General features: G+C 35.9%; 50 protein-coding genes and 2 pseudogenes (1 of these 52 running past the window's edge). 29 read left to right on the top strand and 23 right to left on the bottom strand.

The window, feature by feature from the left end; translation table 11 throughout:
• The 3 genes and pseudogenes from ACK2M2_RS10925 to ACK2M2_RS10915 form a co-directional block, all read left to right on the top strand.
• Positions 1 to 804, top strand: partial view of an MFS transporter gene (locus ACK2M2_RS10925; RefSeq protein ID WP_419348338.1) — the 3' portion only. Its footprint begins 552 nt before the window's first position; only the last 804 of its 1356 coding nucleotides appear in the window; its start codon lies off the left edge, out of view; the stop codon is at positions 802 to 804.
• 14 nt (positions 805 to 818) lie between these two features.
• A complete protein-coding gene (gene pcaC, locus ACK2M2_RS10920; RefSeq protein WP_419348335.1) occupies positions 819 to 1253 on the top strand; it encodes a 4-carboxymuconolactone decarboxylase in 435 nt (144 codons plus the stop codon).
• A 26-nt stretch (positions 1254 to 1279) separates the two neighbouring features.
• Positions 1280 to 1723: pseudogene (locus ACK2M2_RS10915) on the top strand (protocatechuate 3,4-dioxygenase subunit beta); the annotation flags it as partial.
• Here ACK2M2_RS10915 and ACK2M2_RS10910 read toward each other — a convergent pair.
• Positions 1707 to 2357: an integrase gene (locus ACK2M2_RS10910; RefSeq protein ID WP_419348333.1), complete on the bottom strand. Its 651-nt coding sequence runs from the start codon at positions 2355 to 2357 to the stop codon at positions 1707 to 1709. The pseudogene ACK2M2_RS10915 and the gene ACK2M2_RS10910 overlap by 17 nt on opposite strands.
• A gap of 407 nt (positions 2358 to 2764) precedes the next feature.
• Between ACK2M2_RS10910 and ACK2M2_RS10905 the strand changes: the two genes are divergently transcribed.
• The 9 genes from ACK2M2_RS10905 to gcvH all read left to right on the top strand — a co-directional run bounded on the left by ACK2M2_RS10905 (position 2765) and on the right by gcvH (position 11708).
• The gene (locus ACK2M2_RS10905) at positions 2765 to 3073 is read left to right on the top strand and encodes a metalloregulator ArsR/SmtB family transcription factor (RefSeq protein WP_409510064.1); all 309 of its coding nucleotides are present in this window, start codon (positions 2765 to 2767) and stop codon (positions 3071 to 3073) included.
• Positions 3074 to 3174: 101 nt separating this feature from the next.
• On the top strand, positions 3175 to 4917 hold the full coding sequence (locus tag ACK2M2_RS10900) for a SulP family inorganic anion transporter (RefSeq protein ID WP_419348330.1): 1743 nt from the start codon (positions 3175 to 3177) through the stop codon (positions 4915 to 4917).
• Positions 4918 to 5095: 178 nt separating this feature from the next.
• Positions 5096 to 6292, top strand: a complete 1197-nt coding sequence (gene sstT / locus ACK2M2_RS10895; protein ID WP_409510066.1) for a serine/threonine transporter SstT — start codon at positions 5096 to 5098, stop codon at positions 6290 to 6292.
• Positions 6293 to 6334: 42 nt separating this feature from the next.
• The gene (locus ACK2M2_RS10890) at positions 6335 to 7009 is read left to right on the top strand and encodes a YoaK family protein (RefSeq protein WP_419348328.1); all 675 of its coding nucleotides are present in this window, start codon (positions 6335 to 6337) and stop codon (positions 7007 to 7009) included.
• Positions 7010 to 7021: 12 nt separating this feature from the next.
• A complete protein-coding gene (locus ACK2M2_RS10885; protein ID WP_409510068.1) occupies positions 7022 to 7561 on the top strand; it encodes a DUF2058 domain-containing protein in 540 nt (179 codons plus the stop codon).
• A gap of 241 nt (positions 7562 to 7802) precedes the next feature.
• Positions 7803 to 9656, top strand: coding sequence for an ABC transporter ATP-binding protein (locus ACK2M2_RS10880; protein WP_419348325.1), 1854 nt, complete (start codon positions 7803 to 7805; stop codon positions 9654 to 9656).
• Positions 9657 to 10100, top strand: a complete 444-nt coding sequence (locus ACK2M2_RS10875) for a MaoC family dehydratase (RefSeq protein WP_419348322.1) — start codon at positions 9657 to 9659, stop codon at positions 10098 to 10100.
• Positions 10101 to 10202: 102 nt separating this feature from the next.
• The gene (locus tag ACK2M2_RS10870) at positions 10203 to 11234 is read left to right on the top strand and encodes a helix-turn-helix domain-containing protein (protein ID WP_419348320.1); all 1032 of its coding nucleotides are present in this window, start codon (positions 10203 to 10205) and stop codon (positions 11232 to 11234) included.
• A 99-nt stretch (positions 11235 to 11333) separates the two neighbouring features.
• On the top strand, positions 11334 to 11708 hold the full coding sequence (gene gcvH, locus ACK2M2_RS10865; protein WP_419348317.1) for a glycine cleavage system protein GcvH: 375 nt from the start codon (positions 11334 to 11336) through the stop codon (positions 11706 to 11708).
• A 74-nt stretch (positions 11709 to 11782) separates the two neighbouring features.
• Here the strand turns inward: gcvH and ACK2M2_RS10860 are convergent, their stop codons facing one another.
• The 5 genes from ACK2M2_RS10860 to ACK2M2_RS10840 form a co-directional block, all read right to left on the bottom strand.
• Positions 11783 to 12976: a PilT/PilU family type 4a pilus ATPase gene (locus tag ACK2M2_RS10860; protein ID WP_419348314.1), complete on the bottom strand. Its 1194-nt coding sequence runs from the start codon at positions 12974 to 12976 to the stop codon at positions 11783 to 11785.
• Between the two features lie 231 nt (positions 12977 to 13207).
• On the bottom strand, positions 13208 to 14269 hold the full coding sequence (locus ACK2M2_RS10855; RefSeq protein ID WP_419348312.1) for a 3-deoxy-7-phosphoheptulonate synthase: 1062 nt from the start codon (positions 14267 to 14269) through the stop codon (positions 13208 to 13210).
• 451 nt (positions 14270 to 14720) lie between these two features.
• Entirely contained in the window at positions 14721 to 16847 is a 2127-nt protein-coding gene (locus ACK2M2_RS10850; RefSeq protein ID WP_409510075.1) for an EAL domain-containing protein, read from the bottom strand.
• Positions 16848 to 17297: 450 nt separating this feature from the next.
• On the bottom strand, positions 17298 to 18071 hold the full coding sequence (locus ACK2M2_RS10845; protein WP_419348309.1) for an alpha/beta fold hydrolase: 774 nt from the start codon (positions 18069 to 18071) through the stop codon (positions 17298 to 17300).
• 217 nt (positions 18072 to 18288) lie between these two features.
• Positions 18289 to 19299: a DUF6607 family protein gene (locus tag ACK2M2_RS10840; protein WP_419348306.1), complete on the bottom strand. Its 1011-nt coding sequence runs from the start codon at positions 19297 to 19299 to the stop codon at positions 18289 to 18291.
• A gap of 262 nt (positions 19300 to 19561) precedes the next feature.
• Here ACK2M2_RS10840 and ACK2M2_RS10835 point away from each other — a divergent pair, with 262 nt between their 5' ends.
• From ACK2M2_RS10835 to ACK2M2_RS10820, 4 genes are all read left to right on the top strand, one after another.
• The gene (locus ACK2M2_RS10835; RefSeq protein ID WP_419348346.1) at positions 19562 to 21496 is read left to right on the top strand and encodes a TonB-dependent receptor plug domain-containing protein; all 1935 of its coding nucleotides are present in this window, start codon (positions 19562 to 19564) and stop codon (positions 21494 to 21496) included.
• A 94-nt stretch (positions 21497 to 21590) separates the two neighbouring features.
• Positions 21591 to 22886, top strand: a complete 1296-nt coding sequence (locus tag ACK2M2_RS10830) for a hypothetical protein (RefSeq protein WP_419348304.1) — start codon at positions 21591 to 21593, stop codon at positions 22884 to 22886.
• Between the two features lie 298 nt (positions 22887 to 23184).
• Positions 23185 to 24390, top strand: a complete 1206-nt coding sequence (locus ACK2M2_RS10825) for an aromatic amino acid transaminase (RefSeq protein WP_419348301.1) — start codon at positions 23185 to 23187, stop codon at positions 24388 to 24390.
• A 305-nt stretch (positions 24391 to 24695) separates the two neighbouring features.
• Complete coding sequence (locus ACK2M2_RS10820; RefSeq protein ID WP_419348298.1) at positions 24696 to 26294, top strand: ATP-binding cassette domain-containing protein; 1599 nt, start codon at positions 24696 to 24698, stop codon at positions 26292 to 26294.
• Between the two features lie 58 nt (positions 26295 to 26352).
• On the opposite strand, the gene ACK2M2_RS10815 is transcribed toward ACK2M2_RS10820, so the two are convergent.
• Positions 26353 to 26631 (bottom strand): I78 family peptidase inhibitor, encoded by a 279-nt coding sequence (locus ACK2M2_RS10815; protein WP_409510081.1) that lies wholly within the window; start codon positions 26629 to 26631, stop codon positions 26353 to 26355.
• Between the two features lie 156 nt (positions 26632 to 26787).
• The gene (locus ACK2M2_RS10810; RefSeq protein ID WP_409510082.1) at positions 26788 to 27897 is read right to left on the bottom strand and encodes an S-(hydroxymethyl)glutathione dehydrogenase/class III alcohol dehydrogenase; all 1110 of its coding nucleotides are present in this window, start codon (positions 27895 to 27897) and stop codon (positions 26788 to 26790) included.
• Positions 27898 to 28077: 180 nt separating this feature from the next.
• On the opposite strand from ACK2M2_RS10810, the gene ACK2M2_RS10805 reads away from it, so the two are divergent.
• The gene (locus ACK2M2_RS10805) at positions 28078 to 29595 is read left to right on the top strand and encodes a phospholipase D family protein (RefSeq protein ID WP_419348294.1); all 1518 of its coding nucleotides are present in this window, start codon (positions 28078 to 28080) and stop codon (positions 29593 to 29595) included.
• Positions 29596 to 29643: 48 nt separating this feature from the next.
• Here the strand turns inward: ACK2M2_RS10805 and ACK2M2_RS10800 are convergent, their stop codons facing one another.
• Positions 29644 to 30291, bottom strand: coding sequence for a class I SAM-dependent methyltransferase (locus tag ACK2M2_RS10800; RefSeq protein ID WP_419348291.1), 648 nt, complete (start codon positions 30289 to 30291; stop codon positions 29644 to 29646).
• A gap of 155 nt (positions 30292 to 30446) precedes the next feature.
• Between ACK2M2_RS10800 and ACK2M2_RS10795 the strand changes: the two genes are divergently transcribed.
• Positions 30447 to 30884 (top strand): hypothetical protein, encoded by a 438-nt coding sequence (locus ACK2M2_RS10795; protein ID WP_419348288.1) that lies wholly within the window; start codon positions 30447 to 30449, stop codon positions 30882 to 30884.
• Between the two features lie 39 nt (positions 30885 to 30923).
• Here the strand turns inward: ACK2M2_RS10795 and ACK2M2_RS10790 are convergent, their stop codons facing one another.
• Positions 30924 to 32330, bottom strand: coding sequence for a PLP-dependent aminotransferase family protein (locus tag ACK2M2_RS10790; RefSeq protein ID WP_419348285.1), 1407 nt, complete (start codon positions 32328 to 32330; stop codon positions 30924 to 30926).
• A gap of 160 nt (positions 32331 to 32490) precedes the next feature.
• On the opposite strand from ACK2M2_RS10790, the gene ACK2M2_RS10785 reads away from it, so the two are divergent.
• Complete coding sequence (locus tag ACK2M2_RS10785) at positions 32491 to 33354, top strand: DMT family transporter (protein WP_419348283.1); 864 nt, start codon at positions 32491 to 32493, stop codon at positions 33352 to 33354.
• A gap of 51 nt (positions 33355 to 33405) precedes the next feature.
• On the opposite strand, the gene ACK2M2_RS10780 is transcribed toward ACK2M2_RS10785, so the two are convergent.
• The gene (locus ACK2M2_RS10780; RefSeq protein ID WP_419348280.1) at positions 33406 to 33999 is read right to left on the bottom strand and encodes a uracil-DNA glycosylase family protein; all 594 of its coding nucleotides are present in this window, start codon (positions 33997 to 33999) and stop codon (positions 33406 to 33408) included.
• A 25-nt stretch (positions 34000 to 34024) separates the two neighbouring features.
• On the bottom strand, positions 34025 to 34753 hold the full coding sequence (locus tag ACK2M2_RS10775; RefSeq protein ID WP_419348343.1) for an SGNH/GDSL hydrolase family protein: 729 nt from the start codon (positions 34751 to 34753) through the stop codon (positions 34025 to 34027).
• A 47-nt stretch (positions 34754 to 34800) separates the two neighbouring features.
• Between ACK2M2_RS10775 and ACK2M2_RS10770 the strand changes: the two genes are divergently transcribed.
• Entirely contained in the window at positions 34801 to 35334 is a 534-nt protein-coding gene (locus ACK2M2_RS10770) for a hypothetical protein (protein WP_419348278.1), read from the top strand.
• A gap of 91 nt (positions 35335 to 35425) precedes the next feature.
• Here ACK2M2_RS10770 and ACK2M2_RS10765 read toward each other — a convergent pair whose 3' ends face one another.
• The 4 genes from ACK2M2_RS10765 to ACK2M2_RS10750 all read right to left on the bottom strand — a co-directional run bounded on the left by ACK2M2_RS10765 (position 35426) and on the right by ACK2M2_RS10750 (position 39402).
• On the bottom strand, positions 35426 to 36169 hold the full coding sequence (locus ACK2M2_RS10765; RefSeq protein WP_409510091.1) for an SDR family oxidoreductase: 744 nt from the start codon (positions 36167 to 36169) through the stop codon (positions 35426 to 35428).
• Positions 36170 to 36209: 40 nt separating this feature from the next.
• Complete coding sequence (locus ACK2M2_RS10760) at positions 36210 to 36908, bottom strand: histidine phosphatase family protein (protein ID WP_419348274.1); 699 nt, start codon at positions 36906 to 36908, stop codon at positions 36210 to 36212.
• A complete protein-coding gene (locus ACK2M2_RS10755) occupies positions 36905 to 38026 on the bottom strand; it encodes a phosphotransferase family protein (protein WP_419348272.1) in 1122 nt (373 codons plus the stop codon). The genes ACK2M2_RS10760 and ACK2M2_RS10755 overlap by 4 nt, the downstream gene beginning before the upstream one ends.
• 131 nt (positions 38027 to 38157) lie before the next feature.
• Positions 38158 to 39402, bottom strand: a complete 1245-nt coding sequence (locus ACK2M2_RS10750; protein WP_419348269.1) for an acyl-CoA dehydrogenase family protein — start codon at positions 39400 to 39402, stop codon at positions 38158 to 38160.
• Positions 39403 to 39495: 93 nt separating this feature from the next.
• Between ACK2M2_RS10750 and ACK2M2_RS10745 the strand changes: the two genes are divergently transcribed.
• Both ACK2M2_RS10745 and ACK2M2_RS10740 read left to right on the top strand, forming a co-directional pair.
• The gene (locus tag ACK2M2_RS10745) at positions 39496 to 40413 is read left to right on the top strand and encodes a LysR family transcriptional regulator (RefSeq protein ID WP_419348266.1); all 918 of its coding nucleotides are present in this window, start codon (positions 39496 to 39498) and stop codon (positions 40411 to 40413) included.
• A 192-nt stretch (positions 40414 to 40605) separates the two neighbouring features.
• Positions 40606 to 41505, top strand: a complete 900-nt coding sequence (locus tag ACK2M2_RS10740) for a DUF805 domain-containing protein (protein WP_419348263.1) — start codon at positions 40606 to 40608, stop codon at positions 41503 to 41505.
• A 96-nt stretch (positions 41506 to 41601) separates the two neighbouring features.
• Here ACK2M2_RS10740 and ACK2M2_RS10735 read toward each other — a convergent pair whose 3' ends face one another.
• The 3 genes from ACK2M2_RS10735 to ACK2M2_RS10725 form a co-directional block, all read right to left on the bottom strand.
• Complete coding sequence (locus ACK2M2_RS10735) at positions 41602 to 41865, bottom strand: hypothetical protein (RefSeq protein ID WP_419348260.1); 264 nt, start codon at positions 41863 to 41865, stop codon at positions 41602 to 41604.
• Between the two features lie 438 nt (positions 41866 to 42303).
• Positions 42304 to 42489 (bottom strand): hypothetical protein, encoded by a 186-nt coding sequence (locus ACK2M2_RS10730; protein ID WP_419348257.1) that lies wholly within the window; start codon positions 42487 to 42489, stop codon positions 42304 to 42306.
• Positions 42490 to 42739: 250 nt separating this feature from the next.
• Positions 42740 to 42970, bottom strand: a complete 231-nt coding sequence (locus tag ACK2M2_RS10725; RefSeq protein WP_409510099.1) for a hypothetical protein — start codon at positions 42968 to 42970, stop codon at positions 42740 to 42742.
• A gap of 1439 nt (positions 42971 to 44409) precedes the next feature.
• On the opposite strand from ACK2M2_RS10725, the gene aroQ reads away from it, so the two are divergent.
• From aroQ to accC, 3 genes are read left to right on the top strand one after another with little or no spacing between them, the layout of a single operon-like run.
• Positions 44410 to 44865, top strand: a complete 456-nt coding sequence (aroQ, locus tag ACK2M2_RS10720) for a type II 3-dehydroquinate dehydratase (protein WP_419348253.1) — start codon at positions 44410 to 44412, stop codon at positions 44863 to 44865.
• Between the two features lie 17 nt (positions 44866 to 44882).
• Positions 44883 to 45299, top strand: coding sequence for an acetyl-CoA carboxylase biotin carboxyl carrier protein (gene accB / locus ACK2M2_RS10715; RefSeq protein WP_419348250.1), 417 nt, complete (start codon positions 44883 to 44885; stop codon positions 45297 to 45299).
• Between the two features lie 16 nt (positions 45300 to 45315).
• Positions 45316 to 46680: an acetyl-CoA carboxylase biotin carboxylase subunit gene (accC, locus tag ACK2M2_RS10710; RefSeq protein WP_409510102.1), complete on the top strand. Its 1365-nt coding sequence runs from the start codon at positions 45316 to 45318 to the stop codon at positions 46678 to 46680.
• 120 nt (positions 46681 to 46800) lie between these two features.
• Here the strand turns inward: accC and ACK2M2_RS10705 are convergent, their stop codons facing one another.
• Positions 46801 to 47265, bottom strand: coding sequence for a hypothetical protein (locus ACK2M2_RS10705; RefSeq protein WP_419348247.1), 465 nt, complete (start codon positions 47263 to 47265; stop codon positions 46801 to 46803).
• 251 nt (positions 47266 to 47516) lie between these two features.
• Here ACK2M2_RS10705 and ACK2M2_RS10700 point away from each other — a divergent pair, with 251 nt between their 5' ends.
• Positions 47517 to 49001 carry a diguanylate cyclase gene (locus ACK2M2_RS10700; protein WP_419348244.1) on the top strand — a complete coding sequence of 495 codons (1485 nt, stop codon included), beginning with the start codon at positions 47517 to 47519 and terminating at the stop codon, positions 48999 to 49001.
• Between the two features lie 51 nt (positions 49002 to 49052).
• On the top strand, positions 49053 to 50549 hold the full coding sequence (locus ACK2M2_RS10695; RefSeq protein ID WP_419348241.1) for an amidase: 1497 nt from the start codon (positions 49053 to 49055) through the stop codon (positions 50547 to 50549).
• 85 nt (positions 50550 to 50634) lie between these two features.
• Here the strand turns inward: ACK2M2_RS10695 and ACK2M2_RS10690 are convergent, their stop codons facing one another.
• Positions 50635 to 51789: an MFS transporter gene (locus ACK2M2_RS10690; protein ID WP_419348238.1), complete on the bottom strand. Its 1155-nt coding sequence runs from the start codon at positions 51787 to 51789 to the stop codon at positions 50635 to 50637.
• A 669-nt stretch (positions 51790 to 52458) separates the two neighbouring features.
• Here ACK2M2_RS10690 and ACK2M2_RS10685 point away from each other — a divergent pair.
• Positions 52459 to 52875 carry a hypothetical protein gene (locus ACK2M2_RS10685; RefSeq protein ID WP_419348236.1) on the top strand — a complete coding sequence of 139 codons (417 nt, stop codon included), beginning with the start codon at positions 52459 to 52461 and terminating at the stop codon, positions 52873 to 52875.
• Positions 52876 to 54022: 1147 nt separating this feature from the next.
• Positions 54023 to 56494 carry an acyl-CoA dehydrogenase gene (locus ACK2M2_RS10680; protein WP_419348233.1) on the top strand — a complete coding sequence of 824 codons (2472 nt, stop codon included), beginning with the start codon at positions 54023 to 54025 and terminating at the stop codon, positions 56492 to 56494.
• 141 nt (positions 56495 to 56635) lie between these two features.
• Here ACK2M2_RS10680 and ACK2M2_RS10675 read toward each other — a convergent pair.
• Together ACK2M2_RS10675 and ACK2M2_RS10670 are read right to left on the bottom strand one after the other, a co-directional pair.
• Positions 56636 to 56755 (bottom strand): annotated as a pseudogene (locus ACK2M2_RS10675) (glycoside hydrolase family protein); the annotation flags it as partial.
• A gap of 75 nt (positions 56756 to 56830) precedes the next feature.
• Complete coding sequence (locus ACK2M2_RS10670) at positions 56831 to 57079, bottom strand: hypothetical protein (RefSeq protein WP_419348230.1); 249 nt, start codon at positions 57077 to 57079, stop codon at positions 56831 to 56833.
• Between the last annotated feature and the right edge of the window lie 592 nt (positions 57080 to 57671).

The following is a 57671-nucleotide window of genomic DNA, read 5'->3' as shown; positions in this document are numbered from 1 at the left end:
AGCTTATTCTTATTGGGCGGTTGGTCTCCACTGATCTTGATGTTTGTGGTGGTTTTCTTCCTACCAGAATCATATCGTTTCTTGATTGTTAAAGGACGTGATAAGGCAAAAGTTCATCAAATTTTGTCACGTATTGCACCAACTCAAGTAGAGGGTGCAACTGAATTTCATGTGCCTGAAGAAAAAACTGACGATGCGAAGAAGAAAGGCGTGTTTAGCATGTTGTTCTCTCAAAAATATGTCAAAGGTACGGTTTTATTGTGGCTGACCTATTTTATGGGTTTGGTGATGATTTATCTGCTCACTAGTTGGTTGCCAACTTTGATGCGTGAAACTGGTGCAACCATGGAACGTGCTGCATTTATTGGTGGTTTATTCCAGTTTGGCGGTGTGCTCAGTGCATTATTTATTGGTTGGGCAATGGATCGTTTCAACCCGAATCGGATTATTGCATGTTTTTACTTTGTCGCAGGGATTTTTGCATTTGCCGTAGGACAGAACTTAGCTAATCCAACATTACTTGCCATTTTAGTGCTTTGTGCAGGAGTTGCGATTAATGGTGCGCAGTCGGCAATGCCTGCACTAAGTGCTCGTTTTTATCCAACTCAGTGCCGTGCAACAGGTATTGCTTGGATGTCGGGTATTGGTCGTTTTGGCGCGGTATTTGGTGCATGGATCGGCGCAGTTTTACTGGGTAATGATTGGTCATTTACCGCCATTTTAAGCTTGCTCTTAATTCCAGCAACAGCAGCAGCAATCGCTATTTTTGTTAAATCACTGGTCGCACATACCGATGCGACTTAATTGAGGTTTCTCCTATGAATGATGAACAACGTTATGAACAAGGAATTACCGTACGCACTGAAGTACTAGGTGAAAAGCATGTAGGTCGTTCACTTGAAAATTTGAATGATTTTAATACTGACTTTCAAAATTTTATTAGTCGTTTTGCGTGGGGCGAAGTCTGGTCTAGACCAGGGATGCCACGTCACACCCGTAGCTTAGTCACGATTGCTGTGTTATTGGCATTGGGTCGTGAAGATGAACTTCGTATGCATTTACGTGCTTGTTTTAACAATGGTGTGACCAAAGACGATTTAAAAGAGTTGATATTGCACTGCTCACTATATGCCGGTTTACCCGCAGCCAATGCAGCCATGCACATGGCAGAAGAAGTTTTTGCAGATTTGGGCATTGCTCCGCAAAAACTGAGCGAGCAGCAGCTCAGCCAAGAACAAACTAATCAAGAGTAATGGAACAAGATTTAGAGGGACGTCACATGTCGCAAATTACTTTAGGTGCTTATGCACAACGCAATACAGAAGATCATCCGCCAGCATATGCACCAGGCTATAAAACCAGTGTATTACGCTCGCCAAAAAATGCTTTGATTTCGATTGCAGAAACTTTAACAGAAGTGACTTCACCACAGTTTAGTGCCGAACAGTTTGGGCCTAAAGATAACGATTTGATTTTAAATTATGCCAAAGAAGCTTTACCGATTGGTGAGCGCATTATTGTGCATGGCTATGTTCGTGATCAATTTGGTCGCCCTGTAAAAAATGCTTTGCTCGAAGTGTGGCAAGCCAATGCTTCTGGTCGTTATCGCCATCCAAATGATCAGTTTATTGGTGCGATGGATCCAAATTTTGGCGGCTGTGGTCGCATGATGACCGATGCAAATGGGTATTTTGTATTTCGCACCATCAAGCCAGGTCCATATTAATACTAGCTGTCTGGTTTGGACGAATAATTTTATAAAGCCTAGCGACCATTCCATTGGTTAAGCTTTTAAAATTATAATTAATTTCACTTTTCACAGTTAAACTCCGTTTGGAGAATCTACCAAAAATCCTTTTTTTACTCAGTAAAAACAAATCAATTTTTTTTCTACGACTGGTTAACTCTTTGATCGTCATATCTTGATAACGTACATTCCAATATTCATCTAAAAGATATACGAAATACTTAAACAATGACCTCAAGCGCTGGGTAATAGTCATATAGTTAACATCTATATTTGATCTAAGTCGAATCAAATTTGTTCCTAACTTTTTATTATTTTCTAAGAAAACAATAAAGTTATCGATTTCACTCAAAAAAATCTCAGGTTCATATTTGGAGGACAAAAATGATTCGCAAAACAAGGTTGAATATTTCTGATACCAGAATTCATACCAAAACTTTAGTGCCAGCATATCTGATTGCTGTGTGGCAAAACTTTGAAATCTCAGTACAGTCAAAGAATAGAGCAAAGGATAGAGACCAGGTACTGTAGCTGAAGTATCAAACAATAGAACTATGTGATTTTGATTTGAATACTTTTTTGAAAGTTTAATTTTTTTTACGACAAACATTCTAAGCACCAAGAACTTTATGAAGTAAATAAAATATAAACATAAGTTAGACTAATGCGAAATATTTTTTTATATAAGTGATTGATTCTAGGTTCAGCAAAGAGGTCTATGAACTTAAAACATCATGTACTCAATTTAACATAATATACATTATGCGAAGTTGGTATAATTATGTATTTGGTTATTAAAGATTTTTCTTTGGAATTTGTTTGTGACTCTATAAATTGAATTTCTACTTCTTGGGCGTTGTCTGCACATTCTTCTAAAACTTTATTGATTTGCTCTACAGGCATAATTAATGCTGTGTTAAATCAATTAGTCATAATATCTAATTTATAACAGATTAATTTTATCTTTTATTTACAATCACGTTATACTTATCGTTGTTGATCACTTTGGAAATTTTAATGAGTCAGAATCTAAAAATTGAGGCAATGCGTAATGCAGCGGATTCAGTCGTTACTATTTTAAAATCATTAGGAAATACTGATCGATTACTCATTTTATGTCATTTGGCTTATGAAGAACTTAATGTTTCGCAAATTGAACAATTAACCCATATTACACAACCAACACTCTCGCAACAATTAATGATGCTACGTAAAAGTGATGTTGTGAATACGCGACGTGATGGCAAACAAATTTTTTACTCGATTAAAGATGAAAAACTTGTTTTAGTACTCAATCAGCTTTATGACTTATATTGCCCAAAATGAATAAAATCTAAAAAAATATCATAAGTAAACATTCGCAATTTTCCTGTCTTTTTATCACTTTTTATGCATAATATATATGTAAATGTGATAAAGAACCTTTTATGTCAAAATCCGCATCAAACATCGCTCGTCAGTTTCCTGCATGGCGGTGGTTACAGGACTACAGCTCATCAAAATTTAAATCAGATTTACTTTCAGCACTCATTGTAATTGCAATGCTTGTTCCGCAAGGTATGGCATATGCAATGGTCGCAGGTTTACCGCCAATAACCGGATTGTACGCCAGCATTATTCCTATGATCATTTACGCATTGATTGGTGGAAGTTCAACCCTATCTATTGGACCTGTTGCCCTGATTTCAATGATGACTTTTGCTACATTGAATCCGATGTTTGAGGCAGGTTCCCCTGTATATATTCAAGCAGCATGTTTATTGGCATTATTGGTCGGTATTATTTCCTTTATTTTGGGTGTATTTCGTTTCGGATTTTTGATTCGTTTAATTAGCCATCCCGTCATTAAAAGCTTTATCATTGCTTCTGCCGTACTCATTGCGTTGAGTCAGGTTAAATATCTGTTTGATGTACCATTACTGACCAATAATATTTCTGAATTTCTAGTCAGTGCTTGGCAATATTTCCCTTACATTCAAACTCCAACAATGATTTTAGGCTTAAGTGCGATTTTGTTTTTGGTCATGTTACCCAAAATTACTCAAATTACAGCTATTCAAAAAATCATTAGTAAACATACCCTGTCCTTTTGGATGAAAGCCCTCCCCTTACTTTTAGTTCTTGTTTCAATTTTGATGGTGCATTTTCTACATTTAGAAGACTATGGCATCAAAACTGTCGGGGAAATTCCATCAGGTTTTCCACCTTTAAGTATGCCATTTTGGAGTTGGGAACTTGTTATTAAGCTACTTCCTGGTGCTGCAATGATTGCGATGGTGAGTTTTGTCGAATCTATTTCTATTGCTCAGGCAACAGCATTTCAACAACGTAGCAAACTAAATAGTAATCAGGAACTTATTGCTCTTGGTCTTGCCAATATTGGTGCAGGTTTATCCTCATCATTTCCTGTTACAGGGAGTTTATCACGCACTGTGGTCAATGCCGATGCGGGTGCAAAAACACCTATGGCAGGCGTTTTATCATCGTTATTCATTGTTGTTGTGAGCATGTATTTCACTAATGCTTTCCGTGAATTACCGCTTGCAATTTTAAGTGCAACCATCATCGTTTCTATTTGGAAGCTTGTCGATTTCAGACCTTTTATTGAGACATGGAAATATTCGAAAGCCGATGGTATTGCCATGTGGGTCACTTTCTTTGGTGTTTTATTTTTAGATATTTCTACTGGTTTGATGATTGGGGTTTTCTCGACTTTTATTCTACTTTTATGGCGTATTAGTCGTCCGCATATAGCAGTGATTGGGCAAATTCAAGGTACAGAACATTTTCGCAATATCAGTCGTCATCAAGTGATTACTTTACCCAGTATTGTGTCGGTTCGTATTGATGAAAGCTTAAGTTTCTTAAATGCCAACTCTTTAAAAGAATTTATTATTGCTGAAATTAGTCAAAATACGCAGCTCAAGCATGTCGTTTTGAATTGTACAAGCATTAGTAGTATTGATTTGAGTGCACTTGAAACTTTAGAAGAAATTAATCAAGAATTAGATAAATTAGGGATTCAGTTACATTTGTCTGAAGTCAAAGGTCCTGTGATGGATCGTCTCAACCGCTCTAAACTTACCCACGATTTAAGTGGAAAAGTATTTCTTACTCATTACCAAGCAATGCAGACTTTACATCAGACAGAAGCCCAAATTTCTACTTAATTTTAAGATTGGTCTATAAATTCATGTATATTCATATATTTAAATTCAAAAAAAATTCGTTTTAATTGAATATGATATTTTATATGGTTAATAAATGTATCTGATAAATGTATTTTCAGTATAAAATACTCCGCTTGTTTTCTTGATTTGTGCAATGTGCACTTGGTAAGGCTCAGTTATGTTCTCAGCCCTGGCTCGGTTAAGTCTGGTTTCTCGCATCATTATTGCTATCGCTTTGGGTGGTTTGGTTGCGACTTTATTTCCACAAGCTGCTCCATATGTAAGCTTGTTGGGTGATTTGTTTATTAAGGCATTGAAGTCGGTTGCACCGATCTTGGTGTTTGTCTTGGTACTTGCATCTATTGCTAATTTTAAAGTGGGTGAAGGCGCAAGTAACTTAAAACCTATTTTAGGTTTGTATGGCATAGGGATGTTGTTGGCGGCATTTAGTGCTGTCGTTGCAAGTGTTTTATTCCCAAGTACTTTGTTCTTAACAATCAATCCTGAAACTCAGATGCAACCTCCGGGAAGTATTGCTGAAGTAATGAAAAACTTATTGCTGAGCTTTATTACTAATCCAATTACAGCATTGCATGAAGCAAACTTCATTGGTATTTTGGCATGGGCTGTGGGTCTAGGTGCTGCATTACGTCATGGTTCAGATGTGACACGAGCAGTTATTACTGACATCTCGCATGCCGTAAATTCAATTATTCGTATTGTCATTAATTTTGCTCCTTTGGGTATTTTTGGTCTTGTAGTTGCAACATTTGCACAAGCTGGTCTTGAAACACTTGAAAATTATGCACATTTACTTGCTGTTTTGGTTGGAACAATGCTCTTTGTAGCATTGGTGATTAACCCGATTATTGTTGGTGTAGTCATGCGTAAAAACCCGTATCCTTTGGTCATAAAATGCTTAAAGGAAAGTGGTATTACCGCATTTTTCACCCGAAGTTCAGCGGCTAATATTCCTGTGAATCTTGATTTAGCAAAACGTTTAGGTGTGACTGAATCGACTGCAAGTGTTGCGATTCCTTTAGGCGCGACCATTAATATGGCTGGTGCTGCAGTAACCATTACTGTTTTAACTTTGGCTGCTGTCAATACATTACATATTGAAGTGAGCCTTGTAACCATGATTATTTTATCTGTGGTGGCTGTTGTGACGGCGTGTGGTGCTTCTGGTGTTGCGGGTGGCTCATTATTATTGATTCCTGTTGCCTGTGGTCTGTTCGGTATCGACTCTACCGTTGCGATGCAAGTCGTTGCAATTGGTATGGTAATTTCGGTATTACAAGACTCAACTGAAACAGCACTTAACTCATCTACAGATGTTTTATTTACCGCAGCAGTTGATTTATCTAGAAAATAAGCGATATTGGAAGGCATTGAAGATTAAAGTAAAAATATCGCAATGCCATTTCAACGTTTACCCAACTGGATTCAATTTGGTGCTTTCATGCTCGCAATCAATGCGGGCATGATTAATGTTTTAGGATTGATTACTGTATTACATCAATCTGTATCCCATATGACAGGCAATGCTAGCCTGCTTTCTCAAGCGCTCGTTTCAGGGCAATCTTCGCAACTGGTCTATTTATCGTTAGTTATTCTTAGCTATATGATTGGTGCAAGCTATAGTGGTTTTATTCTCGGAAATAGCCATTTTCAGCTTGGTCGGCGTTATGGTATTCCACTGATTTTAGTAACTATTTTCATTCTGTTATGTTGGTTGTTTATCCCTTATTTTCCACGTTATGCTTTGCTTTGGGCATGTGTTGCAATGGGTGTACAAAATGCGATGGTGAGTCATTATCAAGGTGTAATTATTCGCACCACGCATTTATCGGGCGTTTTAACAGATCTTGGTTTAGCATTTGGTTATCGTTTAAAAGGTTTAAAAACCGATATTCGTAAAATTATTTTACATCTTTTAATCTTAATTGGATTTATCTTGGGCGGTGTGATTGCATGCATTGCCCATCCTTATTTACAATTACATGCGTTTTTGATTCCTGCAATGCTCAGCCTGACACTGTGCATTGTTTATGGCATTATTTCGTATAAATTTTTACATTGTCAAAAGTAATGGATCGTAGTCATGGTAAAGAACGCTTTGCAGGCTCAATTATTGAAAGCTGGGTTAGTCGATAATAAAAAAGCAAAAAAACTTAGCAAACAAGCACAGCATGAGCAACGTACAGGTCAAGGCACTGAAGCTGAATTACAAGCAAAAATTGCCAAAGATCAGCAAGAAAAAGTTGCACGTGATCAGGCGCTGAATGAAGAAAAACAGCGTGCTTTAGATGAAAAAGCATTGAAAGCGGCTGTGATTCAAATGATTGGTCAACATAAAATTAGAGATACTGATGGTGACAACGTTTATCAATTTATTGATGATGCTAAAGTTAAAAAGCTTTATATTAATCAACAAATTTATAATGCTTTGGTATCGGGTAGTTTGGTGATTGCAAAAGATCAAGAATCTTATGCATTTTTACCGAAAGCTTTGGCTGATCGTATTAATGAAAAAATGCTTGGCTTTATTATTGTGAGTAATGCAAGTACAACCAATAATGATGTCACGGATGAAGAAGATCCGTATGCAGCTTATGTCATTCCTGATGATTTGATGTGGTAAGTTACCTTTCATTTTAAGTCACTCATAAAAATCCCTACCCTTGTGTCAGGGATTTTTTATTTTCAAATTTTTTATTTTCAAAAAATGCCTTGCTGTAACACTATCGAGTTAAATTTAAGATTTAATTCGGGTGATTGGCGTACTTTTTTCCCGAAATAAGTTAAAATCATCTCTATTATCGTTTTTTATCGATATATCTGTTTGTTTTTCATAATCTCTATTCAAAATACCCGAGGGTGATATGCTGCAATGGTTTGAACGTCTGGTCGATCCTTATCCCGAAAAAGGCTTAAATGAACCATTGCCAAAAACATTTTTTGCTTTTGTTTGGCAAGCAGCCTATGGCGTTCGACGTTATTTACTACTGTTAATTTTACTTACAGCAGCAACAGCAAGTTTTGAAGCGATCTTTTTTGCACAGATTGGTCATTTGGTTGACTGGTTAACGAGTTCTACACCTGAAACCTTTATTACCAATCATAAAAGTAATTTGATGATTTTGAGCTTTTTCTTACTCGGAAATATTATATTTTCAAGTATACAATCTATTGTACGTCATCAGATTTTATACAGCAGTTTCCCAATGCGTTTGCGTTGGCGCTTTCATAATTTACTTTTGCAACAAAGTCTTGATTTTTTCCATAGCGATTTTGCTGGGCGTTTATCTGCCAAAGTCATGCAAACTTCTCTTGCTGTACGTGAGTTTTGGGTGATTTTGGGTGATATGCTGACCTATGTCATTATTTACTTTATTACCATTAGTGTTGTTCTTGGTAATATTTCTCCACTTTTATTACTACCTTTAATGCTTTGGTTGGCGCTTTTTATTGGCGCAGCATGTTTTTTTATTCCACGTCTAGGTAGAATTTCTAAACAACAAGCCGATGCACGAGCGGTGATGACTGGACGTGTAACCGATGCCTATACCAACATTCAAACTGTAAAACTCTTTGCACATGCCGGTCGTGAAAGCAAATATGCTAAAGAATCCATGCAGACCTTTATGATCACTGTGTTTAAACAAATGCGTTTAGGCTCAATGTATGAAATTTGCATTAATCTACTTACAGCCGTTCTTTTCTTTGGTGTATTGGGTACAGCCGTTTGGCTTTGGTTAAATGGTCAAGCCGCTATTGGTGTCATTGCTGCAACGACTGCTATGATTTTAAAACTCAATAGTATGGCTGCATTTATGATGTGGCAAACCTCTGCCCTATTTGAAAATGTTGGAACAATTCAAGATGGTATGATGACCATGGGTAAATCCATTAACATCCAAGATGCACCCGATGCCAAACCATTGCAAATCACGCAAGGTAAAATTGAATTTAAAGATGTCAGCTTTGCCTATAACGAAAAGAAAGTCATTGATCAATTTAATTTAGAAATTAAAGCAGGTGAAAAAATTGGTATTGTTGGACGTTCAGGCGCAGGAAAATCAACTCTGATTCAACTACTTCTAAACTTCTACACCATCAACCAAGGTCGTATTTGCATTGATGATCAAAATATTCAAAATGTTACACAGGACAGTTTAAGAAAAAATATTGCGATGGTAACTCAGGACACTTCCCTACTGCATCGCTCTGTTGCTGAAAATATTAAATATGGTCGTCCTGATGCAACAGATGAAGACATGTATGCTGCTGTGCGTAAAGCCAAAGCAGATGAATTTATTCCACAATTAAGCGATCTCCGAGGTCAACATGGCTATGACGCTTATGTCGGTGAACGTGGTGTAAAACTTTCTGGTGGACAACGCCAACGGATTGCCATTGCTCGTGTATTTTTAAAAGATGCACCTATTTTAATTTTAGATGAAGCAACGAGTGCGCTTGATTCTGAGGTTGAAGCAGCCATTCAATCAAGTCTAGATGATTTAATGCAAGATAAAACGGTCATTGCCATTGCACATCGACTATCAACTATTGCTCAAATGGATCGTTTAATTGTCTTGGATCAAGGACATATTGCGGAACAAGGCACGCATGAAGAACTAATTGCACAAAATGGAATTTATGCTCAACTGTGGCAACGCCAAACAGGTGAGTTTTTAGTGGAACAAGAAAAACCGAAAGCAGAGGAAGCGGAATAAATGTTGTATTTAGAAGATTTAAATGTAGGTGATCATTTTAAAAGTCGTTCTTATGAAATGACTTTAGAGGAAATTTTAGAATTTGCACAAAAATTTGATCCACAAGTCTTCCATACTGATGTTGAAAAAGCCAAAGACCATCCTATTTTTCAAGGCATTGCTGCTAGTGGATGGCACACTGCTGCGGTGACCATGCGTTTATGGACAGAATGCTTTCCTATCGCTAAGGGTTTAATTGGTTCTGAGTCGAGTTTACGTTGGCCTAAACCAACTCGACCAGGTGATCATATTCACGTTGAAGTTGAAATTGTATCGATTACTCCCTCTCGAACTAAACATGACCGTGCGATGGTGAGCTATGTAACGCAAGCGAAAAATCAGCATGATGATGTTTTACTCATTTCCACTACCAAAATTGTTGTATTTAGACGAGACATTGAATAAAGTCAAAGGGCTATGTCGGACAATTTATCTATATTGCTGACATTTTTTATGACAAGATAAAACTCAGCCAACACACATAAAATGTGAGAGCACGGATCGCAAATGAAAACAATGTCAAATCGTCAGAACCATGGAATTCCGGGTGTTTATGGACTTTTATTGCTCGATATTGTTTCTCGATGGGGCTATAGCGCGGAGAGTTTATTTGCACCTTTTCACTTTACCAGTGAACAACTTGCTGAACCTGACTACCGTATTCCAACACCTGTTGCCAATGAACTTATCAAACATGCCTTAAAAATGACTGGTGAAAGTACTTTAGGCTATCATTTAGGTACGCAAATGCGTATTTCTATTCATGGTTTTATCGGCTATGCCATTATGACTGCCAATGATATTACCGATGCTTTGGTTTTAGCGAACCGTTTTATCCAGCTCCGTATGCCATTTTTACAGCTATATTTTTCGACTTTTGGTGAAAAAGCGACATTACAATTGCAGTGTGATATTGAAATTGAACCTTTAAGAACCGAAATTGTCATGGGACTCACCTTTGGTATCATGACCATGGCAAAGGCACTGACGGGCATTAATCATTTGGAAGGTGATATTGATTTTGATTTTCCAATGCCTGAAGGTTTTGAAAAATACAATTCAAAATTTCAAGATCAGTACAACATGCGCTTTTCACAGCCGCATTTATTGGCAAGTTTTGATAAAAAATATTTAGGCTTAAAAATGGTCAATGCTGATCCCATTGCGAGCCAAATTGCAATTAATCAATGTGAAGCAGAGCTTTCTGCTTTGGGTGAACGCCGTCGCCTCGCTATGCGTGTCCGTGATATTCTAACCAATTCTGAACAGCATTATTTAAGTATTGAAAGCGTCGCAGAACTTCTACATATGTCTGATCGGACACTGAAACGTCAACTCGCTGCTGAAAATACATCATTTTCCACACTAGTTGATGAAGTACGTTATCGTCATGCAACGTCATTATTATCACGTACAGATTATTCACTTGAACAAATTGCCGATGAACTCGGTTATTCGGATGTCGCCAATTTTAGCCGAGCATTTAAAAGGTGGAGCGGTCGTAGCCCAAGCAATTGGCGGAAAGACCCTTACTTATAAGCAAGACCAATAAACTCAGTGTTTTGAAATACTTTTATTTTTAGTCAAAAAGCGGTATAACATTTTGCAAAAATAATAGATTACTTTTAGGGAGTTACCATGAACCATCCTTCAGACCTTAAATATGCAACTACCCATGAATGGGTGAAAATTGAAGGTGATCTTGTCATTACTGGTATTTCTGACCATGCACAAGATGCATTGGGCGATTTAGTTTACGTTGAAGCACCTGAAGTGGGGACTCAACTCACTGCAGGTCAACAAGCGGGTGTTGTTGAATCTGTAAAAACGGCTTCTGATATTCATGCGCCTGTTTCAGGCGTTGTGGTTGAAGTGAATACTGAACTTGAAGATGATCCTGATTTTGTCAATGATGCACCGTATGGCAAAGGTTGGATTTATAAAATCAAGCCTGACAATATGGCAGATGTCGAAAAATTACTGAGCAGTACTGAATATGAAGCAGGTTTATAATCTATTTTAGATCAATAAATCATATAAAAATCAGCCGAATGGCTGATTTTTTTATTTTCTATATATAGAAAGTATTAAGTTTCTGCAACTTCCGATGCTTCTTCAGGCGATGTGACCGCCTCCTGTACCATATTGAGCGATGTTGTATGTTGAGGTGCTGTACCTTCTTTGCGTCTTGATTCTAATTTTATTTTTAAACGTAATTCATTAACAGAATCCGAATTTCGCATTGCTTCATCGTATGAAATGGAGCCTTCATCATATAAATCAAATAAGGCTTGATCGAAAGTTTGCATGCCTAATTCACGAGATTTGGTCATAATTTCTTTTAAGGTATAAAATTGTCCTTTGAGAATATTTTCAGCCATCAAAGGCGTATTCAACATAATTTCAACAGCAGCTCGACGCCCTTGGCCATCTTGTGTACGAACTAAACGTTGAGAAATAATCGCTTTCATATTTGAAGATAAATCCATCAATAGTTGATTACGACGTTCTTCAGGAAAAAAGTTAATAATACGATCAAGTGTTTGATTCGCATTATTGGCATGCAATGTACCTAAACATAAATGTCCAGTTTCAGCAAAGGCTATGGCATGCTCCATAGTTTCTGTATCACGAATTTCACCAATCAAAATCACATCGGGTGCCTGACGTAAGGTATTTTTTAATGCACTGTGCCAAGAATGGCTATCTACACCTACTTCACGATGCGTTACCATCGATTTTTTATGTTTATGTACATATTCAACAGGGTCTTCAACCGTAATTATATGCCCTGCTGAATTTTCATTCCGATGATCAATCATTGCTGCAAGAGAAGTCGATTTACCTGAACCTGTCCCACCGACCACTAAAATTAAACCACGTTTTTCCATAATCACATTTTTCAGCGATGGTGGTAATTTCAGCTTGGTAAAGTTAGGAATTTCAGCGGTAATCGTACGAATGACCATACCCACTTGTAGTTGTTGTTGAAATACATTCACTCGATAGCGAGAAACATTAGGTACTGAAATTGCGAAGTTGCATTCTAATTCTTGTTCAAACTCTTTACGCTGGCGTTCATTCATTAAACTATAGGCAAATAAACGTGTTTTATCTGAGGTTAATGCCTGTTGTCCAATGGGTTTCATCAAGCCTTGATGCTTAATACTTGGTGGAAAATCAGCAGAGATAAATAAATCAGAACCACCGTATTCGACCACTTTTGTTAACATATGGAACATAAAGCGCCGTGCTTCATCCAATAATTCTTCAGTAAACATATTATCCACAGACCTTAAATTTTCACTATTTTTATAAAGTTTATGCACGTATCTTTGATACTGAGCATTTTTATAATTTTATATTGCATTGATTTAAAAGATATATATTTAAATACCTAAATAAAAAATAAAAAATAAAAAAATGAGTTTTAAATCTCAAAGAAATTAAAATATGTAAATAAAAACAAAAAAGATCATCCTGAGATGATCTTCCTATTTTTGAATCAACATTTACGCTGAAAGTTTTAATTGTATATTTTCTAACTGCTGTGCAACTTTTAGCAGCAAATGTTCAGTTTTATTCCAACCTAAACACCCATCTGTAACAGATTGACCATAAGTCATATGATCGCTAATTTTTTGCTGACCATCGACTAAATAGCTTTCTAACATTACCCCACGAACTTGAGTTAAATCTCGCTCACGAATAATTTGTTCAAGAATTTCAGGTTGTAGCATTGGGTTTTTATGGCTATTGCCATGACTACAATCAATCACCAATGCAGGTAAATCATGTTGCTTTGTACGTATTTTTTCAATTTCAGCCAATTGATAATTGGTGCCTGTATTTGAACCACGTAAAATTAAATGCGGTTTTGGATTGCCTTGCGAATGTAAAATCGCAGGCAAACCTTGTTGGCTCATCCCTAAAAACTGATGTGGATGTGCTGCTGACTGAATGGCATCCAATGCAATCTGAATTGAACCATCTGTACCATTTTTGAAGCCAATACTGAATGGCATTTGGCTTGAAATCTCACGATGAATTTGTGACTCACTGGTACGCGCGCCAATTGCGCCCCAACTGAGTAAATCATCAAAATAAGCCGTTGCCATTGGGCTTAAAATTTCAGTGGCAATGGGTAAGCCCATTTCTATAATTTGTAAAAAAAGTTCACGAGAACGCTCTAGCCCAAGTTGCATATTGCCTGAACCATCAAGTAAAGGATCGTATAAAAAGCCTTTCCAACCGACAGTTGTACGTGGTTTTTCAATATAAGTTCGCATCACAATAAAAATTTGATCTTGAACTTGTGTCTGGATTTTTTTTAGTTTTTCAGCGTATTCGAGTGCAGCAATAGGATCATGGATTGAGCATGGACCCGTAATCACCATGAGACGTGGATCTGTACCATTTAAAATATTTTCAATGGTTTGACGGTGTGTGTTTACTTGCTTTGTTAATATTTCTGATAATTGAAATTGTTGTTTTAATTGATGTGGTAAGCTCAGTAAAGTTTCATTATTACTGTGTACTGTATCTTGTATTGGGGTTTGATTAAGCATTTTCATTGGTCTATTCCTTTGGACTATCTCTATCAGTCCGATCTTTTATTTGAGCGTTTGATGTCTATGCGTTTGTAGATTTTCAGAAATAACCTGAAAAAAGTTTGACCAAGAAAAGTTGCTAAAATATGTATAAGTAAAAGTGTTCATTGGAATCTCCGAAATTTGCTGAATGTGAAGCATAAAAAAACCTGATCGTTGCCGATCAGGTGTAAACTTTGATGGGCAACTAAATTGTGCCCGAACGTGTCTAGGCAACTATTTAAAATATTGCCAAAAATAATATACGTTTAAAATCAAAGGTTGTTTCAACATTTTATGTCTTCACAATAAAATATATTCATTAAAGTTACAATACGCTGTGTTTGTGAATTTGACAAGTTATTTCTAAAAGAATTGAATAAAAATAAGTAACATGTCGAATATCTATAGCAATTTAAAATGTTTATCTCAGTATTTATATCGGTGCATGATTTTGCATCATGCAAATGGCTTCATCCGCACAGATTGCACGGCTAAATAAGAAACCCTGCCCCATATTACAGCCAACAGCCTGTAAACGTTGTAGTTGTAAATCGGTTTCAATACCTTCGGCAATAATATCTAATGACAGAATTGGTCCCAATTTAGCAATACCTTCAACAATGGCATTAATCGGCTTTTCTTCATTCATGCGGTTGACAAAACCACAATCAATTTTTAAACAATCTACAGGATAATCACTGAGATGGGTAAAAGATGAATGCCCTGTACCAAAATCATCTAGTGCAATACGCACCCCTGCATTTTTCATTTTTTTCAAAGCGCGAATGACATATTCATAGCCACGCTCTGCCAACATATGTTCGGTAATTTCAATTTCAACCAATTCATGTGGAATATTATAAGTACTTAATCGTTTTAATAACTTTTCAGCGTAATTATCTCGCATAAATTCTACAGGTGAAGCGTTAATTGAGATTGGAACAGTATCAATGCCTTGCTCTAACCACATTGCAATATCTTGGAAAATGCGTGTTTGCATGGTTTCAGTGATTTTACTTGCCAATTCGTAGTCATTGAATGCTTCAACAATTGTTGATGGTAATTGAACTACACCTTCGGCATCATGCCAACGTAATAAAGCCTCAAAACCAATGAGTTCTCGTGTATCTAAACGTACTTTGGGCTGATAATAAGGTTCAATCAAATTACTACGTAAAATCTCTCGTGCTGTATCAAGTTGTTGGATTCGTAATGCAGAAATTTCATACATTTCATAGCTAAATCTTCGAAAACCACCACGACCACGATCTTTAAGGTCATTAAGTGCGGTATCAGCACATTTCATCAATCCTAAAGCATCTTTAGCATCGGTTGGATAAATAGCGCCCCCCATACTCATTCCGCTATTGATGAGCTTACCTTGATAAGTAACGGGCGCATCGAGCTGTTCTAAAACTTTTGATGCAACTTGATGCATTTCTTCCGCATCAGTCATGTTGGAAATAATAATAGCGAATTCATCACCACCCAAACGAGCCACATAAGCATTGTCTTCAAGACAATTCATCAAACGTTTTGAGAGAACTTTAAGAAGGTGATCACCCGCAGAGTGACCAAGTGTGTCATTGATATGTTTAAAATGATCCAGATCCACAAGAATCATACCCACGATTTTCTTGAATTCACGAGATTGCATGATGGATGCTTTCAGAGCTTTCTTGAATGAGCGTCTATTCATTAATCCTGTAAGTTCGTCCATTTCGCTAGAAATTCGAAGCTTATTTTCAGCAATTTTTTGTAAGGTTACATCACGTGAAACACATAAAATACTTGTCGTTTCTCCATTCTCATTAACTACAGGCGTAAGAATATTATCCCAATATTGGCGACCTTCACCTATACCACTCATACCAGCAAAACGACTATTTTTACCTTTAATGGCATCGTTAATTGCTTTTTGCCCTTTACTGCGTACTTCGGGTGGCAACAGGTCTAACCATTTCATCCCAAATTTTTTCTCACGTTCTCGACCCAATAAAGCCAAGCAACCGGAGCGGTTCATATGTGAAACTGTGCCATTCGGACGAACGATCTTAATACAATCTACACTCACATCAAGCATGTCGGTATGTGCACGTAACATGTCAGAAGTTTCACGTAATAAAACTGCACGTTCATGAATATTTGTACAGCTAATCATCCAATTGAAGTCGGCTATATTGGATTGCATACTTTGTGCTGATAATAGAAACCACTCATACTCACCAGTATGATAGTTTTTAATTCGACATTCTTTTTCGAATTTTTTTCCTGTTTTTTGTGCATGTGTCCAAAGGTTATACATATGTTCAGCATCTTCTGGATGAATGAATTTCATCCATTCTGTTTCAGAGATATGATGATTTTCGACACCAATATATTGCTTCAGTGCACTATTTGCATAGCGAGTAGACACACCAGTTACCCAAACTAAATGAGGTAATAAGTCAAAAGCGAATTGTAAGGCATCACTCATTTGTCCTTTAGATGGAATAATGACTTTCGGAGATGTATCGGCCTGATTCAAAATAGAATCACTTTGCAAGTAGCTGCGTGGCATATAGTTTCCTTTGGATTATCCGCATACTATTTAATATAAACTGAATAAAACAACTGTGTAATTTTTAATCGTGTTAAATATTTAGTTTAATTAAATGGTTTGTTCATTATGTCTAATTATATATGAAAAAATTATAAGTGTGAAATAAATCACATTTTATATGTATTGATATTCCTCATCAACGGCTCTAATTTACTCACTTTCAGATCAATTAACAAGCAATTGCCTGATAATATTTTTATTACTTAATATTAATTTTTAAATACCTGTATTATTTAAATATCAAGGAAATTGATCAGTTCGTTTTATGAGGGTGATTTTACATAGTTATCATTTTTATAATCTATTTTTAAAAAATAATAATTAAAACAGTATCTTGATTTTCATCTTACTTTTAAAATAAAGCCTAAAAAATATATGGTTTATTTTAGGCTTTTAATATTTTTAATACTATTGATTTTTATTTAAGTAATTTTTAATAATGATATTTACTTGCTCAGGTTGTTCAGCATGTAACCAATGCCCTGCATTTTCAATTGTTTCTAATTCAACATGATCGAATTGTTGATCAATTGCTTTTATATGCTCATCTTTAGAGATATATGGAGATTGTCCACCTCGAATAAATAATGTACGTTTTGACCATAATTTAAGCGCCTGCCAACCAATAATATCTGCATAATGATCAAAAATAAATTGGACATTAAACAACCAGCGACCTTTATTAAATCCTTTAAGTAAGAATTGGATTACCATCTCTTCTTTTAAGAAATTTTGCATGATTTCATAAGCTTCTTTACGGCTTGCTACGTTAGCTTGTTCTACTGCAAATAATGCCTTAAAAATAGAATCGTGGTGATTTTCTTGATAAGCAAATGGGCACATATCTAAAACAATCAAATTTTGTAAGCGTTTTGGAGCGAGTTCAGTCAATTTCATGGCAATTTTTCCACCCATGGAATGTCCAATTACAGAGAATTGTTCAATGTTTAAATGGTCTAATGTTTCTATGACATCTTGTGCCATGACCGTATAGTTCATTTCTTTATCATGTGCAGATTTGCCATGATTACGTACATCCAATTGAAGAACGGAATATTCCAATTGTAAGACACGTGCAATCATACCTAAATTACTCAAACTGCCAAAAAGCCCATGGATCAGTACAATTGTCGGTTTAGACTGTGGCTCAGCGCTTTTTTGAAATTCAAAATTGAGTAGCATGACATGTTTCCCTGAAAAATATAGATCTACTTCGAAGCAGAGTATTATGCTAATTTTTTATTTATTCAATCATAATTTTCCCTAAATATTATAACGTTGATCTAGAACATTTAAACATAAAAATGGGATGCCTAAGCATCCCATAAGGATTTTGTGTCATCGGTTATTCAGGCATTTAAGTCTGAATAAAATAATTCATTTTCAATCTTAGTTTAATTTATTTTACTTGACCAATAACCAATTGTTGATTGAGTAAAGTTCTGACTTGTTTTTGAAGCTTTTGATTATCTACCTTTTTCTTTGCTGTCGCTTTAGCTTGATCACTAAAATAGCTGTAATGTGCTTTTTCATCTTTTCCTGCAAATTTCAAAGCAAGTACTTCATTTTGTTCAAAAGCTTGTTTCCAAGTTTGACGAACGGTTGCCCAATAGTCTTTGTTTTTATCCCAATATTCATAAGCTGGTTTAAAATCAAAATCTTTAACTAAAGTATAGTGGTTTACGCCAAGTTCACGTGCAAGTACGGTATTAGTTTTACTGTCAAATTTGACATTATCCTGTTCATGTACCCAACCCGTTGCAGTTAAAGCCTGACGATTAATACCAATAATCACATCGTAATCATCACGTGTTGTATGTTCACGTCGTGGTAATGGACGATAAGTTTCATTAGATGTCCAAGAGATTACGCCATTATTTTTCTCCCAAAGCCCCAAACCTGCATAGCGTGGAGAATCATCCACTTGCCAAACGGTTTGTAACCATTTGCCCTGTGCTTCTTCAGCTTTCAATGCAATTTTTTGCCAACGATAATTGCCTATATAGCTCCACATTTGCGTTGGTTGATATTCCCAATCTTGACGCCAATGCTTCACAACATGCCCTTCACCAATCAAAATATGTTGTAAAGAAACTTTATTGGCGGTGTTTTCAAGCACAATAACGGTTTCGTGTCCCTCAGATAAATCATTTTCTTTTAATTTATAACCTGCTTTAAGCGCATACAATTCTTCAAAACGAAAATCAACTTTATATTCACCTGCCATTTTTAAAATAGCCTGACGTGCCTGTTCTTGAGTCAGATTTTCATGCAGACTTTTTTGTAAAAATGCTTGTTTCAAATCCATTTGTGCATCCGTGGTTACTGTTGTTTTTTGTATTTCAGCATGAGTTACTGAGCACCCCAAAGCCAGTAACATCATAAAAAAATAATTCACACGTTGTTTCATAAATACATTCCAAACTTGTCTTAAGATACTGATTTATTTCATTTACATTGGCATTTTTAACGCTATTTTCTGTATTCTGAAATCTATCAGATTACTATTGTAAATTATTATGATAATCATTACCATTTGCAATTATAAATATTTTCAATAGCGAACCACCGTGAACAAGTGTTTTTTTGTGAATACGCAACCGATTCCATTTCGTCTTGCTGTCTTAAGTTTGGCACTGATTGGTTGTGGTCTAGGTACCCCAAATAGTGCTATGGCGGAATTGAATGCGGATCAAAAAATGCAGCCGATTGTGATTACCGCAACACGATCTGAAAAAAAATTGACGGATAGCCCGATCAAAACAGAAATTATTGATCAAAAAGAATTACAACGTACCAATGCCCTGACGCTCAAAGATGCGCTTGAGAATGTTCCCGGTATTTTATTAAGAGAAATTCATGGCAAATCGGGCTATGAAATTTCATTGCAAGGCTTAACCAGCGATCAAGTTCTTATTTTAATTGATGGTCTTCCCCTCGCAGCAAGTACCAGTTCCACAGTTGACTTGGATCAATATTTAATCAACGGTGTTGAGCGCGTTGAAGTGGTAAAAGGTGCAGCATCGGCACAATATGGCTCGTCTGCCATGGGCGGAGTCATTAATATTATTAGCCAAAAAGTCAAAGATGGCATATCTATTTCAGGTCAAGTCGATATAGGCAGTTATGGCAAACAAAATGCCAACGGTAAAAGTGCTTCGGTGAACAATCACCATGAAAAAATAAATATTGAAGCAGCACAAGGTCGTTTCAAAGGGCGTGTCAGTGCTGATCTGTTGTCAAATGATGGCTTTGCGGTAGATCCCGATTTATACCCTTTGCAAGGTGATCAACAAAAACGTCAACAATATGCTTTATACGGTGCATGGCAGCCGTCTGATCAATTTTTACTATGGGCAGATTTTAATGACTACCAAGAAACAGATCATCAACGAAGTTTAAATTTTGTTCCACCTTTTTATTTACAGCAATACAAAGTAGAAGATATTGAGCGTCAGCGTTTTAGCGCAGGCAGTCAATGGAATATTCTTGATGATTTAAAGCTTGATATCAAAGGTGTACATGAAACTTATGACACTACATCCACACAAACTTTAGATAGTTATTTATCGGCATTACGCCATTCAAATCAAGAAAATAATCATGTCAGCACACAACTGAGTTTGCCTAAGTGGCGCAATCAAAATTGGCAATTGGGTTACGATTGGCATGAAGAAAAACTCGAACAGAACAATAATGGAAAATTTGAAATGCAAGGTGGCGCTGTCAGTCGAGATCGTCATGAATTTTATCTACAAAATGATTTAAAACTTAGCGATAAGCTAGACGCTGTAATAGGTTGGCGTTTCCAAAATGATGATGATTTTGGCGATCATAATGCATTTAAATTAAGCACAAAATATCGTTTTTATGAACAGAATGACTTACTTGCCGATCTACGTTTCAGCTATGGGCAAGGTTATCGGGTTCCGAATTTAAAAGAACGATTCTATTCTTTTGATCATAGTCATTTGGGTTATATCGTCATTGGTAATCCAAACTTAAAACCTGAACAATCAGACAGTTATCAACTTGGTTTAAGTCTAGTCAAAAATGATCTATGGAATGCAGATATCAACCTCTTTTGGAATGATATTAAAGACTTGATTCAAACAGATTATGACAATGCCGCCGTGATCAATGGTATTACCCAATATTCTTATAGCAATGTTGCTCAAGCTGAAACGAAAGGAATTGAAACCACAGCGCAATGGCAACTTTCCCCACAAACACGCCTCAATGCAGCTTATACCTATACACAAGCCAAAGATAAATCGACAGATTTAGATCTCACTCGCCGACCTGAGCACATTGCCCGACTTGGTGTCGATTATGCCTTCACGGATGCATTGGATGTCAGCTTACGTGCACGTTATCAAAGTGATGAATTTGGTGATAGCGCCAACAAACATACCTCGCCTGATTGGTTCAGTTTAGATGGTCAAATTGAGTGGCAATTTTCGCCTTATCTGACGGCATTCGCAGGTATGGATAATATCTTTGATGAACAACGTGATTTTAGTGCGGCATTTGATTATCGCCCGATTGCGGGGCGTTATAGCTATATGGGTCTACGTTTCAATTGGCAAAAAAGTTTAAATCATTAATCACAGTTAGATCAGTCTGAAATCTAGAAAGATTTTTAAATTTTATAATTCAACCATTTTTCAACAAGATGCTTTAAAACTAAGGAAGTAGTACATGAACAATCGTTCTGATTTGAGTAAAACAATAATGTCGAGCTTTACGACATCTTTAACCATGACGCAGCTCTCTAAAGTCATGGCATTAACTACATTGGGGCTAATTTTAACTGCATGTGGTGGTGGCAGTTCATCAAATGACAATTCAAACTCAAATACAGGCGGTGGTAATGTTACACCACCCGCTTCTACCGATTTATTTACAGTCAAAGCAAAAGAATGGAAAATTCAACCTGCATCCAATATGTCTTATTGTTATGACATTGATACGCAAGCACAAATCAGTTGTGATGGCAGTGATTGGGATTTGAAATTTGCAATGGGTACACGAACGCCATTGTTATTTACCAATAGCGGGGTGAGTGGCTCAGGAACTGGTGGTGCTTTATATTCTCCATTTGATGCTAGTTGGGCAACGCTCAGTAAAGAAAAAGATGCAACTCAAGCAGGTGCATTGCCTGCTCAAGCATGGATTGTCGATGCATTTAGTAATGCATTTATGGACAGTAAAAATGGTATAAGTAGTTTCTTTGAATATGATGTATTTGGTGATCATCGTATGTCACCGAATTTTAAGACTTATTTAGTCACAACTGATAATAGTTCAACCAAAGTCATTGGTACGGTTGAGAAACCTGTATTTGCTGTACAAATTTACAATTATTATCAAGGTTCTACCTCAGGTTATGTCTCTTTACGCTATATCAATACAGCAAATCCTGAAGATGTTCGAACATTGACAGTTGATGCAAGTAAAGGTTGGGCATATGTTGACTTAAATACAGGCACAATTAGTGACAAAAGCACGGGGTCATGGCAATTAGCTTTCAACCGCTATAATGTCCAACAAAATGCTCAAGTCGGAAGTGTTGTTGCCTCTCAACCTACAGGCTTTTATGATGCAGATGGTAAAGTCATCACTGAGAAATTTAAGGATAGTAATGCTTTTACAGCGACCTTAACAGATTTAAAAGCTACAACAACAGCAACAGTTTCAAAATGGGGTTCAAATACGATTACTTCTGTGTTGAATCCTGCTTACCAAGGGGCTTATCCTGCCAAGTTAAATTATGGTTGGTATAATTATTATCCAACCATTGAGGCAGCTCAGGCAGATGGTTTACAAGCTCCTCATATGCTCAAAGCCAATATTGACAATGCAACGATGATTCGTGGTAATAAAGGTTCAAGTTATGCACGTGTACATTTAAAAGAAATTAGCTATGCCGATCCAGCAAAGGTTGCAAGTCAATCGACATGGACCTTCGAATTTGATGTTCAACCGAGCAAATAAATGAAATGAGTTCTAGATGATAAGTCTTCTCTACTCTTTTCTTTGGGATAGATTGGATAAGTACGATGAAATCGTCATAATTCAGTGTTACAACCCATAACTATACAACATGGAGCTTTGGCTCCATGTTTATCGTTAATAACGCTAAATATGCAAAAATGATGCCTGTTATAAACCAAAGTTGAATGAATTATAAGAAAATTTCGTATTTCTGCTGTTGAGTCAGACTTCGATATACATATATGATCGAGCACGACAAATATCGTTTAATCATTACCATTATTGTAGGACTTTGACCATGTTTCAACATGTAGATGCTTATGCAGGAGACCCGATTCTTTCTCTTATGGAAGAGTTCGGAAAGGATGAGCGTAGTAATAAAGTCAATTTGAGTATTGGTCTTTACTACAATGAGGACACGATTGTTCCTCAACTTGAAGCAGTTAAAACAGCATTGAAAAAAATTGAACCGCTTAATGAAAAGGTAAAACTTTATTTACCTATGGATGGTTCAAAGTCTTATAACGCTTCTACACAACAATTGGTATTGGGTGAAAACTCACAAGCTCGCCAAAATGGTCGTGCAGTGACGATTCAAACTTTGGGTGGTTCAGGTGCACTCAAAGTCGGTGCAGATTTCTTAAATAAATATTTTCCTGATTCTGATATTTGGGTCAGCCAACCGACTTGGGACAATCACATTGCGATTTTTAATGGCGCAGGCGTGAAATCACATTTTTATACTTATTTTGATGCATCTACCAATGGTGTTGATATTGAAGGAATGTTGGCAGATTTACAGACTATTCCTGCAAAAGGTATTGTCTTGCTCCACCCTTGTTGTCACAACCCAACAGGCGCGGATTTAACACCTGAGCAATGGGATCGCGTGATTACTGTATTACAAGAGCGTGATTTAATACCATTCCTCGATATTGCCTATCAGGGTTTTGGTCAAGGTCTTGAAGAAGATGCTTATGCAATTCGTGCGCTTGACAAATCGGGTATGAATTTTATTGTTAGTAATTCATTCTCAAAAATCTTCTCAATTTATGGCGAGCGTGTTGGTGGCTTAACGTTCGTGGCAGACGATCAAGAAACGGCATTAAAAGTTTTAGGTCAACTTAAAGCAACTGTACGTCGTATCTACTCTAGCCCACCAACAACAGGTGCGTTAGTGGTTGATACTGTCTTGAACAGCCCTGAATTGACTGCACAATGGCATGCCGAATTGAACGAAATGCGTGAACGTATTATTCAAATGCGTCTTTTACTGCAAGCAAAACTTGAAGCTGCATTACCAGAGCGTGATTTTAGCTATCTTGTGAAACAACAAGGTATGTTCAGTTATACAGGTTTAACTGCAAACCAAGTCGATACTTTAAAAGATCAATACGGTATTTACTTGCTTCGTAGCGGTCGTATTTGTGCTGCAGGCTTGAACTTGAAAAATATTGACTATGTGGCAACATCTTTTGTGGATGTGTTAAAAACAGTCGCTTAACACAACAAAATTTATAAATTAAATAGATCTTTAGTTAACTAGAGATCTATTTAGATTTGACAATTTGAGTTATTTTTGTACAATATCTATTCCTCGCCCCTTTCTTATAAAGAGTAACGCCAATGAAGTAAGTCATTTTCTCATCATTATTTTTTAATTTTTTTTTGATGTGTAAAATAGACCATACTCTAGGCAAGATTTCTCTATAACTATATTTTCGTTTATTTTTTTAACATATACGTTTTATTTATAGCACTCTATTCCTACAAAATCATTTTGCACGTCCTCAAACTATGGGGATTGTTATGACTCAGCAAGCTTGTGTAATTTCTAATTTAAGCTATGAATTTCCAACTCAATTAATGTTTGATCAGCTTAATTTTGTACTATTTTCGGGACAAATATCGGCATTGATTGGTCGCAATGGTTTAGGAAAATCACTTCTTTTTAAGCTTTTACATGCTCAAAATAATTCAGAATTTGCTTTTTCAGGGAATATTTCATGGAATATACCGCATGATTATTTACCTCAACTACAGCGTTTGAATGCAGATACAATTGCGCATACCTTAGGAGTTGAGCATTTACATCATGCTTTTTTACGTATTGAAAATAATACAGCAACTTTTGAAGATTATGATTTGGTTGAACATTGTTGGGATTTACCACAACAATGGCAAAACATTTTGCTCAATGCTAATTTACCGACAGATTTAGAGTTTCCTGTGCATCAACTCAGCGAAGGTCAAAAAACTAAATTAGCATTGTGCCGTTTATTCTTAAAACAGGATCATTATTTACTTTTAGATGAACCAAGTAATCATTTGGATGCCTCTGCTCGTCAATGGTTAATAGAATCAATTCATGCGCATAAAGGTGGTGTTTGTATAATTAGTCATGATCGCCAATTGTTGAAGCATGCTCAGCATATTTTTGCTTTAAGTGATCTTGGACTAAGACATGTTTCTGGAAATTATGACGATTACCTTGAGCAATATCAGCTACAATTGAATGCCTTAACACAATCAATTCAACAGGAAAAACGTACATTAAAACTACAATGTAAGCAACAACATGAAACTCTGATGAAAACACAGAAACGACAACGTAAAGGAATTCAATTAAGAGCAGCAAGTTCTCAAGCAAAAGTTTTGTTAGATTTTAAGAAAGAACGAGCTGGACACAGCTTTGGAAAACTTAGAGCACAACAAGTTCGTCAAAATGAAGAAAGCTATGAAAATTTAAATGAAAAACAGAAACAATTTGAAAAAATTAAGCCTCAAAAATTTGAATTTCATTTTCACTCTACTCAATCGGGTGAAATTTTAAGACTTAATGATATCAAAATACCTTACCGACCTGATCTAAACATAAAATTTGCTGTTCATGTGGGTGAAAAACTTCATCTGAAGGGCAAAAATGGTGTTGGTAAATCCACTTTACTAAAAATGATTCATCAGCATGAGCATGGAATAATTCAAAACCATTTACAAAATGCAGATGTTTTCAAAATTGGACAAAGTATTTATTTAGATCAAAACTTTAGCTTATTAGATGATGAACTCACTGTTATAGAAAACCTAACACGCTTTAATCCCAATATTCTTGAGGTTGAGTGGCGTGGTTTATTGGGGCAATTACGCATTCGCCGTGAAAAATCTCTACTTCAAATTGCGCAACTCAGTGGTGGTGAAAAACTAAAAGTGGCATTACTTGCTATCAGCCATGCACAGCAAAATGTTGATTTATTGCTTTTAGATGAACCTGAAAATCATTTAGATATTGAATCTAAAGCATTACTTGCACAAGCAATCTCACAATTTAAAGGTGCAAGCATCTTAGTTTCACATGATGATATTTTTGTAGATCAATGTGGAATTATTGATGAATATATATTGAATTAGCCTTTAAACAAACACCTGAATAAATTTAATTTATTCAGGTGTTAAAACCAATTATGAATTAACCACATGATGCTTGAATAATTTTTTTGGTTGTTGGATCAACAACAACAGTCACGCGATCTTCTCTATAATCCATTGTAACAGGTTGATTTGGTCCTACTTTACGTACATGACTTGCTTTGGTCAGTGACTTAATTTTTGCTTCTGATAAGTCATTTTGACCAATTAAAAGTGTTGCTTGATCTGCAATACATAATGTAGTTGGACTCTGCGATGGTGTAGAAGTACATGCAGAAACGGCTAAAGATAGAGCAGCTAAAAATAAAATTTTTTTCATAAGAATCATCATCCAAAAAATACAACATAACAAAAAAAAGTAAATATATCGGTATGAAATATCTAAATTTTATGTACTTATCATGTAAATGAGAAAGCTAACGAATATTGATCTGTAAGCTTTCTCTAAATTAATTTTTCTATAAATTAATTAATTTTAAAAATGAATGACCGTGCGAATCGATTTACCTTCATGCATTAAATCAAAGGCTTCATTGATTTTTTCTAAACCCATTGTATGTGTAACAAAAGGTTCAAGCTGAATATCACCTTTCATGGCTTCTTCAACCATTTTTGGTAATTGAGTACGACCTTTTACACCACCAAAAGCTGTTCCCATCCACTTACGACCAGTCACCAATTGGAACGGACGAGTTGAAATTTCTTGACCCGATCCTGCAACACCAATAATCACTGATTGTCCCCAACCACGATGGGCACATTCAAGTGCTGAGCGCATGACATTGACATTACCGATGCATTCAAATGAATGGTCTACGCCCCAACCAGTCATTTCGACAATCACTTGCTGAATTGGTAGATCATAATCTTTTGGATTTAAGAAGTCTGTTGCGCCAAATTCTTCAGCTAATTTGAATTTTTCAGCATTTGTATCTATGACAATAATACGACCTGCTTTAGCTTTACGTGCACCTTGTACAACTGCAAGTCCAATACCGCCCAGTCCAAAGACAGCAACACTATCACCTGCTTGAACTTTTGCTGTATTGGATACTGCGCCTAAACCTGTCGTTACACCACATCCAAGCAAGCACACTTGCTCAGGATTAGCTTCAGGACTAATTTTTGCCAATGAAACTTCAGCAACAACGGTATATTCACTAAATGTTGAACAGCCCATATAATGGTAAATAGGTTCGCCGTTATAAGAAAAACGAGTTGTACCATCAGGCATTACGCCTTTGCCTTGTGTTGAGCGTACTGCAACACATAAATTGGTTTTATCAGATTTGCAGAATAAACATTCGCCACATTCTGCCGTATATAATGGAATAACATGATCGCCAGGTTTTACTGAAGTCACACCTTCGCCAACTTCAACAACGACACCTGCGCCTTCATGTCCTAGAACGGCAGGAAAAACACCTTCAGGATCATCACCTGATAAGGTAAATGCATCGGTATGGCACACGCCTGTATGGCTGATTTTTATGAGTACTTCACCTTTTTGTGGTGGCGCAACATCAAGCTCTACAATTTGTAGCGGTTGTCCTGGTCCAAATGCCACTGCAGCACGTGATTTCATCGTGAGCACATCCTTTATTGAATTACATAAACAGAGCCAATACAGTAACCTTTTTTACTTTACAGATTCAAGGTATAAAGGAATGATATGCTGTATTAATCATGGATTAAAAAAAGACCAATGATTGTTAAAAATTCACAAAATGAATCTGTAAAGATTATTTCAATATTCGGTGTAACGATGATGATTATGCTATTAACGGGCTGTGCACTTCCACGCAATCAAGAATCTAAACTACATCAAGAAACACAAACTCATCCTGAACAATGGATTAAAACGTCGCAAGAACGTGCTCAAGTCGATGCTGGAAAAACCGGTTATATTGCTATGAGCGACGCCTTTCAAAGTATTGCTGCACGTATACATTTAATTCGTGAAGCACGTCATACCTTAGATTTACAATATTACATTTGGGCCGATGATTTTATTGGCAAATTAGTACTATATGAGTTGTTGAAAGCTGCTGATCGTGGTGTTCAAGTTCAGCTCTTAATCGATGATCAAAATGGTACAAAACTAGACCCACAGTTAAAAGCTTTAATGGCACATCCAAATATTCATATCAAATTTTATAATCCTTATAAATATCGAAATTTTAGAGTTATAGATTATTTATTACGTGCTGCAAAAATTAACCGCAGAATGCACAATAAATTAATTATAGCGGATGGCACGATTGCAGTTACAGGTGGGCGCAATATAAGTAGTGAATATTTTGATGCAAGTTCATCATTTCAATTTACCGACATGGATATATTATTTTTAGGTACTGCTGTACACCATGCAAATACTGTTTTTGCTGATTTTTGGTATCATCCACTGAGTTATCCTGCACAGCAATTGCTTGATACAGGTACAGAAAAAGATTTAACCAAACTTCGAGCGCAATACAAAGATTTAGAAAAACAAGATCACTCTACAGATGATAAAGTGGATGCAGAACAAAAACAGTTAGCACAACAATTAAAAGAAAATCGGATGCAATGGGCAGAGGCAAAATTCCTCGCCGATTCACCTGCTAAAACTTTAGATCAAGCGAAAGATCAGCAATTGATTATGTATCAAATTGAAAGAGAAATGGGACGACCAAAGAAAAATTTAGATTTGATTGCAGCTTATTTTGTACCTACTCAAGTTGGAACAAATTATCTAACCAATCTTTCCAAGAATAATATTGATGTTAGTGTCCTGACCAATTCATTTGTTGCCAATGATGTTGTATTAGTACATGCATTTTATCAAAAATATCGTAAAGATCTGCTCAAAAATGGCATAAAACTGTATGAATTTAAACCCTACATTGAACGTAAGCGCCGTACTTGGTACGAAATAGCAACAGGTAATGTGATCCCCGAAAAAGGTAAAAGTAAATCGAGTCTACACGCGAAATTTATAAGCCAAGATGATCAGGTTTTTATTGGCTCCTTTAATCTTGATCCACGTTCATTTCACCTTAACACTGAAGTTGGTTTAGTCGTCAAATCAGTAGATTTAGAAAAACAAATTAATCAGTTGTTCAATGAACATAAATATAAAGTTGCTTATGAGGTAAAACTCAATGATCGGGGTGAATTAATTTGGTATGACCATCAGTCAAATGGAAAAATTCAAACGTACAGCCATGATCCGCAAACAACAAAATTCCAACGTTTTATGATGTATTCTGTTTCTTATTTACCAATTGAATGGTTAATGTAATTACATATAAATTACACTGTTCGTACTTTTATGAATTTAGCCTACCATTTAGATCTTTGTTAAAAACAGACATAAACCTTGATGCTCTTTAACTAAATTAACGTGCTGATAGCTAGCTTGTTTTAAACGCTGAAAATGTTCATATTTCGACATATACAGTTCGTTATTTTGCATCGCATCAGAAGCAAAAATATGATCACACACTAAATAACTTGCATTAGGTTTAAGTAGACTTTTAACCTCAATATGAAATTGAGTAGCATGATGTTTATGTCTTAACTCATGTAATGCTTGATGAATAATCACGACGTCATAATGTGCTAAATCATCTCGCCATTGTGATGTTTTAAAATCTGCAATAACATAACTTGCTCGCTCTAACTCGCCAGAAAGTAACTTATTTTTAGAAAGCTCATGCATCGCTTGAGAAAAATCTACAGCGCTATAGTGGATATTTAGACAATGACTTAGTAGATGTTTTGCCAAAAAGCCTGGACCTGAACCTATTTCTAAAACGTGGATTGGGAGAGTATTTTTAATATGATCTCGTTGTTGTTCTAATTCTTGAATAAAACTGACATAATAATCAAAAAAGTCATAACGCCAAGGACGTTTATCATTGGCTTCATTTGCCCAATTTAATGCATCTTGAGGGTTTCTGAGGTCGATTGGACTTGGTACATCTTGAATATTCATAAACTTATCCTATTTGGCTTCTAGTTTTATCATCGCCAGCAAATAACTATTTATACTTATTTTCAATATATATAGGAATAATTTTACTCAGCTTTATTATTGTTTTACTATGCTCAACTTGCTTAATGCCCTATTTTTAGTTAGCTCTTCTCCCCATGCAGTTTTTTGATTTAAGTCAGCAATTCAATCTCAGTAATATTTTAGTTCCCCGTAAAACCTTAGATGATCTTAAAGAACAACATTGGTTTTTAAGTAAGGTTCGTGTCGAATATAACTGTATTCAAGAACATGATATTTTACAAGGTCAAGTCGTACTGAAGTCGAATCAAAATATTGAAATAGAACTTGAGTGGCAAATTGTTGATACAGGTCATGAATTACAAGTTTTATTTAAAGGTATAGAAACTATTACTGTGGATGAAACCCTAGTCGTTGTCAAAGGTGCACAAATCATTGATGAAAATAACTGCCCTATCAGTACCCAACTGCTCAGTCTATGGATTGATGGAACATTACTTCCTCTTCTGCCTCATATTCGTCAAGAAATAAAAGCTCGACTTAATTTATGGGATTATGTGGAATATGAAGACTAATGCATTAGATAAAATGCTAATGGGTCTAAAATTGTAGAATTAATCAGCTTCTTTTCCAATTTCGATGTTTTTTAATGCTGAAAGCGCCAAAGCTAATACATCAAATACTTTTTGATCAATGCATTGTGCAACATTAAATCGCATAAACTGCCCAGCATTTTCAGCTTGGCTAAATGAGTTCCCTGGCGCTAAGATCACATCATATTTTAAACATAATTTTGATAATTCAGTGGCATGAATACCATCAGGGAGTTTACACCACAAAAATATTCCTGCTGTCGGTATGATCCAAGGATGGATCTCTAATTCTGCAAGCTTCCGAATGGTATCATTCATGGTTTTTAATAAGTATTTTTTCAATCCATCTAAATACTTGGGATAACTGCTATCAATTAATGCTTGATAAATAATTTCAGCATTTAAATGGCTATGACTAAAATTTGTTGCAATCCTTAAATCGATCAATGCATCAATGCGTTGTACTTCGGAAATGATGTATCCACAGCGGACAGCGGCTGAAAGTGTTTTGGTAAAACTACCAATTTGAATGACTTGTTTAAAACCTGTTAGTGCAGCATAACGTGGTGCTGATGTTGTTTCAAAATCAGCAAAAATATCATCTTCAATGATCAAAAAATTAAATTTTTCTGCAAGTTTAGAAATTTGATATATCGTTTGTAACGAAACGATTGCCCCTGTGGGATTATGAATTGCTGAATTGGTTAGATAAATTTTAGGTTGAAGATTTAGTGCTTGCTCAAATATTGCTAAATCTGGACCATGCTCAGTAAACGGTATGGCAACGGCTTTAAGTCCATGCGCTTGAATCAATGCTCTAAAATTAAAATAACAAGGGTCATCTATTAAAATAACATCTCCCGCTTTCAGCACATTTCTAAAAATAAGATCTATTGATTGTGTAGCAGAATCGGTAATGAAAATCTGATTCAAATTTATTTTTAAATTATAAAGTTCTTTTTTCCGTGCAATATATTGTCTTAGTTCATTGTGTCCATTTGGCTTGGAATAATCGGTTAAAAAAATACGCTCAGATTTTGCAGCTTGCTTGAGTGCTTTACGAATCGTTTGTTCAGGCATCCAGTGACTTGGTAACCAACCACAACCCGGCTTTAATGTGTCTTTATTTGCTTCTAAAGATTGTCTAGAAATCCAAAGCGGATCAATTTCACGCTGATATTGAATTGGTGTTTCAGTATTTAGAGTCGGTTCAATTTTACCTAATACATAATAACCAGAACCTTTTCGAGACTCTAAAATGCCTTCTGCTACTAATCGTGCATAGGCTTCCACAACCGTCGAAATTGAATAATTGAGTTGTGTCGCCAACTGACGAACAGAAGGTAAACGAGCACCTACTATCAAAGACTTATTTGAAATTTGATCTTGAATAAATTGCACTGTATAGGTGATTTTAGTTTTGGCCATATAAAATACGTCAATAAAATTTAAAAATTGTATTGTTTAAATAAGCATAACAGTTTCGAAAAACTGTATTTGATTGTAGCTATTCCATTATTTAAAAATATCGTTAAATCATCATAATTTCAATGCGTAATTTAGTACTTAAGCCATGAGTGACTTTTTGATGAATAAAATAAATATAGGTTGGATCAATGGTTTTATTGGTGTAGCGATCTTTGCTGGATCATTACCTGCGACACGAATCGCCGTGATTGGATTTAGTCCTGAATTTTTAACTACTGTTCGGGCTTTAATCGCTGGATTCATCGGGCTCATGTGCTTATTATTGCTTAAACAAACAAAGCCTAATTTTCAACAATTCAAGTCATTAACCATTGTAGCTTTGGGTGTTGTTATTGGTTTTCCATTATTTACAGCACTTGCTTTGCAAAGTGTAACCTCTTCCCATGCGATTGTTTTTGTCGGCTTATTACCGCTAGCTACCGCTATTTTTGCTGTTTTACGTGGTGGAGAAAAGCCAAATTTGCAATTTTGGTTATTTGCAATTTTAGGTAGTACATGTGTCATGGGTTATATGTTTTACCAAAACCAAAACTTTAATTTAAACATTGGCGATTTCTATATGTTAATTGCCGTTATAAGTTGTGGTTTAGGTTATGCTGAAGGTGGAAAACTCTCAAAAGACTTGGGTGGTTGGCAAGTCATCTCATGGGCACTGGTTATTACATTACCGCTGATGTTCATTGGAACAATCTACTATTTCCCAAACAATTTTAATGCTGTACATACCGCCCAAATTTTAGGCTTAATTTATGTATCTGTATTTAGTATGTGGCTTGGTTTTCTATTCTGGTATAAAGGTTTAGCTCAAGGCGGAATCGCAAAAGTAGGACAAATTCAACTCTTGCAACCTTTTATTGGGTTTTACTTTTCCTATTTATTGCTTAATGAAAAAATTGATTTATCGATGATTGTTGTCTGTATCGCAACCATTATTTGTGTGGCGTTAGCAAAGAAATTTGCTTAAAAACATTTTATTTACTTCTTAAAGATACTTTAATAAAGAAATACTTATAAATTACTTTGAAGATATTAAACCAACATCTTCAAACAACTGTCTATAAGCTTCTGCTTTCTTTTCCAAAGCCAAAGGATATGCTCTAGAGGAAGAAGGCATACGATACAAAGTGATTTCGCGATCTGCAAACAGAGTTTTAACAGCTTGACCAATTTTGGGTTTTTCTGTTTCTTTTGGCATTGAAAGCATTAAGGTGTCCGTAGCTTTATCTCCTGTCGTCATAATGCTATGACATTCAGGAATTTTGGCTAAAAGCACTGTTAAATCCGTTGGTGTTTCAATCTGCAAAAATTTGTCTGAAGCATTTCCTGTTAAACGAATAACCTGATACGCCGTGTCAAAAATTGCAATGCCTTTTTCAGTTAAAAAATTTCGGATCTGTTGTTCTTTAAAATTCTTATTAGGTAAATCTAGGAAATGATCTTTATCGTTGAAAAAAATTAAACCAAAAATTCGCCACATATCATTTTGATAGTTTGGATAATAAAAATCCATTTTCCAACGTGTTTTTGGTGGTGGAAAACTGCCAAGCATCAACAATTTTGCATTTACTGGTAAGAATGGTTCAAGTGGATGGGTTTCGATAATAGACATATAGTTTCAGAATCCATACTTTTACTTATTTACGTTGAATTTTTTCAACAATTTGCTTTGCCCAAATTTGATAAATCTCTTTACTTGGATGAAACCCATCTTCTGCCATTTGTAAATTCAACGTTTTAAAATGCGCTAAATCAAATTGAATTAAATGATAGTCGCCTGCATTTTCAAATTTTCTCTTTTGCTCAATGAGTTTTTCTAATTTATTATTCATCGCACTTGAATATTGTCCAAACAACCAGCTTAAAGGGTTTGGTAGCGCAGGAAAGAGATTCATTGGAGGAACGCCAGTAACTAAAACCATTTTGGGAGAAAATTTCCTTTCAATTACAGTATAAAACTCATGTTGTTGCTGAATCCATTTTTGAGGTGAAATTAACTTAGTGACATCATTGACACCCACGGAGGTGATAACAATATCAAACGGTTTAATTTCCAACATTTGCATTCTTTCCAAAACTTGTAATGTCGTATCACCTGTTCTAGCTTCCAACTGATAACGCAGATCAAAGTCGTGTTGAAGCTCAGTTAAAATTGAGCCTAGTAAGGCATCTTGTTGATTTTCGACACCAACACCTGCTGCAGCTGAATCTCCAACAATAAGAATAGATAATGCTGTTTTTCCACTATTGAGCACTCCCTTACGTTGTCCTTTTGCTTCAGGTAATCGGAGTGTATTCTTTTTAACAAAATAGCCTTGAATCAATAAGGATGGCAATAGTGCAGCAGTGAGTATTTTCAGCATAATTTATAAGATGCATTAGAAGTGTGGTGCTTGCTATATCTTACACGTTTATGTCAATTTTTTCAGAACCTGATTTCGATCAAGCCTTTGAAATATTTCATGACAATATTGGGGATCAAATTACACTGACGGATAATTCAAGACAATGGATTGATCCCAATTGTAAATCAAGTCGTGACTTTAGCTCTAAAATTGCTGCTTATAAGCAATGGCTTGAAAAAATCATTATTCTTGTACTATGCTTTAACCCTGAAAAAGATACTTTAGATGAATCGACATTGAATGATTTCTTAGCATTGTTAAATGGTATTGTCAGTGCTTCAACGATTTCTCGGGTTAGATTACGTCATCAACCGAAAATTGATAGTATTTCATTTGTTGAAATTCCACGTAATACGACAATTAAAATATTTGGCACTCCTATTGATCAGCATTGGGTGAAAGTCCGTGTTTTATTGGATGATACGGAATCAGAAAGCTATTTACAGTTGGCATATATCGTTAAATCTTACCAATCCATACAAAAATTGCATCTAAAATATAGAGGAATATATTCCTCTATATCCAAAAAACTTGCGAAGTAAACAGATTGGGAATAATTTTTAAACCACCACTATCATCTTACGAAACTAGTTACTCATTCCAAAAGAACAAGGAATATTAAATAAAAACGGTTTAACCTAACTTATTTACAATGCTTAAAGGTAATACTTTCATCGCTAAACCGAGTGGCAACCATGGCCATTGTGGGACATAGGCTTTTACAGGCTCTTTTTCAATAGCTTTTACGAGTAAATGTGATCCTGTTTTCTCATCCACTTCAAATGGAAGTTTTTTCGCACCTTCATTAATTTCAGTACGAATATAACCCGGGAAAATTGTGGTCACTTTTATACGTGTATTGAGCAATTCTGCACGAATACCTTCTGCCAAATGAGCCACTGCTGCTTTACTTGCACCATAAGCAGTTAAATGTTTTGGCATACCACGAATTGCACTCATTGATGAAATCATCACCAAATGACCAAATTCTTGTTCACGAAAAATTTCTACAGCAGCTTCTGATTGTGCCAAAGCTGAAATGAAATTGGTTTCAATAGTAGCACGGTTAATTTCGAATTTACCACTGCCAATGCGACGACCATTGCCAATTCCAGCATTTACAATAACACGCTCTAGCGTACCAAACTCTTGTTTAAACTCACGAAAAACTTGGAAAACTTGATCATAGTTAGTGACATCCAATACTTTGGCAATCACTTTTACGCCATATTGATTTTCTAATTCTTTTTTTAAACTTTCTAGACGCTCTAAACGCCGTGCACAAATCGCTAAATTATAGCCCTTTTGTGCAAATTCACGTGCCATTCCTGCACCAATACCTGAACTTGCACCTGTAATTAAAATTGTTTTCGCCATGCGATTTTTCCTTTCCTTATCTTAATATTTTAGCGATAAATTAAATCCACGTAAGTAATTGAGCATCTTCGGCTTTTAGGTAATGATGTTCATTTAAGCTGAGAAGTTGAGGCTCATTTCCGACAAGGCGAAGAGTCGTCAAACTTGCATTGGCAATCGCCCAATTTAAAGCAAAGGTTTTTTCAGGGCTGAGTCCAAGTAATTTACCCACTGCAACAGAAATCACGCCACCTGACGTGAATACCACGGCATATCGAGGTTTTGTTTGCGCCAACTCATTACATAAATTTTGTAAAGTATCTTCGACACGGGCTTTAAAATATGGCCAAGATTCATCATATTCATGGTGATATTCGCCATCTGTCCAACGAGAAATTGCCCCTTCGAAAATTTTGGCTAAATATGCTCGAGGGCTAATTTCTTTAGCAACGTCTTGTTTCAGTAAATGCGGTTCATTAAAACGTGCATCATATTTGGCAAAAACTTGTTGATGATTAAACTCATTCCAGCCGACATTAATATGAGGCGTTGCATCAAGGAAACATTCTGCTAAAGAAAAATCTGCCGTTTGACGATGCCGTTGCATACCACCTGCAACAACATAAGGCTGTTCTTTCAAAATTTTCTGAAAATATTGTCCAAGCACAGTCGCTTGTTGCTCACCTGTCGTAGACAATTTATCGTAAGACTCAGCACCAAACGATGCTTGTCCATGACGAACCAAATAGATCGTGGTCATTTTGGTAATAATTCCTTCATTTTTTCGATATATTTTTGTGCAATTTCATTGGCTTCAATTTTTTGCTTACCAATCAATTTCAAGGCGCGAATATGTAGTGCATGAATGATGATCCAAAAATCTTTAAATGCAGGATTATCCGTTTGTTTATGATAGTAACGGTAGTAAATTTGCTGTGCGATAACAGCTAATCTAAAAATACCAAATACTTCATAAAATGCCCAATTTTCAGTTTTTAAACCTGTTTTTTCAAGATAATATTCCACCACTTCTTTACGAGTAAACATACCTTTCAAATGAGTCGGTTGACGCCGTGTTGATTTGAAAATTTGACCATCTGTGTCTTCAACCCAATAAGCCAAAGCGGAACCTAAATCCATCAAAGGGTCACCAATAGTTGCCATTTCCCAATCCAACACCCCAATCACTTGCGTTGGATTTTTAGGATCGAGAATGATATTGTCAAAACGCCAATCATTGTGAATGACACAACTTTTTGAATCTTCAGGAATATTATTTTTTAACCATTCACGGACAAACTTAAAACTCGGAACATTGATAGTATGGGCTTTATCATAACGTATATCCCAACCTTCAACTTGACGGCGACAATAGCCATCTCCTTTACCTAAACTTTCAAGTTTAGTTCCTTTGTAAGGCACATCATGCAGTTCAATGAGTTTATTTAGTCCATTAATGCACAATTCACGGACTTCTTTTTCACCAAAATTTAATTCAGGTGGAAGTTTTGCACGCGGAATAATCCCTTCGATGCGTTTCATTACATAGAAGTCACAACCAATAATGGATTCATCCTGACAAAGTGCAACCATTTCAGGGACTACAGGGTAAAAAGGTGCAAGCCAATTTTGCACGTTAAATTCACGAACCATGTCATGTGCTGATTTGGCTTTAGTGCCTTTTGGTGGACGACGTAAAATTAAATCAGCATTTTTATATTTTAGGCGATATGTCCAATTCGATGCACCACCTGAATATTGTGTAACTTCAACAGGACCTGATATTTCTGAACCATGTTCAATTAGCCAATTGCCAACGGCACGAACATCAAGTTCTTCACCTGTACGTACTGCACCACCAAGATCAATTGTTGACATTTTTATTCCCTAAACTGTTAACCTAATGTTTTATCGCGCTTTGTTTCAATATTCAATAATATTTTTACTTAGTAACATCATTGAATATTATAGATAAATTAAATCCTGATCTCAGCATAACATGCGTAATTTTAATGCTTACTTTTATGTGATCCATATCCACGTTTTTTTAGTTCTAATTTCGCAATCATCGCTTTATGAACTTCGTCAGGACCATCAGCGAGGCGCAGACTACGCGCTTGCGCAAAAAATCCTGTCAATGGAGTATCACGTGACACGCCCATACCACCGTGAATTTGGATTGCCATATCAACTACTTTTTCAAGTACCGAAGGTGCAACAACTTTAATGGCTGAAATTTCAGTGAGTGCTGCCATATTGCCAAATTTATCCATTTTAAACGCAGCATACAACGTCAACAAACGTGCTTGATCTATTGCCACACGTGCTTCAGCAACTCGTTCAAGATTACCACCCAATTTTAAAACCTCTTGCCCAAAAGCTTTACGATCCATACCTCGGTCAATCATCAATTCTAGTGATTTTTCTGCAGCACCAATACATCGCATACAATGATGAATACGTCCAGGTCCTAAACGACCCTGTGCAATTTCAAAACCTTGCCCTGCACCACCAATAAAATTCGTAATCGGTACACGGACATTATTAAAGCTGATTTCACCATGCCCATGAGGCGCATCGTAGTCACCAAATACAGGAAGCATACGTTCAATTTTTACACCAAGTGTATCGATAGGAACAAGAACCATTGAGTGTTGATGATGACGGTCTTTAGTTGAATCAGGGGTATGTGCCATAAAAATAATGATTTTTGCATTTGGATCGCCCAAACCTGATGACCACCATTTACGCCCATTTAAAACAATTTCATCACCCTCAATAACAGCTGTAGCTTGCATATTGGTCGCATCACTCGATGCTACAGCAGGCTCAGTCATACAAAAAACTGAGCGTATTTTTCCATCAAGTAAAGGTTTAAGCCATTGTTCTTTTTGTGATTCTGTACCATATCGCCATAAAACTTCCATATTGCCGCTATCTGGTGCATTACAGTTAAAAACGATAGGAGCAATTAAACTACGCCCTGAAAGTTCTGCAATATGTGCATATTCTTGAACTGATAAACCTTGACCAAGTTCAGTATCTGGCAAGAACATATTCCACAAACCCGCAATTTTGGCTTTATTTTTTAAAACTTCGAGTTGTGCAGGCCATTGCCACTTTGTCCAATCACCTCCTTGATTAAGATGATGAACATCATTCCAAAATTCTGTTTCTACAGGCTCAATTTCATTTTTTATAAATGCTTTGGTACGCTCAATATAATCTTGTGTACGTGCGGAAAGCTCAAACATCATCAAATCCTTTATTTATCTGTTCATTTACGCTTTACAACACATTAACCTTAAAACTATTATGAATAAAATGATTTAATTTGATTGCCTACTATGAATTTAATTCATCAAAATAGAAAAATTGATTTGTCTATTTTCCATCATTTAGATATTAATCTTTATCCACTTTTTATCGCCATTTATGAGCAAAAAAGCATTTCGAAAGCGGCACAAATGCTTTACGTCAGCCAATCGGCAGCAAGTCATGCATTACAGCGTCTACGCCAACAGTTGCAAGATGATTTATTTGTTCGTGCTGGTGCTAAAATGCTCCCGACCCCCTTTGCTGAGCAGATTTATCATCCCATCTGTCAAGCGCTATTTTCGATTCAAAATATTTCTCAGCAACGACTACAGTTTGACTCCAGTATGGTCAAAACTTTAAAAATTGCTGTACATGATGAAATTGAGCCAATTATTTTCCCACGCTTAATTCAACATTTTAATCAGTTGAATTTAGACATTCAGTTTCAAAGTTTTCGCCTAGACCGTAAAACGGCTGTGGCAGATCTTGCTGCACAGCAAATAGATTTTGTGATTGATTTACAACAAAATTATGGCGATAAAATTCAGTTCCAAACGCTTGTTCAAGATTATTATGTGTTGTGCACTCATCAAAATCATATTACTGCTGATGATTTTTTTTCTGCACCGCATATAGGTGTTTCTTCACGGCGTGAAGGAATTTTGCTTGAGGACATTCATTTGAATAAGAAAAAACAAAATCGGCAAATTTTCCTAAGATGCCAACATTATTCCACTGCGTTGCAAATTTTGGAGCAATATCCTACTGCGATGCTGAGTATTCCCAAAGGAATTTTGAGTCATTTTCAAATTCCAAAGAAGTTAAATGTTTTGGATTATCCTGTTGATTTACCGATTTTAAATATTGGTATGTTTTGGTATAAAGATTTATTGGAGAATTCAAGGCATTTATTTTTGAGGGGTGAAATGATTAAAATATTCACTTAGGCTATTTGTAAAATCGGTCAAGTATCTTGTATTCATCAATTCATTGTTGTTTTAACAAGTGATTATTGAGCTTAATTTTTCCGGAATCTCACTATTTTTAAATTTTGCTTAGGCTATTTACTGTATTTCAATGAATTTATTGATTAAAATAGAAACAAATCATTCTAAAATAAAAGTAAGGACATTCACCTGATGAATAATTTAGGTAATCCACTGGACACTCCTTTTGGAAATACAACACCTCAGTCAATAAATAACTCATCTTCGGATAGTCCCCTCTCCCCTAGCGGGCGTTTTACTCGTTTATCTTTCCTCGCTTGGAATTTTATTTTAGCGATGAGTTTTTCGTGTATTTTTACAATTTTATTTTCTCTTGGACTTACAGGATATGCAATTTCAGCCGTACAAGACCCTACAAATTCTTTTAGCCATCCGCTGACCATCATTTCAATTTTACTCGCTGTCTTACTGTGTATTGCATTTATAGCCTCCATTATTATTATCTGTATTAGACGTTTGCATGACTTAAATAAAAGTGGTTGGTTGGCTTTACTGATTTTTATTCCTCTTATTGGAACCATTTTTTCAATTTATATTTTTGTGGCACGAGGAACAAAGGAACGAAATGCTTACGGAGCGTTTCGCCCAACGGAACAAGCTGAAAAGTTCTTAGGCTATTTGTATCTCGCTTTTATGGCTGTTTTCTTAGTCTTTTATGTGGCTCTTCTTAGTATTGTGATGACTAAACCTGAAATATTCCAGCAACTTCCAAGTATGGTTGATTCAGAAATAACTTCAAATACCGCATATCCTTATGGTGATGATTCTGAAAACCATACTCCTGTTGCCCCTCCTATCGAACAAAATGTTCATATCGAAGAAACTCAACAGCGCCCATTACATGTGAATCGTGACACATCGCCTCAAATTGAAGCATCAGAAGATACTCAAACAACCGCACAAATTCAGTTAGACAATGAGTTACAACGTGCTAAAAATGAAGCAAATCATGTACAACAAAGTGCTGAGGATGCTGTTCGTGATGCACAAGCGGCGGCTGAAGCAGCAGTGAATGTAGCATCGTCACAATAATAGAATTAGGCAAAATATTTCATTTAATTCAAATACAACGGTTAGGATTCTCCAAGCCGTTTCAATTCATGTTGAATCAAAGTGCTTTTAGTTGAATCAACATAGTTGGATTTCAGTATGGTTTAAGGCTGAAAAACCAAGTACAAACCCGTATTTAGCTTTATCTGTATAAAACTGACTCAATGCAGTTAATGAAATTTGTTGTAGCGCTGCACCATCAACCAAAACTTGTTCAAATTTGATTGGGATATTTTTCTTAAAATAACACGCCATTTGCATATATGAACGCTGTTCGCCTATCTCACAATATTCACTTAAATATTGATCAAATAAAACAATAAATGACTGATAACGCCCCAAATACTATACCTGCATATCGGCTAAATAATCCGCATAGTCTCCTTTTGCATAAATTGCGCCAAAATAGATTGCATATACTGTGATGGTGCACTTCCTTCCATATAGTTACGATAATGCTTAAATGGTTCAATCAGTGCATTGGGTAAAATTAAATAAGAGAGCTTTAGACTTGGTAAAAGATATTTACTTAATGATCCTAACTAAATCGTGTGTTGATGATTCAAAGCAAGTAGTGCAGGTTTTTGCTGTTGTCCCATAAGAAAAGCATCATAATCCATCTTCTAAGATATAGGCGCCTGTCTGCTGAGCAAGTGCAATCAATTGTTGCCTACGCTCTAAACTCATTTCTACACCAGTTGGAAATTAGCGGGTGTGACATAAATGGTTTTTAAATCGATTATTTTTAAATAGTCAATATCATCAAGAAATTCTCAGTATTTATTGTGTATGCCGATTAAGATTGGTCATTTGTGCAATTTCATGACGTAATACAGCATGACCACCACTGTTATCTTTTAAGGAAACTTTTAGCCCATCTTGTGCCAAAACTTCTTTTTCTGCTTCATACCATTTTCGAAATGGAAAATGGCGTAAGTAAAGTTTGAATAGATTGAATAAATTCATTCATCTCTTTTAAGCTACTTGTTCAGTTTGGCGACTCATTTCTAAATGATGCTTCAAAATTGTTTCGGTAAACTCACCAAAAACAGATATTAAAAACACGCTCACGATAAAGTAAATCATCTATCAAATGTGCTGCATAATGCTCATCTATCCCCAATTGCAAACCAATTAAAGAGGCATTGTCCTATGCAATATACTGACAGGCTTGTGCCAAATGCTCAGATTTCTTTTTCCAAAACAATTTATTCAACTACCCCAAAATCAATGATCTGTGATTTCTCTTGTATTGGCTCCACAGTAACTCGATCAATCGTAATACCTGTTCGTGCTGTAAATTCAGAAAATAATTGCTAATGAGTGGCGCAAAAACATAAGTAGGATGAATCTGAACATCTGCCAACTGTACAAGATACTGATGTCCTTTCAATTTTGAATTTGAAGAAGAAAGACCACGACGTTGTTTATTCTGTTCTGTCGTCATGTCTGATAAATTTATTGATAGATCACAAGACAACAAACAATGTTTTAACGAATTAAAATGATCAATTGACTCAGCCTGCTAATACCGCATTCAATTGGAAACTCACTCAAATTTGACATCTCTGCTCCAAAACAACTCAATCATATTTACATTGCGCTACTTTCTAAAGTGGTCTTAATTTCATAAAGATAGTCGTCTGCTTCAAGAACTTATAACGTCCAGATGTTGAACAACGATAAAAAACGAATGTACAATTAGTAAAACTTAATAATAATCTTGTGGAATCAGTCATTTTAGGATTTTTGATGCAAAATTCTCGGGGATATACTCAAGTGAATATTTCAATTATGTAAATAACTTAACAAATAAGAAAATACTTAAAATGTGAAAAATATATGAATTTCAGTATATTTAAAGTTCTAAAAATCAAAGTAAAGCCAAAATATGAATGTTTTAAGTTGAAAAATGGTTATAAGTTTGAATAGAAGCCTTGTTTAAGCGACATTCAAACTAAGCATAAACTGTAATAAAAGTTTTTCAGACTAAGTCCAATTGCAACACACTCTCACTATCGTGTGTTTATTATTCTAAAACCTAACTTTTGCCAACGACATCAGAGAATTTAAAGTCCCTTCACGTAATGAACACGAAGTTTTGATGAGCGAATAAGTCAATCGAATACTCTAAAAGCATCTAAACTTTATTTAAATATCTATCCGAAACCCCTTAAAACTTCTTGAGTCTGTTGGTACATAAGCGGAACATTAAAAATATCAATCAACCAAACAAAGTAATCAATCAGATTAATCACCTTACAAAAACAACAATTTTTTATAGTTTAATTATTTTTTATTCATGACCTTACAATATCAAGTAACACTCATAATACAGGACTGATTTAAAAACTGAAATTTATCAAATAAATATTTGATATCAAAACAATAAAAGTCACTTGTTCGTTGCTATGTTGAGTAATACGAAATTGAGCATAGATCAACATGAAAATAGTACTCACTATTCTCAAATCAATACTGTTCCGTACAAATACTTTGGATTCAGGCTACGGTTAAAAGTATATAAATACCAAATATCACAGAACATCTTATCTTTCGTTAGGCGATTACTTATCGTATTGAACAATACCATCACAATGAATAGTATTAACATGGACAAAACTGCTACATAAAACAAATGAATAGTTTTCGCCAATTCGGTTTAATATACACGCTAAGGACATATTATAAAAAAATATAAAAAATGTCATATTTTAACATTGCCAATTACTTACAAAATTAACAATATATAGCGAATTCATGGCATAGCTTTTCTAAGACAATTCAAAGAATTTATAAAGTTTATGTAGAAAAACATGCCATAATATGCAAACTTTGCAGACATCTTGCAAAGAAACTTGCAACTTATATATTGGAGTAGACACAATGAGTTCGACCATTTTGGTCATTCACGGACCAAATTTAAATTTATTGGGCAAACGCGAGCCCGAAGTTTACGGTCACTTGACGCTGAATGACATCAATCAGCAACTCATTGCTCAAGCTCAGCAATCAGATATTAGTCTTGACACATTTCAAAGCAATTGGGAAGGTGCGATTGTAGATCGTATTCATCAAGCTCAACAAGATGGTGTACAGATGATCATTATCAACCCTGCTGCACTAACTCATACCTCTGTTGCTCTACGTGATGCCTTACTTGGCGTTGCCATCCCTTTTATTGAAGTACATTTGTCTAATGTTCATGCCCGTGAAGCCTTTAGACATCACTCATATTTATCAGATAAAGCCATTGGCGTAATTTGTGGCTTAGGTGCTAAAGGGTATTCCTTCGCACTCAATTACGCAATTGAAAAACTTCAATCTTCAATCCAATCATAAATTAGGACGACGAACCCATGGATATTCGCAAAATCAAAAAGCTTATCGATTTGATGATCGAATCAGATCTTCAAGCCATTGAAGTCAAGGAAGGTGATCAATCAATCGCCCTGACACGTCGTAATCCTGTGGTTGCAGGTGTTGCTCCTATTGCAGCACCAACTGAAGTAGCACCAGTCATTAAAGCTACATCACGTGGTGCAGTAGAAACATCTCCAATGGTTGGCGTATTTTACTCTGCACCAAACCCAGGTGAAGCACCTTTTGTCAATGTCGGTCAAACAGTTTCTGCTGGTGACACACTGGGTATCATTGAAGCAATGAAAATCATGAACCCAATTGAAGCAACACAAAGTGGCGTGATTGAAGAAATTTTGGTTAAAAATGGCGATGTGATCCAATTCGGTCAACCACTATTCCGCTACCGCGCGTAATTGATTGGGGATTGATATGTTGCAAAAAGTTCTCATTGCAAACCGGGGTGAAATTGCGCTACGCATCACTCGGGCATGCAAAACACTCGGAATTAAAACTGTTGGCATCTATTCTGATGCAGATAAAGACCTTATGCATTTACGCTTTGTAGACGAAGCTGTATGTATTGGTCCTGGTGCAAGCAGTGAAAGTTACCTTAATATTCCTGCCATTATTACTGCGGCAGAAATTACAGGTGCAGATGCCATTCATCCAGGCTATGGTTTTTTATCTGAAAATGCTGAATTTGCTGAAATCGTAGAAAGCTCAGGTTTTATTTTCATTGGTCCACGTCCTGAACATATTCGACAAATGGGGAATAAAGTTTCTGCCATTTTAGCAATGCGTAAAGCAGGCGTACCAACTGTACCAGGTTCAGCTCATGCAGTTACTCCAAATAATGCCCTTGCCGAAGCGAAAGAAATTGGCTTCCCACTGATCGTTAAAGCTGCCTCAGGTGGTGGTGGTCGTGGTATGCGTATTGTTGAACGTGTAGATACACTACTTGAGTCTGTTCAAGCTGCACAGCGTGATGCTGAAATGTGGTTTGGTGATGATACTGTGTATATGGAACGCTTCCTACAAAAACCACGTCACGTAGAAGTTCAAGTTCTTGCAGACGGTAATGGTCATGCAGTACATTTATACGACCGTGATTGCTCTTTGCAACGTCGTCATCAAAAAGTACTTGAAGAAGCACCAGCACCAGGTTTACCTGAACAAGCGCGCGCTGATATTTTAGAAGCCTGCGTAAATGCATGTAAGCTCATACAATATCGGGGTGCTGGTACATTTGAGTTTCTATTTGAAGATGGTGAATTCTTCTTTATTGAAATGAATACTCGTGTTCAAGTTGAACACCCTGTTTCTGAAATGGTGACGGGCATTGATATTATTGAACAACAACTTCGTATTGCGGCAGGCTTAGGTTTAAACTTGCAACAAGAAGATATTCAAGTTCATGGTCATGCGATTGAATGCCGTATCAATGCTGAAGATCCTTCAACTTTTATGCCTTCACCAGGTAAAATTGAAAGTTTCTATGCACCAGGTGGTGCAGGTATTCGTTTAGATTCACACATCTATCAGGATTACAGCATTCCACCGTATTACGACTCGATGATTGCTAAACTCATTGCACATGGTCAAGATCGTGAAACTGCCATTGCACGTATGAAACAAGCATTGGATGAGATGATCCTTACAGGTATTAAAACCAATATTCCTTTGCATAAAGATTTAATTTTGCAAGATAAAAACTTCTGCAAACAAGCAATGGATATTCATTACCTTGAAAAACATCTACTCAAACAATTGCAAGGTCATGAAAAAGATGCTTAATGCATCATTTGAAAAGATTTAAATCAAAAAAAACCTCTTTATGTAAGAGGTTTTTTTATGATTACATATTTTATCTATTTATTTTTAATTTCAATTAAATTTCAATTAAATCAATCATTATTACGGTAAAACACGGCGTAAGGTTGCAAAACACTTATCATCGGCTTCCGATGCACAAAAATTCAATGTTGAATTATTTTTCCAACGGACATAATACTGCGAAACTTCGCCCGACTGATCAACCTGATTACCAGAACAATCTTTTTCATTGTTTTCATACTTAATTTGCATAACTAACGCTGGCCATTTCTCTAAAGTATTGTCTGGAGATGGCTGATAGTCATATAAACCTGCTGACCACTCTTTACCACTATTCACTACAACCTCATTACCACCACGAAAGTTATAATATTCAACACATTTCTTATTTCCAGGAATATCCATCCCCCATAGACCTAAAATTTCGGGACGAGTCGTAATTTTTATTGTATTTGCCTGAACACCATTGGCTGGCAAAGTTTCCGCTGCAACTGCAAAATCAAAACCACAAAACAATAACGTGATAAATAAAGCTGTTTTTTTCATACCTAATCAGCATCTTAATGTCATATGTTTATAAATTAGCATAAATTTAGAATAAATCATGCAATATTAACCATATAGAAACAATCTGAGTATTTTCGAATCAAATCATCCGAAAAAACTAAACTACATCAAAATCATATTGATTTTTCTCCATAAAAATATATGCTTAATGGAAATAGACAATAAGATGTGAGTATTTCTAGCACTAATGTCTCACACGAACATTATAACGAATACAATAGGAAATTGACTTGTCTTTATCCATTCAATATTCAGACCAATCTTTCAAAGAAAATTTTCGTTCTTTTTGTATTGTTGGCATCATAATATTTGTTTGCGCACTTGCTGGAATATTAGGAAGACCCCTATTTTTCCTCGCTATTTTTTGGCCTGCAAATGCCGTATTACTCGGTCTATTTCTTCGTTATAAAAATTTAAGAAACATCGGTGGATGGCTCGGCGCATTTACAAGTTTTATGTTGGCCGATTTGGTCACTGGTAACTATTTTATCTTGACGCTCTTTCTAAGTATTGCCAATGTTTTAAATCCAATTGTGACTTTGGCATTATTACGCCTATTCAAACTCGATTTTAAAGAATTCAATAAAGGGATGACCTTTTTATTTTTATTCATTATCTGTGCATTTGGAGGCTGTCTTGCAAGTCCAGTATTTGCCGTTTTAACAATTCCTTATATCCCTAATACCTTTATGTCTACAGATCGACTTTGGGTCGACTTTGGTATGTGGTGGACAGGCGAAATTCTTAATGTCATTGCCTTCTTACCGATTCTTTTAGCAATCCCAGACAAAAAAACATGTCTAAGATTTATAAAAGATTGGAAAACCCTTCCCTTTCAGCCAAAAAATCTTACGCCAATTATTGCCGTAATTGTATCTGTTATTTTGACCCACTTTTTTATTGGTCCGGGTGCTATCATGTTCCCAATTGCTGCATTGGTTTTGTCATCACTCACTTATAATTTATTCTTTGTATCCATCATCAATTGCTTTGTCTGTATGATGATGTATAACAGTTTAACCGCATATTATATTGCTCAATCGCCTGATGCCTATTTAGCAACTACCATTTCAGTGCGAATCGGTTTATTCATGCTTGCTCTTACACCACTCACACTGACTATTATCAGTATGAATCGACAAAAGCTTTATCATCAAATTTTGTATTTAGCCAATCATGATGGCTTAACCACTGCAATGAACCGTCGCTATTTCTATGAGGAAAGTGAACGCGCGGTAACAATTACCCCAATAAAGCCCCAACAAGCCAAGACCGTCACTATTTTAATTTTAGATTTAGATCATTTTAAAAAAATTAATGATACTTATGGTCACAATGTCGGTGATCTTGTATTACAAGAATTCACAGTACAAGTCCGCAAACAGATCCGCGATTCTGATCTGTTTGGACGTTTAGGAGGGGAAGAGTTTGCGATTTTACTCAAAGATTTATCATTACAACAAAGTGTCGAAATTGCGCAACGCATTTGCAATACAGCATTTTCAACCCCAATTATCCTTGAAGATGGTCAAACACTGAATATCAGTGTCAGTATTGGTCTGAGTTATCAAACTTTGCCATACTGTATTCCTTTCCAACAATTGGTCAAACGCGCCGATGATGCACTCTATCAAGCCAAAGAGAAAGGTCGTAATCAACTTTGTCTTGAATCATCCTTACAGAATGAATTAAAGATGCAAATGCAGCATTCATGAAGTTAATATCAACAACATTCAATAGATAAAAATACCGCAAAGGAATTGCAAATGAAATTTTCAGAATATGTTCAATATGATGGGCTTGGATTGGCTCAACTTGTAAAATCTAAACAAGTGACTGCACAAGAATTACTTGAAACTGCACATGCTCGAGCGGAACAAGTCAATCCCAAATTAAATGCTATCGTCATCCCTATGTACGAACACGCTCGCAATAAAATAAAGCAACAAAATTTGCCTCAGGGTGCATTTACCGGATTACCTTTCTTACTGAAAGATTTACATCAAGAATATGCTGGTGTTGCAACTTCTTTTGGTTCAAATGCACTAAAACGAGCACATTATATTTCAAATCAAAGCTCTGAAATTGTTAAACGTTGGGAAAATGCAGGTGTCGTTGCGATGGGGCTGACCAATGCACCTGAATTTGGGATCAAAGGCATTACTGAACCTAAAGCTTGGGGTAGTTGCCATAATCCTTGGAATTTAAAATATAATAGTGGTGGTTCTTCAGGTGGTTCAGCTTCTGCTGTAGCTGCTGGAATTGTCCCAATTGCAGGTGCAAGCGATGGTGGTGGCTCTATTCGCATTCCCGCATCCTATTGTGGATTATTTGGTTTAAAACCGAGTCGTGGTCGTACGCCATGGGGTCCCCATTTTAGTGAGCTCATGCACGGCGCAGCAATGCAACATGTATTAACCAAATCTGTCCGTGATAGCGCAGCGATGTTAGATGCAACGCAAGGCCCAAACCATCAAAGCCCCTTTCATATTGCTCCTCCGTCTGAATCTTATTTAAATCTGATTGCAAAACCACCAAAACCATTACGAATTGCATTTTGTACTGAATCACCAGTGGGCACAAAAGTATCTAAAGATGCGGTTCTTGCGATTCAACTCACAGCTAAACTACTTGAATCACTTGGGCATCATGTAACGGAAAGCAAACCCGCAATTGATGGTATGCAACTTGCGAAAGACTTTACACTCACTTGGTTTAGCCAATGTGCTTATGCCGTTCAACAACTAAAATTACAGCACGGCGCAAAAAATAGTGATTTTGAGTTAGACACTTTGGCTATTGCAGCTTTTGGTGCGCAGACCTCTGCTTTAGACTATATTCGCAATCTCGAAAACTGGGGTGTTTATATCACACAAATGAATCGGTTTTTTGAGCAATATGATTTATACCTCATCCCATCTACTGCATCCGTTGCACCAAAAAATGGTGAAGTCAAAACACCTGCTTGGCAAATTCCAATTCTCAAAACACTTTTAAAAATTGACAAAGCACATATCTTGGCGAAAGGTAAACTGATTGATCAATTGGTGAAAAATAATTTGCAATGGGTACCCTTTACTCAACTTGCCAATATTACAGGGCTACCTGCGATGTCTGTGCCCCTATATTGGAACAAAAATAATCTACCTTTAGGTTCTCAGTTTGTTGCACCTTTTGGTCAAGAAGATGTACTTTTACAACTCGCGGCACAACTAGAACATGCACAACCATGGCATTCATGCTATCAAAGCATTATTGTCTAAGCTATTTAATACAATGTAATTCAATCTAAAATATCGTATTTAATTTAAATACGATATGATTTTAAATACGAATCTACATCATTTCTTATGCTTGTATTTTTGAAGGTAGTACTTTTACTAAGAAAAGTCCGAATATGATTGAACAACCTGCCAATTTAAAAATCATCTCCCCACCTAGGCTTTGCCAATAATGCCCTGCAAGTAAACTTCCAGATGCCACACCAAGCCCCCACATCGTGCTATACAATGCTTGCCCACGCCCTTGCTGACCTGCGGTAAAGTTTTGAAATATAATCCGCATTGCAATCATATGAAATAATCCAAAACTAAAGGCGTGCATCGTCTGTGATAAAAATTGTGCGCTAAAACTATTTGGAAAGGATCCTGCAATAATAAAACGTAATCCCGTCATCTGCAGACAAATACTTACCAAGACACGCCAACTTAATTTTTTCAGAAAAAATGTTGCATAGGCAAACATTATAATTTCAGCAATCACACCGACAGACCATAGAAAGCCAATACTTGTTGTACTAAAACCATTGGCTTTTAAATAATTACTATAAAAACTATAAAATGGGGCTTGTGCAAAAAGCATAATAAATTCAATGCAAAAAAAGGCAGATACCACAGGTCGTTTTAAAACAGGTAATAATGCTTCGAGTTGTTTCTGCGACTGCGGTGCATCTTGTGGCTCTTTGACTGTAAACGACCATAAAAATGCAGTAAATGCGATACATAACAACATAATGGGTAACATTGAAATATCAACAATTTCAAGCAATGCCCCAATACTAAATACACCAACAATAAAACCAATTGAACCCCATTTACGCACTTTTCCATAAAGCTCTGCACGGCGTTCACCAAGCCAAAATAAAGTCACGCCTTCAAATTGCGCCAATATAGCATTTTGGAAAAAGCTAAAAATTAGCATGAGCATAGCAACGGATTGAAAATCATTGGGAATAATAAAAATCAGGAACCAAATAACGGCTTCCATCCATGTTGCAATACGAACAAGTCGCATGCGTTTACCAGACTTATCTGCAACCCACCCCCATATAAAAGGTGCAAAAAATCGGGTAATAATTGCAATTGAAGAAAGTATGCCAATCTGCTCGAAGCTAAATCCCTGATCTTGCAAATACAAGCTCCAATATGGCATGAATGTACCAACAATACAGTAGTAGAAAAAGTAAAATCCACTTAGTCTGTGTTGGATTTGCATAGGTTGCATATAGTTGTATTCACTTGTATTTTCAATTAGTTACATAAATTAAAGGTTGCATTAGATTGCAGTCATTTGTTTACTTTTGCAGATCAACAGTCTACAAATCAGTCTACAAAAAATAATTTTGTGAATTGTAATAAAATTTGTAGACTGCAATCTATCTATTCAATTATAAAGAAAAAACCGCCCTAAGGCGGTCTAATTTTTTACTTCAATAATAAGTATCTTTGGTGAGGTAGCATATTCAGCTCAAACATATGTTCATAGTCATAATCTGGCAGTTTTAAATCATGCTTTTTGCATAGATCCTTTATTGCAGAAGTCATATAGAACATATTGTCATGCAACATTGACTCTAGTAATGGATTTAACTTAGCTAAGGTTGGACTGTGTGTTCTCCACCATGCTTGAAATAACTTGGCATGTATACACAGTGTTTCTATAGATTGGGTGTCATCTATATGAATATCCCCTTTTGCCTTAATCTGTAGCGTTTCCAGATAATCTATGGCACAAGGTGCCCGAAGAAGAAATAGTATCTTTCAAATACTTTGCGGAATATAGTCTGTTTTATTAAGAGAATATATAGCTACTTAAGGATTAAACTTTACTTTCATTATTATTTTTATTATTTATAATCATTTAACTTTATCAGCTATTATAAAAGTGATGAAAATGATTAAAAAATCTTTAAGTAAAATTATACTTCTTAGCCTACTGACCACACCAATGACTCTCGCTTTTGCATATGATGCTGCAAGTGAAGGACACCGAATGTCTCAACGTTTTGTGGAACAACAGCGTCTACAAAATCAACGAGAAAGAGAGATTCAAGCACAGCGCGAACGTGAGCGCCAACAGCGTGCAATACAAACACAACGTCAGTTTGAACCATCAAGACAGCAATATAATACTAGACCTGTTTCTGAAGCTGAAATTAGAAAAGATTTAAACGACTTAGTTGACTTCATTAACTCTGATGAGACTAGAGAGTCTACTGAATATATGAAAAATATGAAGCCGGATCCCGCGGTAGAATCAAACAGAAGATCATATGAATACGCTGAAGGTTTTTTTTACTCTGATGAATGACATAAATCGAAGAGCTTCAAAAATAAACCAATGAAGATAATACTTCAGTCCCTTATATTTGTTTTAAGCTTGCTGGTTTAGGTTAAGAAAAGCCCTTAGTAGAGGGCTTTCTCAAATAGCTTTTGTTCTATTGATGAAATACAAACGTAAATCGTCAAAAAAACATTTTAGTGCGCTAAAACCAATTATAGTTTCATGTAAAATACTGATACTTAACGATAACTTTTAAGCATTTCGCATAAGGTGTATTATGTTAATTTTAGGAAAATTTAACTAATGAGTGATCCTATTTGGAACTAATGATAAGAGAAGTCGACTAGGAAACTATTATAACCAAATAAAGTCTCGGTTTAGGCTGTGTCAAGTGATGTGTATTGTTGTATCACACTCATCTTCATTAACCTCAGATGATTTTTTATGATAACTATTTAATATTATTTTTCTTGTATCAGTTTTATTTTATTTACTTGTTTCTTTTTATCATTATTGATTTTCAGAAAACTGTTATATGGGTTAGGTATTTTATTTATTATACCTACACTCTATTTTTACACTAAATATTATCAATTATTACCCCTCCCACTTATAATGGTTTTGATCCAGCATCCAGTTCTAGGGGGCAAAGGGCTGAGGTATATTATTTTAAATTTGATGATTATAGTGAATTTTATTTCCGAAATAATATCAAAGAGTACAAATTAGATTTTAGTAAATTAAGTATAAATGATAATGTTTGTTTGACACTTCAGCGTAATAAGGATTTCAAAAACAATTTACGTAGGGCAAAAATAATTTCAAGTTGAACAAAGACTCATCTGAATAAGCAACCATTTAATATAATAGCACTTATGTGAAATAACCCTCAATTGAGGGCTTTCTCAAATAACTTAAGCTCTTTAGCACGACGATTTACAAGCCTCAGTTGTCTTTTTATAAATTCAAAACATTTAAGAATTAACTTATTAATGACAAAATACTAAATATTTCTACTTGAATACAACAGCTTTAAATTGCTAAAACACTAGAACCGAATGTTTTTATTTATTAATAAATAGCAGAAGTATCATTTAAAAATAAATACAACTCATTCAAAACTTAACAATCTACTTTCTCATGCGGAACTAAACTTCAGCTCAATCAAGGGGGTATGATCTTGATTATATTATTTTTCCTTGCCATATTAATTCAATTTTTAACTTTATGGGCGGTCTTCTATTTTTCTTTTTCACGAAAAATGGGCTCAATAACTATCATCTTTATCACTTTATTTACCGCATTTATTACACCATGGTCGCTCATTTTAGGGATTCCATTAGTTCTAATTAGTCTGATACTAATAATTGATCCACTCAGAATGTTTTTCATTACTCAACCCGCTTATAAAATGTTAGCTAATTCAATGCCTAGTATGAGTACAACGGAACGTGAAGCTTTAGATGCAGGTACAAGTTGGTGGGAAAAAGAATTATTTATGGGTGCACCAGATTGGTCTAAATTTGATACTTATCCTTATCCTGAACTATCCGAACAAGAACAATCCTTTATTGATAACGAAGTCGAACAACTCTGTGCCATGCTAAATGAATGGGATATTCACACAAATCAGGATCTCTCCCCTGAAACATGGCAATTTATTAAAGATAAAGGTTTCTTGGGCTTAATTATTCCTAAAACGTACGGTGGTCGAGAATTTAGTGCTTTTGCACAAAGTCGAATTATGAGCAAAGTTGCATCTCGCTCACTCACTGCTGCAGTCAGCTGTATGGTTCCAAATTCACTTGGGCCTGGCGAGTTATTACTTAATTATGGTACTGATGAACAGAAAAATCGGTATCTTCCAGGCTTAGCTAAAGGTACTGAAATTCCCTGTTTTGGCTTAACTGGTCCTGAAGCTGGTTCTGATGCGGGCGCAATTCCTGATACTGGAATTGTCTGCTACGGTGAGTTTGAAGGAATAAATGTACTTGGCTTAAACATGAATTTTTCTAAGCGTTGGATTACTCTTGCTCCAATCGCAACGGTAGTCGGACTTGCATTTAAACTTCATGATCCTGAAGGCTTACTAGGTGATAGTACTAAAAGTGACTATGGTATTACATGTGCATTAATTCCAGCCTCTCATGAAGGTGTTATCGTTGGGCCACGCCATCACCCTGGTGGTTCTCCATTTATGAATGGTACCGTTGAGGGGAAAGATGTCTTCATTCCTATTGATTGGATTATTGGTGGTGCTGAAAATGCAGGTAAAGGATGGCGTATGTTAATGGAATGCTTGGCTGTAGGTCGCGGTATTTCTCTTCCTGCACTCTCTACAGCGGCAGGTGAAATGACTTATTTAACTGTAGGTGCATTTGCCAAAATTCGTCAACAATTCTCAATTTCTGTTGGTAAATTCACTGGTGTTCAAGAAGCCACTAGTGAGATTGCTAGTGATACCTATATGTTAGAAGCTTTCCGATACTCGGTCACATGCGGATTAAACCAAGGCGGTAAACCTGCAGTCATGACGGCTATGGCAAAATACTACGCCACTGAAACTATGCGTAAGTTAGTTAACCACGGTATGGATGTTGTCGGAGGACGTGCAATTCAACAAGGGCCTCGTAACTTCTTAGCTTTGTTATATCAAGCCATTCCAATTTCGATTACGGTGGAAGGTGCTAATATTCTTACTCGTTCATTGATGATTTTTGGTCAAGGCTCAATGCGCTGTCACCCCTATTTATTTAAAGAGCTTCAACTACTTCAAATGGATGATAAAAAGACTGCACTCAAAGAAATGAATACAATCCTTTATCAACATTTAGGTTACACCTTTAATCGAACTGCTCGTGCTTTAGCTTATGGTTTTACAGGTGGCTCAAATCATGCACCAAATAGTGTAGATGATTTTACTGCTCCTTATTACAAAATCATAAATCGTTTCAGTACAAATTTCGCCCTCACCGCCGATATGTGTTTAGGCTTATTAGCAGGTGAAATCAAACGTAAAGAAATGCTATCAGGTCGATTAGCAGACATTCACTCATATATGTTTATTGCAACGTCTATCCTCAAGTTTTATGAACATGGAGAACATACCCAAGCAGAGCAAAGTCACGCTCAATTGGCCTTAGAAAAAATCTTATTTCAGGCACAAGAAGCATTTATAGGGTTATTTGATAACTTCCCTTATCCATTAGCTGCTAGTTTAGTAAAGTTTATTTGTTTTCCATTCGGTCGACCAATAGTGCAACCAAGTGATAAATTAAAGCAACAGGTTGGTGATTTAATTATGGAAGACAACGCCTTTCGTAACTTATTAAAGCAACATGTCTATTACAATACTAATCCTCAAGACGTAACAGGTCGAATGGAGTGTGCATTCCAAAGCCTACTTCAAATTAAAGACCTTTGGGATAAATTTAAAAAGTCGGAATCAAAGGATTTATTTAAAGGTTTAACTTTTGAAGAGCATATACATGATGCAATTCAAATCAATTTTATTACTCAAGCCGAAGCAAATCGTTTACTTGAATACAATGCAATACGCTATGACAGCATGCTGACGGATATTTTTAATGAGCATCTAAGCGAAGTTTTACCATTAGAAAATCATCATCTATCTTCACAAAAATAGCTTCTAAATTTCTACTGAAAGCCGTCAATTGAGGGCTTTCTCAAACAACTTCCGTTCCACAGCACGTCTATTCATAAGACCCTGAATCACCTTTTATTCCAAACATTGAACTGAGCAGCTGCAGCTTTATAATCACCAAGATTCAAATTTCTTTAAGTCATATGCCATATACGCTTTAACTTGTACTTCAGCATAAGTATCCCCTTTTTTGACCTTGATGCCATTGGGATAAATTGTGGTACCGAAACCGATGGTCCATACACGACGTCAAATAAAAAGCTCTGTAATGAGCTTTTTATACTGGCTCTTCGGAATATTTTATGTTGTCAATCAGATTCATAACAATTTACGCTGCTTCCCCACAATCAATAAATCCCTAACTTGCTTCGACAACTTACGCACTTGACCTGAAACTTCACTCAGAAGTATTGCCACATAATGCCTCATTTCAATATTTTCATACTGCACCGCTTCAGCAACCATTAAATTACCAAGGTTACGTGCTTCACGTGGTGTAAGCATTGAAATTTCATCATCACCAATTTCTATTTTAGCGGTACCGTCAGGAACTACCATTTTAGACATGACATGATTCGTGAAACACGATGTTTAGATGTCGGAATGAATACAGCACGCTGTACACGTATAATCTGACTACTGACTACTATCGACCAAATAACTTAAATGATCATGAATGACGGAGAGCTTTAACTCAGTAAGCTGCGACAAAGTCTCTCTAGTGACGATTTGCTCATGTTCTAGCACTTGAAACCCAAAATAATGAATGACAAAAAGAGAGTTATGCCCACCCAAACACCAATTAAATCAACGAATACCAATATTTTTCTCATCATTGTAATTGTTGTTTTAATCTTAATTGTCATTATTAAATAGCGCTTAATTGAGTTTTAGATAGTAAGTATTTCACAAGGATATTTTCAAAATTTAAAACTATATAAGTTGACAACTTCAAGCACTAGTTATTATAGTTAGCCACCTTATTATATTACACCTAATCAAATGAAGCTCGATCAAAAATATAAAGCACTTTTGTGTGAGGCTCAAAAGAGAAATTTACCGGATATTGAAGGTATACAATTGTGATGTGTGCTGAAAAAACAGGAGGTTTTAACTTGGTAAACTAAACACACTCATCAGGAGTTTACCATGAGCAAGA

It is taken from the genome of Acinetobacter sp. TY1 (genome assembly GCF_048551395.1).
Lineage (GTDB): Bacteria > Pseudomonadota > Gammaproteobacteria > Pseudomonadales > Moraxellaceae > Acinetobacter.
The sequence above is the reverse complement of the archived record's forward strand: the minus strand, read 5'-3'. Positions and strand labels throughout refer to the sequence as shown.

Coding starts and splice junctions, on each gene's coding strand:
- pcaC (WP_419348335.1), top strand. CDS start 819: ATGAATGATGAACAACGTTATGAACAAGGAATTACCGTACGCACTGAA.
- ACK2M2_RS10910 (WP_419348333.1), bottom strand. CDS start 2,357: ATGTTTGTCGTAAAAAAAATTAAACTTTCAAAAAAGTATTCAAATCAA.
- ACK2M2_RS10905 (WP_409510064.1), top strand. CDS start 2,765: ATGAGTCAGAATCTAAAAATTGAGGCAATGCGTAATGCAGCGGATTCA.
- ACK2M2_RS10900 (WP_419348330.1), top strand. CDS start 3,175: ATGTCAAAATCCGCATCAAACATCGCTCGTCAGTTTCCTGCATGGCGG.
- sstT (WP_409510066.1), top strand. CDS start 5,096: ATGTTCTCAGCCCTGGCTCGGTTAAGTCTGGTTTCTCGCATCATTATT.
- ACK2M2_RS10890 (WP_419348328.1), top strand. CDS start 6,335: ATGCCATTTCAACGTTTACCCAACTGGATTCAATTTGGTGCTTTCATG.
- ACK2M2_RS10885 (WP_409510068.1), top strand. CDS start 7,022: ATGGTAAAGAACGCTTTGCAGGCTCAATTATTGAAAGCTGGGTTAGTC.
- ACK2M2_RS10880 (WP_419348325.1), top strand. CDS start 7,803: ATGCTGCAATGGTTTGAACGTCTGGTCGATCCTTATCCCGAAAAAGGC.
- ACK2M2_RS10875 (WP_419348322.1), top strand. CDS start 9,657: ATGTTGTATTTAGAAGATTTAAATGTAGGTGATCATTTTAAAAGTCGT.
- ACK2M2_RS10870 (WP_419348320.1), top strand. CDS start 10,203: ATGAAAACAATGTCAAATCGTCAGAACCATGGAATTCCGGGTGTTTAT.
- gcvH (WP_419348317.1), top strand. CDS start 11,334: ATGAACCATCCTTCAGACCTTAAATATGCAACTACCCATGAATGGGTG.
- ACK2M2_RS10860 (WP_419348314.1), bottom strand. CDS start 12,976: ATGTTTACTGAAGAATTATTGGATGAAGCACGGCGCTTTATGTTCCAT.
- ACK2M2_RS10855 (WP_419348312.1), bottom strand. CDS start 14,269: ATGAAAATGCTTAATCAAACCCCAATACAAGATACAGTACACAGTAAT.
- ACK2M2_RS10850 (WP_409510075.1), bottom strand. CDS start 16,847: ATGCCACGCAGCTACTTGCAAAGTGATTCTATTTTGAATCAGGCCGAT.
- ACK2M2_RS10845 (WP_419348309.1), bottom strand. CDS start 18,071: ATGCTACTCAATTTTGAATTTCAAAAAAGCGCTGAGCCACAGTCTAAA.
- ACK2M2_RS10840 (WP_419348306.1), bottom strand. CDS start 19,299: ATGAAACAACGTGTGAATTATTTTTTTATGATGTTACTGGCTTTGGGG.
- ACK2M2_RS10835 (WP_419348346.1), top strand. CDS start 19,562: ATGGCGGAATTGAATGCGGATCAAAAAATGCAGCCGATTGTGATTACC.
- ACK2M2_RS10830 (WP_419348304.1), top strand. CDS start 21,591: ATGAACAATCGTTCTGATTTGAGTAAAACAATAATGTCGAGCTTTACG.
- ACK2M2_RS10825 (WP_419348301.1), top strand. CDS start 23,185: ATGTTTCAACATGTAGATGCTTATGCAGGAGACCCGATTCTTTCTCTT.
- ACK2M2_RS10820 (WP_419348298.1), top strand. CDS start 24,696: ATGACTCAGCAAGCTTGTGTAATTTCTAATTTAAGCTATGAATTTCCA.
- ACK2M2_RS10815 (WP_409510081.1), bottom strand. CDS start 26,631: ATGAAAAAAATTTTATTTTTAGCTGCTCTATCTTTAGCCGTTTCTGCA.
- ACK2M2_RS10810 (WP_409510082.1), bottom strand. CDS start 27,897: ATGAAATCACGTGCTGCAGTGGCATTTGGACCAGGACAACCGCTACAA.
- ACK2M2_RS10805 (WP_419348294.1), top strand. CDS start 28,078: ATGATGATTATGCTATTAACGGGCTGTGCACTTCCACGCAATCAAGAA.
- ACK2M2_RS10800 (WP_419348291.1), bottom strand. CDS start 30,291: ATGAATATTCAAGATGTACCAAGTCCAATCGACCTCAGAAACCCTCAA.
- ACK2M2_RS10795 (WP_419348288.1), top strand. CDS start 30,447: ATGCAGTTTTTTGATTTAAGTCAGCAATTCAATCTCAGTAATATTTTA.
- ACK2M2_RS10790 (WP_419348285.1), bottom strand. CDS start 32,330: ATGGCCAAAACTAAAATCACCTATACAGTGCAATTTATTCAAGATCAA.
- ACK2M2_RS10785 (WP_419348283.1), top strand. CDS start 32,491: ATGAATAAAATAAATATAGGTTGGATCAATGGTTTTATTGGTGTAGCG.
- ACK2M2_RS10780 (WP_419348280.1), bottom strand. CDS start 33,999: ATGTCTATTATCGAAACCCATCCACTTGAACCATTCTTACCAGTAAAT.
- ACK2M2_RS10770 (WP_419348278.1), top strand. CDS start 34,801: ATGTCAATTTTTTCAGAACCTGATTTCGATCAAGCCTTTGAAATATTT.
- ACK2M2_RS10765 (WP_409510091.1), bottom strand. CDS start 36,169: ATGGCGAAAACAATTTTAATTACAGGTGCAAGTTCAGGTATTGGTGCA.
- ACK2M2_RS10760 (WP_419348274.1), bottom strand. CDS start 36,908: ATGACCACGATCTATTTGGTTCGTCATGGACAAGCATCGTTTGGTGCT.
- ACK2M2_RS10755 (WP_419348272.1), bottom strand. CDS start 38,026: ATGTCAACAATTGATCTTGGTGGTGCAGTACGTACAGGTGAAGAACTT.
- ACK2M2_RS10750 (WP_419348269.1), bottom strand. CDS start 39,402: ATGTTTGAGCTTTCCGCACGTACACAAGATTATATTGAGCGTACCAAA.
- ACK2M2_RS10745 (WP_419348266.1), top strand. CDS start 39,496: ATGAATTTAATTCATCAAAATAGAAAAATTGATTTGTCTATTTTCCAT.
- ACK2M2_RS10740 (WP_419348263.1), top strand. CDS start 40,606: ATGAATAATTTAGGTAATCCACTGGACACTCCTTTTGGAAATACAACA.
- ACK2M2_RS10730 (WP_419348257.1), bottom strand. CDS start 42,489: ATGAATTTATTCAATCTATTCAAACTTTACTTACGCCATTTTCCATTT.
- ACK2M2_RS10725 (WP_409510099.1), bottom strand. CDS start 42,970: ATGACGACAGAACAGAATAAACAACGTCGTGGTCTTTCTTCTTCAAAT.
- aroQ (WP_419348253.1), top strand. CDS start 44,410: ATGAGTTCGACCATTTTGGTCATTCACGGACCAAATTTAAATTTATTG.
- accB (WP_419348250.1), top strand. CDS start 44,883: ATGGATATTCGCAAAATCAAAAAGCTTATCGATTTGATGATCGAATCA.
- accC (WP_409510102.1), top strand. CDS start 45,316: ATGTTGCAAAAAGTTCTCATTGCAAACCGGGGTGAAATTGCGCTACGC.
- ACK2M2_RS10705 (WP_419348247.1), bottom strand. CDS start 47,265: ATGAAAAAAACAGCTTTATTTATCACGTTATTGTTTTGTGGTTTTGAT.
- ACK2M2_RS10695 (WP_419348241.1), top strand. CDS start 49,053: ATGAAATTTTCAGAATATGTTCAATATGATGGGCTTGGATTGGCTCAA.
- ACK2M2_RS10690 (WP_419348238.1), bottom strand. CDS start 51,789: ATGCAACCTATGCAAATCCAACACAGACTAAGTGGATTTTACTTTTTC.
- ACK2M2_RS10685 (WP_419348236.1), top strand. CDS start 52,459: ATGATTAAAAAATCTTTAAGTAAAATTATACTTCTTAGCCTACTGACC.
- ACK2M2_RS10680 (WP_419348233.1), top strand. CDS start 54,023: ATGATCTTGATTATATTATTTTTCCTTGCCATATTAATTCAATTTTTA.
- ACK2M2_RS10670 (WP_419348230.1), bottom strand. CDS start 57,079: ATGTCTAAAATGGTAGTTCCTGACGGTACCGCTAAAATAGAAATTGGT.